Here is a 57,671-nt window from a genome sequence, read left to right as displayed (position 1 = left end):
CAAAATATATTTCTACAATAAAGAACAGTACCTCCGGCCCCAGTGCCGCCGTTCCCGATAATTTTAATAATAAGCCATAGCCATAGCCGTAAAATAGGAAAAGGCCGAAAGCAGACTGGAATACCTAGTAGCCCACTTTGCTCATAAACCCTATATTGGGCGCAGGTATTTTGTGCGCTGGTAAGGCAGCAACCACGAAGTCGCACCGAAGGTAAACCGGAACCGGCTAATTATTTAGGGCCCCATCCCCAAATACCGCAAAGCTAAGTGAGGCTTATGCTAACGCCGCCAGCGTACAAAAGACCAAGACGAACGCAGGGGAGATGAGCGAAGAGGGCCACTAGTGTTATGCATTCGTTTTTTAAAGCCCAATATCGCGATACATTTTCCGTTTTCCAGCTTCTAGTTTTCTTGCCACAAGGTATTCTCCGGTACTTTTAACAATATTATCTACATCTAAGATTTAAAATTACTTGTCTCAACCAAAAATTCACCGTGACTGGAAACCGCGCTGATTATAAATTTCATATTCGGTGTACCTTCTTTATTTTTGTATCGGATCCATTTCCCCCAAGCTGAAGCTAAATTGTCTTTTCCCTTAACGGACTCCCAAGTACCTTCTTATCCGTAGTGTTCCGCCATAGCTACTGAATCTGCTTTATTAAATCTTTCTGCAAATTGGTCATCTAGTTCTCGTAATTGTCCTTTGGCTTACACTAAATCTATTGCTGCTGATTCATATTTAATTACGGGTCTGGTTTCATTTTTACACGAATGGACCAGTACTATCAATAGGAGAAATATTATAGTTATTCTTGAGCTCGTATTTTTAGTTTAAATGGTTTTTAAAAAGCTGAAAAGCTACGCCGGGAAATCCTTAAAGAATATCCCGGCGCAGCAATAACCCCTACTTCACTTTAGCCTCCGGCCAGTAAGAAGCCGCCGCGCTCGTTCGCCCGTAGGTAACTTCCACTTCGGTCAGCAGGCTCGTCAATTCCTGCATCCAGCCGTCCAGGTCTTTGCCCATTTTTTTCATATCGGCGTCGATGGCGGCGTCGACGCTGGCCTTGTCCTTGCCGTAGTCCACCACGAAGACGCGGTTGTCCGGGCCGCCCATGTCGTAGCTCCACACTTGGTAAGGGGAGCCGCCGCCGGCCTCAGTGAGCATCGTCTTCGTTTTTTCGAGGAAGGCCATTACCTTTTTCCCGTCTTCCGGCTTGTAGTCGAAGGCCTGAATCTTGTACACCGGCGTAGCGGACGTAACGTCAATTTTGTCGCTCAGGAAAGCGTAATCCACGTGGTTGCGCATCACGCTGAGGTGGGAACTACTCTTCTGCCCATCAAACGAAGCCATTGTTTTTTTCATTTGCGCGGGTGTTAGCTGGTAGTTCCGCTTACGCATTTGTTCGTACACCCTATCAATGTCGCTCATTTGCTGGATAGGGATGAAGTGACGGGCCATCCCGTTATCCTGGATGGAAGTTGTCCAGTAGAGGTCGGCATTCCCCGCCCGGAGAAGCTGGTTGGCGGCCTCATTGGTGGCTTCGTAATTCGCTTCTTTGCCCGGCAGGAGTTGTTCGTTGGCAACCACGAACAACTGATTAGTGGGTGGCTTAGCCTCCCGGCCGAGAGTGGTTACTTTTGTGCCGAAGGTAGAACTGACTCGTTTGCTAATTTCCGTGGCCGTCTTCCCCCAGGCCTCCATTTCGGGGCCGGCCAGCAGTTTTTCGGCTTCCGCCAGGCGGCGGTCCAGGTCGGCGCGGTCGGTGCCCAGGTATTCCACCTCGAAGGTCTGTCCGTCACCGTAATCCATGGTTACGAAATTCATGTGGACTGGGCTGCCAGCCTTACGCATCATGTCCACGAGCTTTTTGCCGTGCTCGAAGATCTTGGGGGTGTTGGCGAAATCGTAGACGAAGCGGTCGAGCCGCAGGGCGTTCATTTTGCCTTCCATGCCTTCCTCCCCGGCGGGCGTGTAACTCATGTCGAGGTGCTTTTCGATTAGCATGCTCTCGGTGCCCGTCACGATCTGAGCGACCGACGCGGGGTCGTAAATGGCTTTAGCCTCCTCGTCGGTGATGCTGGCCCGGGCGAAGTCGAACTGGGCTTCCAGTCGGTCGAGCTCGGCGTAGTCCCGAATTGGTGTGATCACTTCGAGGGTATTGTCTTCGTACCGGTAGAAGTCCCAGCCCCGGTTGCTGGCGGCCGCGTACTTTCCGTCTACTTTCTCAAGGGCGTCGATGAGCGCCTGCTGCTGGCCGGGCTTCACGTGCCAGCGGGTGAGGTCGAACTTGGGGTTGTCCTGGGCCTGGCCGGTAGCCGTGAGGCTACAGAGTATCAGGAGTAAAAAGGTCTTAAATACGTACATGTGTTTGACAGTTGTTGTTAAAAAAATTTGTGGGCTCGGTTGCTGGAAGGTTTTCCCCGCTATCGGTTGCCCGGTACCGAAATTAAGCGCGTTACCCGCCGAAAACGGACGGTACTTTCCCAAACCCGGTTTTTACTTTCCGAACGGTCGGATTTCCCTCTGCCCCTTCCCGTGCCGTTCTTACTTCGGGTATTACTAACTGATGTTACGCAGATTATTTCGCCACATAGCACGAAGTACTGCGCAGCAAAACACAAAAGCACGAAAATCGGTGTACGGCTACGCCGAAGCACCGTTTTACTTGTTCTTATGTGTTTTTGTGTTTATGTGGCATAATCCGGTTGCGTAAGATCAATTACTAACTGACTTTACGCATAAGATGTAACCACGTAGTACACAGAGGTCACACAGAATAGTACTTCCGTGTTTTCTTCGTGCCTTTATGGTAAGAAAAAAGCTACTGCGTAAGGTTTAGAGCACGTTAGGACTTTAGCTTCCGGCCTGTTTTGGCCACTTTTGCGGTGGTCTTCGTTAGCAAAATCCTCATTTAGCTACGGCTAAGGAACACCGATTTAATAACTGTCCTGATTGAAGCGCCGCTAGCGTGGTGGTATTCGAGCGATTTGAAGATCAGCATCCCGTACTTAGTCGGGACGGTGGTTTTCAAATGGTGAAGAATACCGCCACGATAGCAAGCTGCAAATCGGACAGTTATTGAATTGGCGTTCCTAAACTCCGGTTTTGCTGCCTTAACCATCACAAAACTGTCTAAAAACCGGTCAGGAACCCAAAGTCCCAACATGCTCTTAATTACTAACAAACGGCTCGCCAGCGGCCGGCCACGTGATTGGCAGACTGTACATTAGTAAGATCATCAAGAATAAACCCGTCACCTACTTCCTGGCGAACCACAAGTACGAGATCCTCCTCGCCGCCCTCATCGCCCACCTCTACGTCGGTATTTTCCTGACCGACTTAACCTTCTACATTCGCTTCGTCTGGCCGGTGAACATGCCCTGCTCGGCCTGGCCAGCGCGGCGGTGTTCGTGAGGGCGGGCCGGGTGCGGAAGTTGGTTCAGCGGGTGCTGTGGATCGTGGCTTTTTTGTTGCCGGTCAGCCTGCCATTTTTTGGTGAGGAGGCCGCGTTCATGGCGGGCATTAGCGTGTTTTACTGCCTCTTTTTCGGCGTCATTTTCGTCGAGATCATTCGCTTCCTGATCAAACCCAGCTACATCAACGCCGACATTATCTCGGCCGCGGCCTGCGGCTACTTTCTGCTGATCGAGATCATCGTTTTCCTGCTGCAAAGTTTTTACTACCACGACCCCACCGTACTGTCGAACATGACCGGTACGCAGCCGGCCGAGGTGTACATGGATATGGTGTACTTCAGTTCCGTCACCATCACCTCCATCGGCTACGGTGACATTTCGCCGACGGCGCACTCCACCCGGCTCATCGTGTCGCTGTTCGGGGTGGTGAGCCAGTTTTACGCGGTCGTGTTGGTGGGCATCCTCATTAGTAAATTTACCGCCGCACAAGATTTAAAGTAATACCCGTGCACGTAGGAAGACACTACCGACTTTCCGAATTCTTAATGTGGACGCGGCGGACCATTTACGTCCTGATCGTCCTGGCCGTCGTCCCCACCGTCGGCTACGCGGTGTTCGGCCTCACGTGGTTGGCTATTCCCTGGATACCGGTGGCGCTGATCGGCACGGCGGCTTCCTTCATCGCGGGCTTTCGGAATACCCAGACCTACAACCGGGTGTGGGAGGCGCGCAAGATATGGGGCGCGGTGGTGAACGACAGCCGCACCTGGGGCGTCATGGCCCGTGATTTCGTGGGGCCCGCCCCCGGGGGAACGGCCACGGAAGTTGGTGCCGTTCACAAGCGGCTGATCTACCGCCACGTCGCCTGGCTGACGGCCCTGCGCTACCAACTCCGGCAGCCGGAGGCCTGGGAGAATATGGACAAGAATTACTCCCGGGAGTACCTCAATTACTACACGGTGCCCGAGTGGGAAACGGACTTCGAAGAAGCCATCGCGCCCTTCCTGTCCGCCACCGACCTGACCTACATCCTCCCGAAAAAGAACCGGGCGACGCACCTGCTTAGCCTCCAGTCCAAAGAACTGCGTACGCTGCGTGAGAACGAGCAAATTGACAAGTTCCCCTACGTAGAAATGGAAAAGGTGATCAAGGATTTTTACACCCACCAGGGCAAGGCGGAACGCATCAAAAAATTTCCCTACCCACGCCAATTTTCCAGCATCAACCTGTTCTTCATCTGGCTAATCGTCATCCTGCTGCCGTTCGGGATGCTCAGTTTGTTCGACACCATGGGCGAGCACCTGGTCTGGCTCACCGTGCCGTTCAGCGTCATCGTGGGCTGGGTGTTCACCTCGTTGGAACGCGTTGGTGAAAGCACCGAGAACCCGTTCGAGGGCGGTGCCAACGACATCCCGATGGCTTCCCTGAGCCGGACGATTGAGATCGACCTCCGGCAGATGCTGGAAGAAACGGACGTGCCGCCGCCGCTGGTGGCCGTTAATAACATCGTGATGTAGTTGGGCGCGGTCCCCCGATAGCTATCGGGGGGCCGGGTGAGTTCGCGGATGTTCGAATCACTGCACCTGCGACCGCGCCCCACTTCTTTGTCTAAGCTAAATTATTCAACAGCGGAACCACGCCCCCGGCACGATTCAAGCCAACGCGTCGAGCCCCACAAAAAAGGCGGCAAAGGACCGGCAGGCCGCCGCGCTCTGCACGCAACGGGGGTGCAGACTTTCGCTCCACGCCTCCGCCCCTTCGGCACAAACGCGGGCGCAGTGGTAGAGCCGTTCGAAGGCCAGGTCGTGCCCGCCACGGAGCATAATGATGGTCACTTCCAGCGACAGAATGACGTCGGGTAGTTTGGCGTGGCAGGCCTCGGCGGAAGTGGTGATCTCGTAGCAGTAGCGACACACGCCCAGGCAAGCGTAGGCGTGTTGTAGGTAGGTTTTGGGTAAGCGGGACATGGAGGAAGGGAGGGCTTGGGTGCGTTCGTTGAAAGATACCCGGGGCAAGCGGGTGGTTGGTAGCGTCCGGATTAAATTACGGGGGATTGGTGGGGCAAAGCAATTTTTTAACGTAAATAATTTTCGCGAAAATTATTCCCCCCGTCGTCCTCTCCACCACCCTGGTAGCTGCGTTGCTGGTTGCCCCGCACCTCCCGCAGATTGCCCCCAAATTTCGGGTAAACGATCCGCCACTCGCGCTGGAATTCACTCACCGTCGTCGCTCCGTGGTGTAGGCGAATATGCGTTGGTTAATGTGGTCCGCCTTCCCCTCCCGTGACCGCGCATCACGGAGGTCAATTTTCATACTACTGGACATTGTCCCCGGACGCTTGGAGGACCTCAACAATTTCGCCTTCGGCTTCACGGCAGAGGACGCTCCAAGGTCCTCAAGTAGAATTTTAGAACCTTGGAGCGTCTCGAAACTAAAGCGTAGCGAAGGGTTTCGAGTCCTCCAAGCGTCCAATTTGAAAATGTCCAGTAGTGTGGTCAATTTTACAATCTCGACGCCGCCACCGACCCGACTGGCTAGGACAAAAGCGTGATGAGCGTAAGTAGGAAACCAACACGGTTAGAAACATCGACCGTACGCGGTCTACTCTTTCACAAACACCATAAAATGCTGCCAGGGCAGATTACCCACGTTCTCCCGCAGCCGCAAGCCAACGGCTTTCATTTCCCGCACGGCCTGTGCTTCCGACATTTTATGGAGGCGTTTGATGGGCACCGTGGGATCTTCCGCGCGGTATTCCAGCAGCACGAAGCGCCCGCCCGGCCGTAGCGCACTGACGATATTTTGCATCGTTTCCCGGGGGTGAGATAGCTCGTGGTACACGTCGACCATCGTGACCAAATCGACGGAGTTGGCGGCCAGTTGCGGGCTGGTTTCGCTGCCCCGGACCAGTTCCACGTTCTCGATGCCCTCCCGTTCGATCCGTTGCTGCATGAGGTCCAACATTTCGGGTTGGATGTCCACGGCGAATACCTTCCCTTCGGACGCTTTCCGGGCCATTCTGAAGGTATAGTATCCGGAGCCGGCCCCGATGTCCGCAATCCGCTCGTCGGCTTGGATGCCCATGTTTTCGATGGCCTGGCTGACGTTTTCCTCCCGTTCGCGCTCCGGCCGCTCCAACCAGTCGGCGGCGAGGTGGCCCATCACGTAGCTGATTTCCCGGCCCAGGTAGTACTTGCCGGTGCCGTTCTGGGAGGCGGTTTTGAAGGTGTAGGGGGAGTTTTCTGCCGTCGGCGATTTGTCTTGTTGGGCGGTGCAGCTGGTTAGGGTGGCTAGGTAGAGTAGGAAGGGGAGTAGGCGTGGGAGCACGTTTGGATGGTTTTTAGGGAAAGCGAGATTTTTGGGAATGGTTCTTCGCCTCATACTTAAGTAGGCGCACAGAGCAGCTCGCAGGTGCGGACGAGGGCACGGATCCCAATAAAGCACGGGGCCAGCTGGGCGCGGTCGCGGGTGCGGAGTTACTTAGATGAGCGAAGCGATTGGGCAACTATCCATTATGACCCACCTTCCAATAAAGCCTCCACCACCCACATAAAACCTCAAACTTATCCTACCTTGCCGCTGACGGCCAGACGTGAGCGCGGGCGAATGTTCGTGCCCGTCCCCAGGATAAAGCCAACCCCACCATGAGCGCCGTAGAAATAGAAGAAGCGGTATCCAACTTAGCCACCCAACCCTTCGACCGGGAAAATTTCCCTTTCGACTTCCTGGAAGCCTACGGCAACAAGGCGACCACCATCAAGCGCCTGCGCAAGGGTAACTCCAACAAATCTAAAGTTGCCGGCGGTATCCTCCAGCGCAGCAATATCCACCTCGCGGTCTGCGACGAAGGCCAGGTAGCCGACACCCTGCAGCAACTCTCCGACGCGCCGGAAACCGCCAAGCAAAAGGCCAAATTCATCCTCGCCACCGACGGCCGGGAAATCCAGGCCGAAGACCTCACCAGCGGCGACACCCTCGCCTGCGCCTATGCAGACCTCGAAGAGCACTTCACCTTCTTCTTCGAGCTGGCCGGCATCAGTACCGTCAAGGAGATCCGCGAGAGTGCTTTCGACATTAAGGCCACCAGCCGCCTCAACAAACTCTACCTCGAACTGCTGCGCCACAACCCCGACTGGGCCACCGCCGAGCGCCGCACGGAGATGAACCACTTCATGGCCCGGCTCATCTTTTGCTTTTTCGCCGAGGACACGAGTATTTTTAACGGTGACAATCTTTTTACGGATACGGTACAGAAGATCAGCGACCCGGATGGCGGCAATGTTCACGAGATCATGGCTGAATGCTTCCGGTCGATGGATACGCATTTTACTAAAAAGAATACAGAAGACATTCGTGTCTGGGCCAGGTCGTTCCCCTACGTCAACGGCGAGTTGTTTTCCGGCTCGCGGGAATGCCCCCGCTTCACGAAGATCGCCCGCGCCTACCTCATGCACGTCGGTAAGCTGGACTGGCAACAGATCAACCCCGATATCTTCGGCTCCATGATCCAGGCCGTGGCCGACGAGGACGAGCGGAGCAGCCTAGGCATGCACTACACCTCGGTGCCCAATATCCTCAAGGTCCTTAACCCGCTCTTCCTCGACGAGCTGCGCGAACAACTGGCCGCGGCCGGCGACAACCGCCGTAAACTGGCCAACCTGCGCCGACGTATCGCCCACATCCGCGTTTTTGACCCCGCCTGTGGTAGCGGCAACTTCCTCGTCATTGCCTACAAACAGTTGCGGGAGATTGAGTTCGCCGTTAATCAGCAGCGGGGCGAGGCCGACCGGAAATCGGAGATTCCCCTGACGAACTTTCGGGGGATTGAGTTGAAAAGCTTCTCGGCCGAAGTTGCCCGTTTGGCGCTTATTATCGCCGAGTACCAGTGTGATGTGCTTTATCTCGGGCAAAAACTGGCGCTGGCGGAGTTTTTACCGTTGGATTCTCAGAACTGGATTACTTGTGGGAATGCTTTGCGCATTGACTGGCTGTCGGTTTGCCCACCGACGGGGGAAAACGTTGAGATGCGCGGGGATGACCTGTTTAGTAAGCCGACGGATCAGGCGGAGGTGGAGTTTGAGAATGCGGGTGGGGAGACTTTTATTTGTGGAAATCCGCCGTATTTGGGAGCTAGAGATCAGAATAATGAGCAGAAAAGTGATCTGAAAGAACTTTTTATCAACCACGTTAAAAATTGGAAATCGCTTGATTATGTATCAGGGTGGTTCATAAAAGCCGCTAATTATGGAATGTCGACACAGTCAGCAACCGCCTTCGTATCGACAAATTCAATCTGCCAAGGCATACAAGTCTCAATACTTTGGCCACTAATTTTTGGTACCGCACATCAAATTAATTTTGCCCATCAATCATTCAAATGGGCTAATTTAGCTAGCTATAATGCGGGAGTTACAGTGATAATCGCTGGAATCAGTAAGCGTTCCACGCCCTTAAAACGGCTATTCTCTATTGATGAAAATTTAGAAACCGTAGAGCGAAAGTGTACGGAAATAAATGCTTATTTGCTAGCAGCGCAAAATGTCATAGTAGAGAAAAGTAGTAGGCCGCTGAGTGGACAAAGTGTAATGACATTCGGAAATACCCCAATTGATGGAGGTAATCTGCTTCTTTCCAGGCATGATCGCAATGAACTTACCCTTAGTGCCGATGAACAATCGAAATTTATACGTCGCATTTATGGATCAGCGGAGTTTATAAGAGGACTCGTACGTTATTGCCTGTGGATTGAAGATCGACACCTTGAACAGGCAAAAGCTATACCTGCAATAAATAGACGTATTGAAGCCGTACGTACTGTCAGATTGAAAGGAGGGAGAACTGCAAGGGCTATTGCTGGCGAATCTCATAGATTCCAAAGAATGAATGCTGCTACTTCAAGCACAATTTTAGTTGCGGCGATATCTTCAGAAAATAGGTCTTATCTGCCATGTGGCATTGTTGATCAAAAATCTAATACGACAAACAAGAATTACGCCCTATATGATGCTCCCCTATGGAACCTAGCCCTAATCGCCTCCCGTCTCCACTGGGTATGGATAGGAACCGTTTGCGTCCGTATGCGTACCGACTTTTCCTACTCCAACACCCTAGGCTGGAACACCTTCCCCCTCCCCACCCTCACCGCCAAAAACAAAGCCGACCTAACCACCTGCGCCGAAGAAATCCTAATCGCCCGCGAGCGCCACTTCCCCGCCACCATCGCCGATCTCTACGCACCGGACAAAATGCCGGCGGACCTGCAACGCGCCCACGACCGCAACGACGAGGTACTGGAACGTATCTACATCGGCCGGCGGTTTAAGAACGATACGGAACGGCTGGAGACGTTGTTTGCGTTGTATACGGAGATGACGGCAAATTGATTGAAGGCTCGGAGGACCTTGGAGCGTCCGCTACGAACAGCGAGCGGTAGCGGGCTTTTCGTGGTGGTCCTCCAAGCGTCCGGCCTCAGTACTACTAACCGGACGCTTGGAGGACCCAGAAAAATTGCGCTACGCTTTATTTTCCAGGGACGCTCCAAGGTCCTATAACAATACGAAAGACTATGCCACGGAAAGCGAAAACGCTCATACTTCCCAATACGTATTACCACATCTACAATCGGGGGATTAACCGGCAAGCTATTTTCCGAAAGCCAGCGGATTACCAGCGCTTTTTGACGCTCATTGATCGCTACGTATTGCCGGTAGCGAAACTATTATCGTACGCGCTGATGGGAAATCATTTCCACCTGACCGTTTTAATGAAGCCAGAGGACGAACTACCGGCTAAAATACAGGGTAAGCCAATGTCACTGGGTAACACCTTCGGTCACCTGCAGAACGCTTACGCTAGATATTTTAATCTACAGGAAAACCGGGTAAGCGGCCTGTTTGAACAAAACTACAAACGCATACCCATCGATACATTGGCCTATTTTAAAGATCTCATAGTTTACCACCACCTGAACCCACAGATTCACGAAATGACGGACGACTTCAGCGAATACTGGTGGACATCCTATCAGGAGTACAGCAACCCTTTGGTAGAACGGCGGGTAGATATTGATCTTACCTTGGAAAAGTTTGGTGGTAAGGCAGCCTTTTTTGAGGCGCACCGACGGGACATCCCGTTTCCAATGCAAGACTATGAATTCGGTGTTTAACTAAGCCGGTTATCTAGAAAATTAAGGACCTTGGAGCGTCCCTAAAATTGGAAGCGTAGCGAACAATTTAAGGGTCCTCCAAGCGTCCGGCTCTCCTTCCCCCACTACCCCTGCACCCGCGCCCGCGCCCACATTTTAATACCTTACGCCCCATGTCCGAAAGCAACACAAAAACCCGCTCCTCCCTCGCCATCAACTACGGCTCCACGGGTGGCTCCGTCAAATCCAACGAACTCGGCATGCGCGACATGCAGGAGCGTGCCTACGCCATGCGGGGCGAACAGTACCTGCTCATCAAATCCCCGCCCGCCTCGGGCAAGAGCCGCGCCCTGATGTTCATCGCCCTCGATAAACTCAACAAGCAGGGCGTCAAGCAGGCCATCATTGCCGTACCGGAGAAGTCGATCGGCTCCAGCTTCGCCGACGAGCCGCTGACAAAATTCGGCTTTTTCTACGACTGGTCGGTGGAGCCCCGCTGGAACCTCTGCAATGCACCGGGGGAAGACGGCAGCAAGGTAAAATCGGTGGAATCCTTCCTGAAGAGTGATGACAAAACACTGGTCTGCACCCACGCCACGTTCCGCTTCGCCGTGGAGCGATTTGGCGTTGAGGCCTTTGACGACCGCCTGATCGCCATCGACGAGTTCCACCACGTCAGCGCCGACGGCAACAACGTACTCGGCAGCCAGCTCCGGGAACTCATCGCGCGGGACAAGACGCACGTCGTGGCCATGACCGGGTCTTACTTCCGTGGCGACGCCGTGCCGGTCCTAATGCCGGAAGACGAAGCCAGGTTCAAGACCGTTACCTACACCTACTACGAGCAACTCAACGGCTACGAGCACCTCAAGACGCTCGACCTGGGCTACTACTTTTACAGTGGCGCCTACGCCGACGATATTCTTAAGGTCCTCGACCCCAACGAAAAGACGATCATCCACATCCCCAACGTAAACTCCCGCGAGAGCATGGGCGATAAGACCAAGGAAACGGAGCACATTTACGGTTCGCTGGGTGAATGGCTGGGAACGGACCCGGTAACGGGTTTTCAGCTCGTAAAAACGCCCGGCGGCAAAACCCTCCGCATCGCCGATTTGGTGGATGATGACGGTAACAAGCGCAACCGGGTGGCCGCCGCGCTCAGGGCACCTGAAGTGAAGACCAACCGTGATTACGTCGACATCATCATTGCCCTCGGCATGGCCAAGGAGGGTTTCGACTGGGTCTGGTGCGAGCACGCCCTGACGATCGGCTACCGGAGCAGCCTCACCGAGATCGTCCAGATCATCGGCCGGGCCACCCGCGACGCGGAAGGGAAAACGCGTACTCGCTTTACCAACCTAATCGCCGAGCCGGATGCGTCCGAAGAAGCGGTCACCGACGCCGTCAACGACACGCTCAAGGCCATTTCCGCTTCCTTGCTGATGGAGCAGGTCTTGGCGCCCCGCTTCAACTTCACGCCCAAAAATGTCGATAGCAAAGCAAAGGACGGCTACGACTACGGCGAGGAGGGTTATCAGCAGGACAAAAATAATTTTGGCTACGACGAAAAAACCGGGCAGTTCGACATTGAGATCAAAGGTCTTTCCAAGCCACAGACGCCCCACGGTAAACGTATATGTCAGGAGGACCTCAACGAGGTGATTGCCGCCTTCGTCCAGGACAAGCAGGCGGCTGAGCGGGGTATTTTCGACACCGAGCTCGTTCCCCAGGAAATCACCCAGGTTCGGATGGGCAAGATCATCAAAGGCATATATCCTAAACTCCCGCCAGAGGATATCGAGGCCGTCCGCCAGCACGCCGTGGCCGCCCTCAACATTACGCAGCAAGCGAAGAAAGCTGTTCTGGAAGAAGATTTGGGCGCTGGCGCGGGTGCAAGCGTAGTGGGGGAGGGGCCCCACATAGCAAGTAAGAGCAGTGATGGGGAACCGAAAGCCAACACCGCCCTCCTCGACGGCATCCGCAAGCTGGCCATGGACGTCCGCGAACTGGACGTTGACTGGATTGACAGCATCAACCCCTTCGAGCAAGCCTACTCCATCATCAGTAAATCGATGGACCAGAAGAGCCTCAAGGCGATGGCGGAAGTGATCAGCTCCAAAAGAATCACCATTGACCCGGACGAAGCGCGCGAACTGGCGAAGCGGTCCTTACAATTCAAGCGGGAACACGGTCGGCTCCCCGACTTGAAATCTTCCGATGTTTGGGAACAGCGTATGGCGCAGGGGATCGCCGTAATAGTCCAACTAAAAGCAGCGCAGCAGGATAGCTAACCGGACGGGACAGCTAACCGGACGCTCGGAGGAGCCTTCGGCACGCTCCGAGGTCCTGAAATTATTCTTAAAATATAGGACCTTGGAGCGTCCGCAGGTCCTCCAAGCGTCCGGTTAAAGAACAAGGTGTAAAAATGGTCAACAAAAAGGAATTTACTCAAGAAGATGAAGATTTGCTCGCGGAATTAGGCGTAGAAGTCGAAGTCAAACAAGCAAAGAAGTACACCAACAAGGAACAGCGCATCATCGCCGGTTTCGAGGAGATTCAGCAGTTCGTGGAGGAGCACGGTCGCCTGCCCCGCCACGGTGAGGACCTCGACATCTTCGAGCGGCTCTACGCCGTACGGCTGGACCAGATCCGGAAGCAAGAAGTCTGCCGCACGCTACTGGCGGATCTCGACCCCCAGGGCCTGCTTGCCGCAACGAGCGATACAGATTTTACCGTAGCCGACGACCTCGACGATGACGAGTTGTTGGCCGAGTTGGGCGTTACGGACGAACCCGAATCTTCAATTAAGAACCTCCGCCACGTCCGTACCCAGGCCGAGAAAAAAGCCGCCGAGGAGATCGCTAACCGGACGGTTTGTGATGACTTTGATGACTTCCGCCCGCTCTTCGATGCCGTTCAGCGGGAACTGGCCGCCGGCCTCCGGGAAACGATTCGGTTTCACAAAGACGATGGCTATGTACAAACCGATATAGAGGAAGAGCAATTTTTAATTGTCGGCGGTCAAACTGCCTACGTCGCAGAAGTAGGTGAGGTATTAAAAATTACCGCGGGCCAGGAAGATGCGCGTCTGCGGGTGGTCTACTCCAACGGTACGGAAAGCAACATCCTGCGGCGGTCTCTCATCCGCGCTATGTATAAAGATGAGACGAGCCGCTTCATTACGGACGCTGACCGAGGGCCGCTTTTCTCCGGCGACCTGGCCGACGACGACCAGCAGAGTGGTACGGTGTACGTTTTGCGCAGTCAGTCGGACCACCCGACCATCGCGGCCAACCGTGAGGTGATTCACAAAATCGGTGTGACGGGTAATGACGTTAAGAAGCGTGTCGCCAACGCTAAAAATGACGCCACTTTTCTGCTGGCCGGGGTAGAGATCGTGGCAACTTACCAGTTGGCAAACATCAACCGGTTCAAGCTAGAGAAAGTCATCCATAACTTTCTGGAGGCGGCTAATTTGGAAATAGACATTAAAGATCGGTTCGGTAAACCCGTCACGGTTAGGGAGTGGTTTTTGGTGCCCGTCTTTATTGTAGATCAACTCATTGATAAAATAAAGGATGGAACCATCAAGGATTATTACTACAATCCTGAGTCGGCGAGTATTGAACGATAGAAATTGCACACTACTGGATATTTTCAAATCGGACGCTAAAACCCTCGCTACGCTTTAGTTTCGAGACGCCTGAAGGTGCTAACATCCTATTGGAGGACCTTGGAGCGTCCTCGGCCGTGAAGCCGAAGGCGAAATTGTCGAGGTCCTCCGAGCGTCCGGGGGGATTAACTAGTCCCGTACGTAATCGGGGCGACCGCGCAAAATCAGTACCCACCACCACAAGCACCACCGACTACTCCACCACCACCAAATTATCATCCGGCACCCGGTCGATCAGCTTACTGTACGGGTCCACCCCCGCCTTAACCGGCCGCTCGTCCACGGTCACCGTAACCGTCTGGCCCGCGCCGGGCGTAATCCACCGCTTTTCGACGAACAGGGGCTTTTTCTCGGTCATTCCGTCTTCGTTGGTGCCATCTTCGGCGAAAACACCGATCTCGATCAGGTTGCGCCGCGTCGGGCGTTCCAGCTCGGTGCCGTTGCCGTCGTAGCGCACCTTGTCGCTGTCGAAAGTGAGGGTAACGTCGAAGCGGCCGTCGGGGCGCTCGGTCACTACGGCCTTGCGGGCGCGGTTTTCGTAGAGCACGATGCCCTCGAAGCTGTCTTCGAGGAAGTAGCGCAGGGAGTCGGGCGTTGCTTCCTGGATGTAGCCGTACCAGTCCTCCGTGGTGGCGTAGGGTGGGGGCTGGAAGGCGAAGTCGTCCAGAAAGCGGGCGAAGGCGGCGTTGAGGGTATCCTCCCCGATGTAGTCCTGCAGAGCGAACAGAATGGAGCCGCCCTTGCGGTACCAGACGTACGACTGGGTGTCGTTATCGAGCAGCGTTTTCTCGAATTTACTTTCCCCGGCCCGGCCGCTCAGGTACCGGTCGACTTCGTACTTGAGGAACTTGGGCACCACGGCGTCGCCGTACGTTTCCCGCAGTACCATCAACGCGGCGTATTCCGCCATGCTTTCGCTGATCTGGTTGGCCCCGCGGGTGTTGCTCGGCGTGATCTGGTGGCCCCACCACTGGTGGGCGACCTCGTGGGCCGTGACGTTGAAGACATAGTCCGTGTCGTCGGGGTCGGAAAAGTCGGCGTTCCAGCCGAAGCCTTCACTGTAAGGGACCGTGTTAGGGAACGACTGCGCGAAATTGGCGTAACGCGGGAATTCCAGGATGCGCATCTGCCGGTCCTGGTAGGGGCTGAAGTGGCGCGAGTAGTAATCCATGCTCGCCCGCACGCCGTCGATGAAGCGGTCCAGATTGCGGTCGTGGGTGGGGTGGTGGTAAATTTCGATGGCCACCGTATCGCCGTTGTCCCCCCGCCAGGTGTCGCGGGCGACCGCGTAGCGGGCCGAGCTGAAGTTAAAAAAGGCGTCCATCTTTCCTTCCATCTTGTAGTGGTAGTACTTGCGGCCATCCTCCTCCCAGCTCCGTTGGAGGTAGCCGGGGGAAAGGGCGATCTGGTCGGGGGCGGTGCTCACGGTCGCTTCGTAGGTCACGTAGTCGGCGTCGCCGTTGAAGAGCATCGTGTGGCGCGCACGCAGGTCCGAGGTGGGTGGGGAGACGTAGTCTTTGGGCTCCAACCCGTACTTTTTGCGGTCGAGGTCGCTTTCGAGTTCTCCCCCGCCGCTGTAGGCGAAGCCGGAAAACACACTGCCGTTCAGAAACGTCCCGTTGGCCACGACGTCGGAGCCGAAGCCTTCGTTCGGGAAACCTTCGTACGCTACGTCGACGACCATGTCGAGCGTGGCCGTTTGACCGGAGTCGAGCGGTGCGGGCAGGGCGTAGATGCGGTAGCCGAACTTCTTGTCGTTGAGGCTGGGCTCCAGCGTTTTTCCGTTGTAGCGGAGGGCGGTGATGGTTCGTTCGTCGTTTACGCCCGGGCTCAGGTGGAGAGAGTCGATGGGTGCGCCCGTTCGGTTAACGAGCCGGACGTTGGCCTCCAGGTGCGCGCGCCGATCTTCGGGGAACAGGTCGGCGTGGACCACGATGTCCGTAATCTTGGGCTGGTCAATACCGAGATAGTGGCTGTATTTTTTTTCGTAGTCGGCCCGAAATTGCTCGCCTTCCTTAACGGTCGTGTAGGTGTTCTGCACGCTGACGTTGTGGTAAATAAAGGAGCCGGTGGTGATCCAGAGCACGGTCAGCAGCGCCAGCACGGCGAGGTTGGAGCGGGTTATCCGTTGGCGGGCTACGCGCAGGCGCGTCCGGAAGCTATCCTCCGTACCCCGCGCCCAGAAGTAATTGCCGATGAGTAGCAAAATGCTGCCCAGCAGTAGCCAGTACAGGTTAAAGGCGTTGTTACTCGCGTAGAAGTGGCCGAAGCCGTTCATGTCGGAGATCACGTACCCCGGGCGGTAGTTGTACAGCAACAGGTTGTAGTTGATGTCGGCAACGTCGTTGAGCCCGAACAGCAGGACCCAAACGCCGATGGAGATCACGTGGCCCATAAATTTCTTGTTCACCATAATGTGGACGAAGAACGCCAGCATCGCCAGTTGCAGGTAGCGCGGTAGCTCGAATAAGTACAGATCGGTGAGGTAAGTACCGAACTGGTAATCGAAGAAACCCTGGAAGGTCTGGCTCAGCACGCCGACGACCATGACCATGGTCGCCAGAAATACGCTGACCAGGCACATCGCCATAAACTTACCGGCGTAAGTCACCCAGTTTGGAACGGGCAGGGCGTCGGCGATCTGGTCGAAGCCGACGCTGCGGTCGCGGTGCACCACCTCGCCGGTGAAGAAGATGAGGATGATGAAAGCGAAGATGACGTAGGTGCCATTTTTTGCCTCCAGCAGACTGTAAGTCGTGGGTAGGGTGGGGGTGCCGTAGATGCGGTTGCCGAGGAAACCGTCCAGGAAGAGGAACAATATCCCCCCGACGATCATCGCCAGGAAGTAGGGGCTGCGCAGGATGCTCCGGAATTCGATCCAACCCTGCCGGAAGGCCTGGCGGAGGAAGAGGCCGCCACTGAATTGTAACTGAGGAATTGGGAGCCGCGCCTTTTCCACGACGGGCGTTGCCACCATCCCCGGCCCTTCCGGCTTCACCTTGCTCCTGCGTCCGCGCCCACTTAAAAAACGTTGGAAATCGAAGCGGAAAAGCGTGAACAACAACAGCACCGCCGCCAAACCGCCCCAGATCAGGCGGTTGATCAGTAAATTTTCCGAGAGCGGGGCCGTCAGCACGTTCTGCTCCACCGGCGTCCAGTACTTGGTGATGTTACCGAAGGTGCCCAGCGCGAAGGGGTCGAGGATGTCGGTCCAGAACTTGTTCTCGATGTCGGCGGAAAGCGTGAGCGAAACCAGGTAGCCGATGAAGAGCAGCACCCCGCCGACGTAGCTGATGATGACTTTGCGCGACAGGGCCACGAGGGCGAAAAAGAGCGTGCCGGCCAGGATGAGGTTGGGCCAGTAGAACAGCAGCGTGGGCTGGACGTAGTGCCACAGATTGAGCGGGCCGAAGCGCGCGGCCTCCTCGTAACCCAGCGCGGGGCCAAGCAGGTAACCGAGGATGAGCCCCACGTGCAGCCCCAAACTGATGAACAGTAGCCAGACGAGCGACCCCGCGTAGCGCCCCAGCAAGTAGCCGCGCTCGGTGATGGGGTAGGTGAAATAGTAGTGCTGCACCTTGTGCTCGACGTCGCGGTAGACGGGCACGCCCATGACCGCCGCGGCGATCATGATGCCGAAAATGCTGAAGGTGATCAGGGTGCCGGAGACCGAGGCGGCGGAATTAACGAAGGCTTTTTCCGACCCCCCGCCGCCACCGCCGCCCGCTACGGCCAGAAAGGCCCCGAAGATCAACAACAGCCCGAAGTAGGCCCAGGTAGCCGGGCGACGCAGCCGGTAGGAAAGCTCGAAGCGAAAGATTTCAAGAAACATGGCGGGTGGAGCTTAGGCGGTGATGAGTTGGCCTTCGTGGCGCTTGATGTGGTGGAAGTAGACGTCTTCGAGGTCGGCCGCGACGGGCGCGAAACTACCGTCGGGCGCGGCGTCGGCGTAGACGTGGATCTCGGTGCGGCCGGCCTTGAGGCGGGTGGAGATGACGTCCGTGTCCGCCTCGTAAACGGGTAGCTCCGCCTTATCGATCTGTTTGCTCCAGATGCGGCCGCTGACGCCCCGGACGAGCTCGCTCGGGTTGCCCCGCGCGATCACCTGGCCCTGGCTGATGATGGCCATGTTCTCGCAGAGGTTCGTCACGTCCTCGACGATGTGCGTGCTCAAAATGACGATGGTATTCTCGCCGATCTCGCTCAGCAGGTTGTGAAAGCGGTTGCGCTCCGTAGGGTCGAGGCCGGCGGTGGGCTCGTCGACGATGATCAGCCGGGGCTGGCCGAGCAGGGCCTGGGCGATGCCGAAGCGTTGTTTCATGCCGCCGGAGAAAGTACCGAGTTGCTTTTTGCGGTGGGTGGTGAGGTTGACCCGGTCCAGCAGCCCGTCGACGATGGCCCGCCGTTCGCTCCGCACGCCGATGCCCTTGAGGGAAGCGATGTGATCCAGCATGGTCTCGGCCGTGACTTTGGGGTAGACGCCGAACTCCTGCGGCAGGTAGCCCAGTAGCCGCCGGACGCGGTCCTTTTCGCGCAGCACGTCGACCTCGCCGAGCGTGATGCTACCGCTGTCGGCCTCCTGCAGGGTGGCGATGGTGCGCATGAGTGACGACTTGCCCGCGCCGTTCGGACCCAGCAGGCCGAACATCCCGGTGGGGATGGACAGGTTACAGTCGTTGATGGCGTGCACGCCGTTGGGGTAGACCTTGTTTAGGTTGGTGATTTCGAGTGTCATATAGGGGGTGTATGCGTGTGTAGTGGGCTTTAAGATAGAACGAACTGACCAAAAAATTGTGTGAGCGTACCGTAAAGTGAGCCATTACCTGTCGTCTCGGTTGACAAAATCGGGCTTGCGTCAACTACGAAAGGCAAGTCGCCATTCGGCATAGTTTGATGAAGGCTCGGGGGAGTAATGTTTCCGTGGTGTAACAAACAGCACAAAAGATTACTACATTAGCAAATGCCCGAAACAGTCCGAGTGCTCATCGTCGAAGACGAAATGATTATTGCCGCTAAGATCAGTATGCACCTGGAGCAGCTCGGTTACGAGGTAGTCGGCATCCTGCCGCGCGGGGAGGAAGCCGTAGTCCACTGCCGCGCCGCGCTACCGGACCTGCTGCTGCTGGACGTAAACCTGAAGGGCGTCATCGACGGCATCGAAACGGCCAGAATTTTGCAAAAAGAAGGCCTGGAAGTGCCCATCATCTACCTGACCGCCAACGCCGACCAGGGTACGTTCGACCGCGCCAAGTCGACCCGGCCCCGCGCCTTCCTCAACAAACCTTACCGGAAAACCGACCTGGCCCGCGCCATCGAACTGGCCGTGCTCGCCGCCCCCGCACCGTCGTCCCCCGCCGCAAAGTCGCCCACCGAAGAAGCGCACATTCTGACGGACCGCATCTTCGTCCGCCATAAAGAGCGGATGGTCAAGATATTCCTGAAGGACATCCTTTACATCGAAGCGGACCGCGCCTACTGCAAGATCATGACCGTTAATACCGAGTACATGCTGAGTATTGCCATGGGGAAACTAACGGACCAACTGCACAACAATGAATTCATGCGCGTCCACCGCTCCTACGTAATCAATTTAAAAGCGATCGACGAGATCGGGGATAATTACGTGGCCATTGCGGGTAAGGCCATTCCGATTGGAAAATCACACCGGGCGGCGTTTGGCGCGCGGGTTAATTTGATTCGGTGAAGTATTCGCAACCGATTAAATATAATTCATTACCCGGCCGCCGCCGCCGGAGATTGCCCCGCGCCGAGTTCAAGTGCGCACTTGCAACCTGTTTCTTACTGATCGTATGTTTTCTTACCCCGGTCGTGCTCCCGGCCCAAACGGAGGCACCCCGGGGCGTGACGTACGACTCCCTGCAGGGTGAAGCGACGCTGACAATTAAGTCCGGAGACCCCGCCCGGCGCGAACGCACGCATAAGCTACTGAGTGAATGGCACCAAACGAATACGGATAGTTTTCTGCATTACCAAGATTCCATCGTCCACCACGAAGAAGCGTACCTCCTCACCCTGGTCGGCCGCCGGGGCGCTAACGATCTCCTGTCCCGCGGTTGTGAAACGGCGGAAATCTACTGGAACATCGGCCGGGAAGCGGAAGCGGAAGAAATGTTACTGCGGGCCATCAGCCGGGGGGAAACCGACGGCGCGCTTGCGGGCGCGGCTTTTTGCCGGGGCTTGCTCCTCTATTTGTACGACGGTATTCAGGATTCCGTCCGCCACCGGGCGCTCGCCCTGCGCAACGCCGCCTACGTAAATACGACCGAGGACAGCATCCCCCCGGACCTGCTTTTTTCCAACGTCAACGAACTACTTTACGAAGGTTTGTACCAAGAGAGCGTCGACGCCGCGAATGCCGCTATCACGCGCTTTGCCACTTTCCCGCCGGCGGACCGTGATTTGTTGCGGTCTATTTACTCGCTCCGGGGCGACGCGCTGGTTAAACTGGGCCAGCACGACGCAGCCATCCGAAGTTACGAGCGGGCGCGCGAATTGATCCGCGCGATAAAGGGCCCTAAGGCTGGCCGCCAGTACGCCGGTGGTCTTGCGGACGCTCATTACCAGCAACGGGACTACCGGCTCGCGCTGCCACACTACGCCGATTACTTCGCCTACGCGAGGGAAGAATACCAAATCAGCTACGACCTGGACTATCTCTACGCGGGCTACGTAGCGTCCCTGCGCGGCCTGCGGCGCTACCGGGCCGCCGACAGTTTACAGGAGATCAGGTTGGCTAACCTCAAAAACTACCACGGCCAACAAGTCGAACTGCTCACCAAAGCAACCGCCGAGAAATTCGAGACGACGCGCCGGACGAACACCATCGCCACCCAAAGCATCCGTTTGGGGCAGCAGGAACAGACGCAAAAGCTTACTTACGGCATTCTGGTCCTGGCCGTGCTCGGTCTGTGTGGGCTGTATTTTGGCCGGCGTATCAACGTGCGCAAAAACGGTCTGCTCGCCGCCCAGAACGACCGGAATCAGCTGCTGCTCCAGGAGATCCACCACCGCGTTAAGAACAACCTCGAAACCGTGTCCAGCCTGCTCGAGCTCCAGTCCGCCAGCCTCACCGACGAGCACGCCGTGGCCGCCATGCGGGCCAGTCAGAGTCGTGTTTATAGCCTGGGCTTGCTCCACCAAAAGCTCTATCAGGGTAAAAACCTGGCGGCCATCGAAATGAAGGATTACTTCACCAACTTGGCCGAGAGCCTGCGGGAAAACTACGTACCGGATGAGGACATCTCGATTACCGTCGCCATGGAGCCGCTGGAATTAGACGTGGACACGGCCGTGCCGCTGGGCCTGATCGTGAACGAGTTGCTGACCAATGCTTTGAAGTATGCTTTCGTGGGCGCGGGCGCGGGTGCCGTGGAAGTGGGGTTGAGCAAAGTTGGTGACAAAGAATACCGCCTCACGGTGCGGGACGACGGCGTCGGTAAAGACTTCACCGCCGGACCGCAGGGGACGGGGTTCGGTAGCCGGCTGGTTGGTTTGTTGGCCCGCCAGCTGGATGGGGAGTTGCGTGAGGTGAATGATGGGGGGCTGCTTACGGAGTTGACGTTTGGGGAAAGGTGAGCCTTCGGAGGAAAACATATTTGGTCCACCGACGGTCCCTGGATTTAATTTTGCTTTTGCGTAACTGCGCTTCACGTTCCCATTCATCACTCCACCCCATCCTCGAAGATTTCGATCACCTCCAGAATTTTTCCCAATAACCGTTCCGCCACCCCGACTCGCCGCAAAATGCTCGGAGCCGTCTCTAACTCCCCGATCAGTTCTTCCTGCGACGGTTGCTGACCCGAGTAGAAGTACTCATCGATTAACTCCCGCAGCGCCGCGATCGGGATGCCCTCCGCCACGCTGATCCGGTGTAAGTGGGCTTGCTTCCGCTCATCCCAGAACTCTGCGAACGCGGCCTCCGTCTCCGATTCGTTACCCGACGGTGGTAGGTGGTTTTCGATGAATTCTTCGATCAACGCGCGTTTGCTGCGCAACTGAACTTCACCGGCCAGCAGGCTGGTGATCTGCCGCCGCCGCTGCTCCCGGTCGGCCCCGCGCGAACGACTCAGCTCGGCCAGTAATTTTAGGATGTAACGTACGTTGATCCGGTCGCGGCGAATCAACTCCACCTCAAAATCGACCTCGTCGAGAATCGAAACGACCTCGGATTGCTCGCCCTGTCGGACCACCTCATCTTTAAGGTCCAGGTATTTGCTGCGGTAATCGTAGTATTCTTGTTCGGTGATACCGAGGTCGAGCCAACTGAAATCCGCGAAGCTCTGGAGGACGTTGAGCAGCCGCACCAGTGCCCGGAATGCCATCACGAAGGCCAGGTCCGCCTCCTCGTCGACCAAGTCGTCGACGCTGGCCGGGGTGGGGGTGATCGCCCGCAAACGCTCCAGGGCCGTCCGGAAATCATCCGCATAATCCGCGTAGGGCGCCAGGAATACCTGCTCGTCGGCGTTGCGGTCGGAGAACAGCGCCAGCGCATCGTCCGTGGCCGGCTTCAGGTTGCGGAAGGAGACAATTTTCCCCTGGCTCTTATCCTCCGTAAAGATGCGGTTGGTACGGCTGAACGCCTGGATCAGGCCGTGGTGCTTCAAATTCTTATCCACGTAAAGCGTGTTGACCGCCTTAGCGTCAAAGCCCGTCAGGAACATATTGACCACCAACAAAATGTCAATCCGGTCGGCGTCTTTGGCATTTTTGTATTCGCGCCCCTTGATGCGTTTGGCAATATCCTTGCGGTAATTATCGAAGGCCTTGCCATCGGCGATCGACTGCTTCACGCCGAACTGCTCGTTGTAGTGCGTCAGAAAGGTTTCGAGCTTATCGCGGTGGTCGGGCGTAAGCGCGGTGGTCTGATCGTCCACGTCCGGCGCGAAACCGTAGCCGTCGGCGTCCGCACTCGTTGCGTTGGCCTGCCAGGTAAAAATCGTCGCTACCCGCAGATCGTGCTCGCCGGCCTCGTAGCGCCGCCGCAACTCCTCGTAGTATTTAATTAAAAGCGGCACGGAAGCCACCGCAAAAATGGAGGTGAATTTCCGGTGGCTGGTCTTAACGTTGTGGTAGGCCAGGAGGTAATCGAGGATCTTGCTTACCCGGTCGTCCGACTCCAGTAACTCGCGGCGGTTGATGCCCTGCACCTCAATGTCCACGTTATTTCGGCTACCGTTACGCTCGCGGTAGCGGCCAACGTATTCCACGCTGAACCGCAGCACGTTCGCATCCCGAATTGCGTCCGTAATCACGTAGGTATGCAGCCGGCGCTCGAAGAGGTCGAGCGTCGTCCGCTTCCCCAGCATTCCGGCTGGCGTTTTCCTTCAGGATCGGCGTCCCCGTAAAGCCGAATAATTGCGCCTGCGTAAAGTGGTCGCTGATGCGTTTGTGCGTCACGCCGAACTGGGTTCGGTGGCACTCGTCGAAAATGAAAACGACCTTACTTTCCCGTAAATGCTCGATGCGGCTGAGGTAGCGAGGCCGCAGCACGGCGTGGTTCAGTTTTTGGATGGTCGTGACGAGGAAGTCCCGGTTCGGATCGTTCAGCTGGGCGACGAGTTGCTGCGTGTCGCCCGTCCCGTCAACGCTGTCCTTCTGGAAATGATTGAACTCCTTCGTCGTTTGGTAGTCCAGGTTGTTGCGGTCGACCACGAAGACGACCTTGTCCACCTCGTCCAAATCCAACAGCAACTGTGCGGCCTTGAAGCTGGTCAAAGTCTTACCGCTGCCCGTAGTGTGCCACACGTAGCCGTTCCCGTCCGATTCCCGTGCCCGCCGCTGAATTGCTTCGGCGGCGTAGTATTGATAAGGACGCAGTACCATCAGGATCTTCTCCGTCTGGTGGATTACCGTCTACTTGGCGATCATTTTCGAGACGTGGTATTTCTTCAGAAACGCGTCCGCGAACGGCATCAGGTCGCTGATTTTTACGTTGTCCGTCGTGGCCCAGGTAAAGGTTTGGTCGAAGGTCTGCGTCCGGTTATTCGCGTAATATTTAGTATTAACGCCGTTCGAAATCACGAAAATTTACACGAACTGAAAAAGGCCCTCCGCCGCCCGCGGAAAGGTATCCTTGTGGTAGCGATTGATTTATTTGAAGGCCTGTTTTAATTTGATTCCCCGCTTCTTTAATTCTATATGTACGAGCGGTAAGCCGTTGATCAGTAGCGTGACGTCGTAGCGGTTCGTCCGTTTTGATTTAAGCGATACTTGGTGCGTAACCTGGTACTCGTTCTGGCACCACCGGCTGCGGTTAAATAGTTGCAAATAGGCGATCTCGCCGGCGTCGTCGCGGTATTTTACTTTATCCCGCAGCAAGGTGGCGCGGTCGAACACGTTGCCGACTTTGAGGGCGGTGCGGACGCGGCTGAATTCGGCGTCGCTCAGGCGGCGGCCGTTGTGTTTTTCGAGTTGGGTTTTCAGGTTAGCGAACAGGACTCGCTCGTCGGGGATGGTGGCGCGCTCGTAGCCCAGGCCGGTTAGCTGGGTGATTAGCTTGTTTTCTAGTTGTTGTTCGGACTGGGGCATTTGGGGCACGAATCGGCGAAAGCCATATGTTTGAGGAATCCGAAAGGTAGTTGTTTTGGGTGGGCGCTGGCGCGGGTGCGAAGATTTTAGGGGAGGAGCGGAATAAGAAAGTTCCTACGAATTGCAAGGTATAACTACGCCGGCACCTCGGGTTTTGTCTCTTCCATCTCACTCACCATCTGTATTACGTTCACTGGTGGTAAAAAAGCCGAAACAACACTCTGCTGCTGCCGCGCAAACAGATATCCCCTAAGTGTACCAAAAGTAAACGCTCCAAAGTGGACGTGAAGGTCCTGTTCAATATCTATGTAACTACCATCGGGGCTCTCGCGATCTTTCCACGAGTCTTCACCAATTTCAAAACGGCAGGTAAGTGCACATCGAAGAAAGAGGTTGTCATTGTTAAAAAAGTCGGCCGTTACTTTTGTGAAAACTATTCGCTTAGATAAATCGTAACCAAAGGCCAGCCGAAGTGACACACGGCCGGCTTCTCCAGCCCGATAGTGCTCTGGAAAAACGGCGAACTCTTCTTGCCCCGCCCCTATCCATTTGAATGATGCTGGTGATAATTTCATGCTGCCATTGCGTAAGAGGGTGATCCCGCTTCGATAACCGGTTCTTCCTCGACGTCAACGGCTATTGTTGAACCGTAAGAATAGTATTTGGGTGAGAATGCTTGGTTGTCAATTGCCGCTACCTCCTGTATAGCATGAGCTTGTTGGCTGGCATACTGGGCTGGCGTGGCTATAAGGGTAACTTCCAGAGCCGCGGATAATTTTGCGAGTGTCTTCAAAGTAAAGTTATGTCCAGGATTCAACCAACGACTAACCTCAGAAGGCAATTTTCCAAGGGCTTGGGCTAAGTCGTTTTGATTCCAACCTTTTCGTATTAGTTCTTGGTGAATTATCTCAACAATGTCAAAGCCAAGGTCCGTTTTTATCGCTGCCCATTGAGGAATATCAGCAACGATATTTTCCCAAAGCGGGGTAGTAACCAGTGTACGTTTCATAAATAAAAGGTTTCATTCTCAATAATTTCTTCAATGACGGTAAACGTTAGAGGTTTTTGTTCTCCGGCGAGTTGCTCATTCAGAAGAGCCAGTATCTGATTGGCTTCCCTGAAATATTGGGATACATTGGGGCAATGAATGACATCGTTAGTTGTCTTGAGGCCACCATTGCAAAGAATAATTACATCGTCCGGAAGTAGCAGACAGTATAAGCGTAAGCCTAATCCCTTTGCACAATCAACGCTAACCATCAAAGGTCGATGTTTGGCGGGCAAAGCAAATGCCCCATTCTCTGGACGTAGTCGATAAGAGCGTGTGCCACGTTTAGCAAGCTTAGCGATCTGGGCCTCAATCTCCGCAAACCGATCAGCCTGGTCAGGCAGCAATTTTGCTTTGTCGCGAAACTTTTTGTATTCCGGGTCCCCATTCGTACCGGTCTCGTCACCGTACCTAGGCGTGTAGAGCGAAGCATTCTCCGTCCTTAACACCAATTCAAAAGTGACAAATGGATTCACTTATAAGTAAAATTGCAAACGGATGAGGACTGATTAAAGTTCGGCAACTGCTTCGGTTAGGATTTTGACCAAAAATAGGCAAAAAAGATTTACGAGACACAAAAAGTTTGTTCATCAAATTGAGCTTCTACTTCCCCAGCCCCATCCACCGGTACCAAAAGTTGAACAGCACCGTCGCCCCCACAAACAACAAAAAATTGGTTCGTAGCCGCTTGGCCCCCGACACCTGCCTACGGAAGGCAGCGGGGCAATCCGCCGCCTCGCCGTGCCGGCGCAGCGTCGAGACCTCCCCCGGAATAAAGCAAACCGGCAGTGCGTAGTCGTATTGCTCCAATACCGCACGGTGCGTGTTCTTATCACCAAACAGGGCATTCGACGTGGAGCCAAGCCCCACGAAATACTTAAAGCCGGGGTAATCCAGTATCTCCCCACTCGCCGTCACTATTTCTGTACCCGTATCACTATCCGGCGAGCCGTAGATAACGTCCAGAACCCGGAGCGTCCCCGTGCGTGCCTCCTCCGCCGCCACCGCTTCCAGGGGTGGGAGGACGGCAAAGGTGATGATCCCCACCATGGCTACGCTGAAGATGCTGGCCAGCCAGCACGTCACCAGGGTCATCAAGATCACAATATGTAGTTTAAGAAATGTGGATCGGGTAAACATGCAGTGGGTGTTTGAATCAATTTTTATCTATCCCTGATTAAGTTTTCGACGGATCAAGCTTTATTCATAGAATAAAGATAGTTATTGGAAAAACCACCGACGGAAATTGTTACTGCCCCACTACAATATCGTGGATCGCACGGAGTAAGCGCAAGTAAATTTTACTACTGACTGGTAGGGTTTTGCTCGTTGGAAAGTTTTCATACCAGCATTTTCTGCAGCAACCCCTTTTTCCAGCTTTCCAGCGCGATTACCTGGTGGTTGGCGGCGGTGATGCGGTGATCATAAGCTTCCAATAAGTCTGCGATGCTTCGCTACGTAGATTCGTTGGGAACCCTAATCATTAATTCCTCCAGCTGCTTACCGTAAATATGCATTACGGATACGCTCTGGGCCAGTTTAGCTAATTCTAGTTTCAACGGCCCGGATAATTGATACGCTAAAAATCGTCCATCAATTTCAGTCTTAATAATATTCATGTCGCTGCCCAAAGCAATCCCTTTTCTGATTACGCATGCTGCGGTAGCTATGTCGATGGCAGTTTCGCCGGAAGCCGGAATCAATACTTCATTTCCTTCCGATAAGATCAGCTGACTCCCTGGAATATTCGTTGAAGAAAACACTTCATCAATTACTTCACCATAGGTAGTGTACAATTCGCCGTATCGTATACACGGTAGTGAACCATTATTAACAATATCTGATTTACTTATCCCTTTTCCTTTTCTAATTAACGATATATCGCTCAACTTGATATTTGACCAGGTAGCTGAAGGTTCAAATACTTCTCTGATCAGAATGTTCTTTCTTATCTCCAACAACGCCCCCCGCCGCCGCGCCACCGCCAACCGACGATCCACCAAACCCAAAAAAGTGGCTATCTTTTGCTGCTCGGGGAGGGTGGGTAAATTGTAGAAGTATCTTTTCAATTTACCAACTGATAGGCTGGGTTGGGCAGAAGACTCACTTAATCTATTAAGGAACGCCAATTCAATAACTGTCCGATTTGCAGCTTGCTATCGTGGCGGTATTCTTCACCATTTGAAAACCACCGTCCCGACTAAGTACGGGATGCTGGTCTTCAAATCGCTCGAATACCACCACGCTAGCGGCGCTTCAATCAGGACAGTTATTAAATCGGTGTTCCTAAGCTTCTGTTGATACAAGTACTGAGCCAAGAACTCTGTATCGTTTGTTGAATTGCCTTGAACTGCAATTGCGTGTTCGCTTATATATGTCTTTCCTTTTGCTCTATTAATATTCCCGCAAAGGGCTCCTTGCCGACCAATCAAAAGATAAAAGCCTTTATGGGTATGGTCGTCAGTAAACTCTCGAAGCCCGTTACCTCCATCTACTTCATAATCGCCATATTCAGATATATCGCGAGAAACTATATTATGACCACTCTGGAAGTGACTACAAACTGCTCCCAATCGTTTCTTCTCCCACTCCCCCCAAACCCACCAAACCGAATCTCCGGCACCAAACGATCTTCCATAAACCTTTGCTTTTAACAATAAAAACCCCGCACCCCCGATAGCTATCGGGGGACCGCGACGCATAAGCTAGTCCCGTACTTAGTCGGGGCGCCCAACCGAATAGTAGCCAAATTCCTCGGAAACTAAAAGTAGGCATTCGGAAAGAAAGGCTTGACCGCGCATCCCGCTACCCCCAACATGCGCTGGAATACTTATCCAGACTAACGGCCACCAGACTTTACCCGAATATGAAATATATTACCTTATTCTTAGTAATTATCTATTCAACAACCGGGCTCACCGCGCAGTCGCTGGAGAAAATCGACTCCCTGCGCCAATTACCGCTGAACGCCGAAAAAGTCGACGCTTTTTTTTCCGCAACGATCGACTTCCTGATCGCCGGCCGCCCCGAAGCCGACGCCCTGGTGCTGGAGGGGCTGGAAATGGCCCGCGAGCTGGACGACCCGGTTTACTTGGGCCAGTACCACGTTATCCTCTCGATCGCGGCCTTTAACGAGGGGCGGTTTCGGGATTCCGATAGTTTGCTCGGCGTCGCGGGCGCGCAGAGCCTGCTGGCGGGCGATTCCGTCAACTATAATTACGTTCAGGTACAGCGAATCAGTAGCCTGATCTACGCCGGCCTCTACGGCACGGCCATGCAACGGGGTATCAATTTAATCCCCGAGCTCGAAAGCCAGCGCGATACGGGGAGCCTGATGGAATTACGGATGCGCCTGACCGAAGGCGCTATTTTGTCCAATGATTTCGAACGGGCGCTGACGTACGTCGAAAGCGCTTTTGCGCACGTCGCAACGTATCCACATTACGGTCCGTACTACCTGAATAATTTACGGATGCTGCGGGGGGTAATTATGGCCCGTACCGGGCGGGAGGCGGCGGCCCTGGACCTGTACGCCGCCGCTTTGGTGCACAAAGACGGTGCCAGTGACGTGCAGAATGATTACACCACCTACCTACGCCGGGCGGAGCTCTACCTGGAGCGCGACGACCTGGGCGCCGTTCGTCGGGACCTGGACTCCGCACGGGTACTGGGGGACCTTACCCACGACTATTGGCTCATCGACGCGGCCTGGTTGCAGAAAAACGGGCGGTTCGGTGAGGCGCGCGGGGTCCTGCACCGGGCGCTGGCGATGCTCCGGGACGAAGGCGTCAACAACGGCGACGCCGAGTCGAGTATCTACCGATTGTTGCAGTACGACGACCTGTCCGGACCACAGTACGACACGGCCGCCCACTACGGGAAGCTGATGGTGGCCGCCCTGGACAGCACCATCCGCCAAACCAACGCCGCCACGGTGCTCGACCTGGAAACGCAGTACGAAACGAGGGAAAAAGACCGGCGGATCGCCACCCAGGATACCGCCCTGACCGCACAGCGCCGCACCCAAAACCTAACGTACGGCATCCTGGGGCTTGCGGCCTTGGCCCTGGTCGGTCTCTTCTTCGGTTTGCGGAAAAACCGGCGCAAGAACGCGCTGCTCGCCGTCCAGAACGACCGGAACGAACTCCTCCTTAAAGAGATTCACCACCGCGTCAAGAACAACCTCGAAACCGTCTCTAGCCTGCTCGAACTCCAGTCCGCCAGCCTGACCGACGAGCACGCCGTGTCGGCCATGCGGGCCGGGCAGAGCCGGGTGCGTAGCATGGGCCTGCTGCACCAGAAACTCTACCAGGGCGAAAACCTGGCGGCCATCGAAATGAAGGATTATTTTACCAACCTCGCCGAAAGCCTGGAGGAAACCTACGAGCCGGATGACGATATCCTGATCACCGTGGCGATGGAGCCGCTGGAGATGGACGTGGACACGGCCGTGCCCCTCGGGCTGATCGTGAACGAGCTGCTGACCAACGCGCTGAAGTACGCTTTCGTGGGCGCGGGCGCGGGTGCCGTGACGGTGGGATTGAGCAGGGTGAATACTAACGAATACCGCCTCACGGTCCGGGACGACGGCGTCGGCAAAGACTTTGCCGCCGGCCCCCAGGGCACTGGCTTCGGTAGCCGGCTGGTGGAACTGCTGACTCGCCAGATCGGCGGCGCCCTGACGGAGGTAAACGACGGCGGCCTGCGGACGGAATTACGCTTTGCGGCGTAAACCGTCCGTCGCCGCCGGGCTTTACCACGTTAGCGCGGGGTACGGGCCTCCTCCATGAACCGGTAAGCCGATTCGTTGAGCCAGGCCATCGTCCCCATGCCCGCCTGGCGAACGTTTTCCAGGGGGTTGGTTTCAGACCTGCTCTTAACCGGTGAGTAAGTCTGGTTTGCGTGGCCGAGCTCCAGGAGGGCGTGGTCGATTCGTTCCAGTACCGCCTGATCGGCGCTGGCCGTCGTTGAAGTTTTGCAGGAAGCGAAGAAACCAAGAAAGCAGAAAAAGATTAAGTAACGCATGTTGACAGTGTGTTGTGTGCCGCGTGCCGGGCACCAGTGATGTCTTGAAAGTAGGTGGCTGGGCGGGTGGTGGCGGGCGGTTCTTTCCTAATCCACGGATCTGCTTTCCGAAGGGTGGGAAATATTGGTAGAATACGAATTTAGTAGTCGCGGTAGTGATCGCGTAGAGCTTATATTGGGGTCAGCTTTCTAGCCCGTCGCATCCGATGAGTGCCTACCGCCAATAACCAAGCCCCCATGCTCCACCACCGCGTCTGTAACCTCTGCGAAGCCATGTGCGGCCTCGAAATCGAGCACGACGGCACGCGCGTGCTCAAGGTCAGCGGGGATAAGCAAGACCCCTTCAGCAAAGGTTTCATCTGCCCCAAAGGCGCGCGCATCGCCGAACTCCACGAAGACCCGAGCCGACTGAAGAAGCCGCTCCGCAAACTGCCGGACGGGACTTGGGAAGAGATCGGTTGGTCGGAGGCGCTGGCCTACGCCGGGGAAAAACTGAATGCCGTCCGTAAAACCCACGGGCTCGATGCGGTGGGGCTGTACCTGGGTAACCCCACCGTGCACAACTACGGCATCATGGCCTACACGTCGGATTTGCGCCGCGCGTTGAAATCCAAGAATAACTTTTCGGCCACGAGCGTGGACCAGCTGCCGCACCATTTTATCGCTCACCAATTTTTCGGGCATTCGCTGCGGCTGCCCATTCCCGACATCGACCGGACGGACTATATGGTCATTATGGGCGCCAATCCCAGCGCGTCCAATGGGAGTTTGATGAGCACGGGCGGCGTCACCCCCAAGCTCGACGCCATTCGCAAGCGCGGCGGCAAGGTCGTCGTCATCGACCCCCGCCGCACCGAGACGGCCCGGCGCGCGGACGAACACCTGTTCATCCGCCCGGCCACCGACGTTTATTTCCTGCTGGCCCTGCTGCACGAGATCGACCGCAACGGCTGGGTAAATACGGCGCACCTGACTGATCACGTGACCGGCCTGGAGGAACTCAGGAAGCTATCCCGGGACTTTTCCCCGGACCGCGTTGCCACCCACTGCGGCGTCGCCGCCGCCGACATCCGCCGCATCGCTCGGGAATACGCGACCACCGAACGCGCCGTGCTCTACGGCCGGATGGGGCTTTCCACCCAGGCGCACGGTACGCTCTGTAACTGGTTGTTGGTGGCAATCAACCTCGTCACCGGTCACCTCGACCGGGCGGGCGGCGCGATGTTCACGACCCCAGCCGTGGACTTGATCAAAAGCAAGAAACCCAGGAATACCTACGGGCGGTGGCGCAGTCGCGTCCGGGGCCTACCCGAAGCGGAGGGCGAGCTACCCGTCGCCGCCCTGGCCGAGGAAATCATGACGCCCGGCGACGGCCAGATTCGCGCCATGATCATCCACGCCGGCAATCCCGTGCTGTCCAGCCCCAACGGTAAGCAACTCGACGGCGCTTTTGCGGACCTCGACTTCATGGTCTGCATCGACGTGTTCCTCAACGAAACGACCCGCCACGCCGACCTCATCCTGCCGCCCGCCGCCTTTTTGGAGGTGGACCACTACGACTTCGTCTTCAACCACCTCGCCACCAGCAATAACGCCAAGTATTCTCCGGCGCTCTTCTCCCCGGAACCCGGCCAGTGGTACGACTGGCAGATCGCTAAGGCCCTGGTCAAAGAACTCGCCCCGTTGTCCGGCTTCAAACCTGGTCGGTTGTTTGGCTGGAGCACGCCCCGCCGTCTGCTCAACCTCGGCCTGCTAAACAGTTCGTACGGAAAATTCAGTGGCCTCGGAAAGCTATTTTCCGGGCTGAGTCTGGCTAAGCTCCAACGGAACCCCCACGGCATCCACCTGGGGCCGCTAAAACCCCGCCTGCCCGCCGCCCTGCTCACGAAGGACAAGCAAATAAACTTGGTGCCCGACTGGGTGCCGGAAGCACTCGCACCCCTGCGGGAAGCATTAGCTACAACTGATTCCCAAGTTCGCGACCCTAATGAATTCCTCCTCGTCGGTCGCCGCCATCTGCGCAGCAACAATAGTTGGATGCACAACGCGCCCGGTTTGGCGAAGGGTAAAAACCGGTGTACCGTTATGATCAGTGAAGCGGACGCGAGCCGTCTTGACCTGGCCAACGCGCAGGAAGTAACCGTCACCTCCCGGACCGGCAGCATCCACCTTCCCGCCGAGGTGACCGACGAGATGATGCCGGGTGTCATCAGCATTCCGCACGGCTTCGGCCACGACCGCAAGGGCACGAAGCTACCGGTGGCGGAGGCGAACCCGGGCGTGAGCGTCAACGACATTACGGACGAGACGTTGCTGGACCCGATTACCGGGAATGCGGCTTTTTCGGGGCAGGTGGTGCGATTGGTGGCGCGGGTGTAGGCGTATTTTTCCAACCGTAGCTGAGCCGGTATTCGACCGGCTGAACCTGGTGCTCTCCGGCGACGGACTCATTCAGCGCTTCTTCACGGGTACGATTCGGTATCAGGAACAGGACCTCGACCTGACCAGTAGGTGGGAAGTACCATTGTTTTCCGCGAAGGTGACGTGCAAATTTGGCAACCGCTCTTTAAAGCGAGGGGAGGACCGGGAGAGTTTCACCAGTGAGGAGCGGGGGCGGCTGGGGGAGTGATGCGTAATCGTACTGTATCCATTCACGCAGGGGGCAGGAATGGATTAGGTAGCGCACATTAAAAATAAGTCGGGTACCGTGCGCCCGGTATTAAAACTGCACCGAGCCTTACCGGAGTGACTTAATTATTTCCGGACGGATTATCGGATACCCAAAAACCAATCTTGTGGTGAGTGAGGTATCCGATAATTGACCCGAGAACGGAGTTACTGCTTTGCGAAAGCCCGCACCATCATCTCCGCTCCGTCCGAAACCACGAGCCGGTACGTGCCCACGGGTAATTCAGCGATATTCATCCGTTGTTGGAAGTCAGCTCCGTGCTTCTCCGCAACCGTTGCGTGAACGACCTGCCCCAGCGCGTTTACCACCTGAATGCTGAGCGTTCCCCGCCAGTCATTTGCTATGGACAATTGCAACTGAGCGGAGGCCGGGTTCGGAAAGGCCTTCAGCGCACTAGCGCTGACAATTACCTCCCTGACGGCAGTCACGCAACCTTCTCCGGCATTGAACGGACTTTCGTAGGCACCGATGTCCAGGCACCCGCCCTGAATTCTTGCGTTCCCGGCAAGGTCAAATTCGGGGGTTTCGCCGGTCACGAAGCCGGCGTCAACGGCGGGGCTGTTTACCGAAAGCAGGAATGTGGCCACCTCGAAAAGCGGATCGGTGCTGGATTGGTCGGTGCTCGTTAGCAGATCATCCATCGTGTCATCACCAATGAGATTCCCACCCAGAGAGCTCGCGGTGCTCGTCGAAGCGGAGACAAAGTCGGGTGAATTAGGATTGTACAGAATGGTGTTCTGTATGTCCAAATTACCGCCCGCGGTAGAAATGCCACCGTCATCATTGTCGGCGATGGTCGTGCTTTTTACGGATAGGTTAATTGCGCCGTCCATGCCAATGCCTCCGGTAAAATTACCGGCAGCAGTTTTGCCGCCGCCAGGATTGCCACCGCTATTATTGGCCAGCAAGCAGTTTTCGACCTTAACGCTGTCGGACGTGGAAGTGCCGATTTTATAGAGCTGGACGGCTCCCGCTCCGTCCGCACTGCTGTTGTCGTCGAACACGGACCCGGTGAGGTTTACCTTCACTTCAGTTGCCCCGGTACTTTCCATGAATAAGCCGCCGCCGGCACCTCCGCTCGTGTTTCCTACGAACTGGGAGTTGTTGACTTCCAGGTAATTATTGGTTCCGAGAGAATTGGTATAAGCAATACCTCCACCGTTATGATCCGCCGTATTATTCTCCAGCAGACAATCCCTCAACATAATGGTGTCATTCGAAGGGTTACCAGCTGTGTAGGCGAAGGCCATGGCGCCACCGTCGGGAGAAGGACCGTTCGGGGAGGCGACGGCCGTATTGTTTCTGAACGTACAATTACTAAAATGGTAATTATTATCGCCACCATCGATTAACTTCAGATGGACAGCACCACCATTGGTAGAGGAATTTTCCTCAAAGGCACAGTTAGTTACGCTAATTTCGAGGTCTCTGAGACCAAAATTACCGGCGATAAATGCTCCGCCATCAAAGGTACTGGAGTTTCCCCTGAACAAACAATTACGCACACTTGCCGATACGGCGAAAAAGCCAAGTGCGCCGCCGGCGTCCGTGGCTTCGTTATCGATAAATTGGCAGCCATCAATAATGATATCCTTCGTAAAACCAAAACCCAGGGCACCAATGACGTATCCAGCTTTGTTGTTCTGAAAAAGACAGTTTCGTACGCTGCTGCCGGCGGTGGCAATTTCGGAAAAATTCACCGCGTTGTTGGATAGCGAGTAATTGGATTCAATGGTACAATTATTGAGGTGCAACACGCCCGTACTGAAAATTCCACTACCCGCTATACTGATCTCAGCGGGAAAATCTTCGTCCGCATGGCCACCGGAAACAGTGAAGCCGTCGAGAACGGAGAAGGTAGATAGGGTATCGACGGCCATCACGTTATTGACGTTGTCCGTTCGGTTACTATCGAGGTCACCAGCTACGTCATCCCCGTTAACGTCTCCGGAAAGAACGGTCACGTTAGCAGCTGGGTCACGCTGGTCGCGCGTCGTTTCCGTTCCGTTGAAACCGCCGTAGATAGAGGCATTTTGGTGGAGGTAGAAAATTCGCCTGGTAGAGTCCGGATACGAGCTGGGGATCTCGGGTAGGTAGGTACCGGCGGCTACCCAGATCTCGTCACCTGCGTCATAATTTTCCAGTGCTTCGTGGAGGGTCGTGTATGCTTTGTCCCAGGAGCTGCCGTCGTTGGTGCCTGTAGGCGGGACCCTCACCCAGGTAGCTCCCAAGAAAGCGCCCATCCTTCCTCTACAAATGTCGCTCAGCCTGATGAAACTCGCCGTGTCATTAACAATGGAGAACGTATACGAGCCGACCTGGGAAGGGTCGCAAAAGCCCGGGGGAAAATCCTGTACAATGAGCGTATCCCCATTTTCTTTAAAGGCGGAGAACTTCTCAAAATTCACCCCATCACTACTTCTGGACGTCGTATCCGAGCTGAAGCGGTAATAAGTAATGGTCCCGTTTGGACGGTAAACTTTCCAGGTATTGTTGGCTATGGTTACTGGCTTGACGTAGGTGACGGGGCCCGGGGCTTTTACAAAAACACCCTGATCGAAAGCAAACGCCCTGGCTAGACAAGAATCGGTTACCAGCGTAAAATCCGCCGTGTCGTTCACCGTTGAAAAAGTGTACGTGCCAATCTGTAAGTTGTCACAAAAATCTGGGATCACATCCCGTAAGGTTAACGTATCCGCGTCTTCTTCGTAAAAAGATACATTAACGTAATCTACGCCATCTCCACTAAAGGATAAGGTATCCAAAGTGAAGTGGAAGTAGAGGCTACTACCGTCTGGGAAATAGTTTATCCAGGTGGTGTTGGCTAGGGTTTGCGCGTTGATGCCGGAGCAGTAGGCGAATAGGAGGACAATAGAGAAGAAGTGCTTCATGGTTGTTGATTTTGGTTTGAATAATGAAGGATAATTGGTGCCTTTATCCCGACCATTCAAAGTTGCGGACAACCCCGCCCCCGCTTCTTCACATTTTCATTAAACACTAGTACTTTTCCATTTTCAGAAAAGAAAAAAGGTGTACAGAATAATCATGTTGCGATTTGTGGAGGTGTATAAGTGACTGATGTTAAAGGTATTATCGCACTAATTTTCTACGTAGCTCATTTCGTCAAGGTGCCTGCGGGGCCCATTCGCCCGCGCTTAGCGAGCACAAAATCACTTCACGGAACTGATGCCCTTGGTGCCGTATCACGTCCGTGACCGAGGCGTTCACTAGATTCAATTGTGTAATGTGACGTCGAACGAGCCCCATCATATTCCACTGATACATAACTTATGATGTATTTTACACAACACACTATCTTAAACAGCAGTCGGGCTTTTATTTTCAACTTGCACTGCGTGAGCGAACAAACTTGACACACAAATGGGCGGATTACTCACCCTCGTTACCTGGCCAGCAAAATTACCCAGGGGCTTCCCATTAAGCCTTTCCGCAATTTCTTACGGGCAGTCTATTCGCAGGGCCAAGCTACTGCTGCTCGTTATGCTGTGGGCGCTTCCGTTGCTCGCGCAGGATGCTCAGAACACGCTGAGCGTCACGTCGGCTAGTTCCACGACAGAAATTACCGATAAGTTTACTTACCTAGAAAACTCAATTACCGTTTTCAAAGATGAATCCGGTGTCGTTTCCTTTGAGGAGGTATTCGGTAATGATTTGCTTTTTTTAGCGAATGATACGAGGGAAAATTTTCGGGCGGATGAGGTGTACTGGATGAAGCTGGATCTTCATGCGGGGAAGCAATACGTGGACACTTGTCTATTTTATGTTGAACAAGACGGTACGCCTAATAGCTGGGAAAAAATCGATGCTTACCTGATTCACGAAGACGGGCGGGTGGAGGAACAAAGAGCAGGCTTTGGCTTGGCCGTGGTAGAGAAATCCGTGCCGGTCGATCACCAGGTAATTGGTTTTGGGCTTGATCCTGGCGAAAACGCACAACTTTACGTCAGGGTGGAAGGGATACGCGCGGAACACGCCCTTACGCACTTATCCGTGTGGGCCAGACGGGTGACGGCCTTAAGTCCCTATCTCCAGTATGAATATCAATTCAACGGTGAGTTTGAAAATCACGTCGTTGAGGGGGCGAACGCTCCTCCCTTTCCGTTTCGATCTAACGAGATAAAAAATATTGAAATACTGGAGCTGCCAGATTCAAATACGACTTTCGAAGACATCCTTAAGCACGAAGGGGACTGGAAATGGAGAGATAATAAGTTGATCGACGTTACGCAAAAGGGAAAGGTGTACTGGGTAAAGACACGGCTGACGGGTACGGATGTTTTTCGTGGAGAACAACTGCTTCACGTAGGCTACCGTGGCAGCGACTTGCAGGCGTTTGATCACGTAGATGTTTATAGTGTAAAAAATGGAGCGGCTTATACCCACCAACGCACGGGGAACGGGGTGCCACTCAGCGAGCGCCCTTATGATTATTGGCCGACTTTTTTCAAAGTAGATCTACAAGCCACGGATACCGTCGACCTGTACGTTCGACTAATGGGCCTGAACCGATACGCTCCCATGGAATTTATCGCGCTGTACCACATTGACCCCGCTTCCGTGTTCCCCCAGCAAGTCTATGCAGCAGCTAAGACGTGGCTGGCCATCGGAATCCTGGGTAGCCAGTTCGTGTTCTTTATACTACTATTTTTCATCGAAAAGGAACGGATTCATGGTTATTTCTCCACCATGATCCTGGGTGTTTCCCTACTATTGTTGTTCAACAACTTCATATTTTCTACTTATGTCCCTTTTCCTGAGCTGAACCAGTACAATATGGGGTTATTCAGTCTGGGGCAGTTGCTGTTTCTGACGGGGTTTCTAAAATTCACGGAAACCTACTTCAATTATGAAGCCACCATTATTTACGCCAAAAAGATTATTCCGATTACTATTTTTGCGTGCGTGGTTGCTTATTTATGTACGGTATTCACCGTGATGCAGACTTTTTTTGATTCAATTTTTGGTTTGTTCGTGGTGTCTTTTTCCTTACTGCTTCCTTTTTGGTTAGCCATCCGCGCAAAGCAGCGGCCAGCGCAATTAAAACTAATCTGGTTTGTTGCGATGGTCCCGATCGCTTGGTTAAATATCAGCTATTCAGTATACGTGTTGTTGGAGCCATTCGGGATTGAATTCGATTATGGCCACCCGAGGCACCTTAGACACCTTCCGGCAACTGCGATTTTTTTACTGACCGTCTTCTCCTTGAGTATCGGCTACCGAAAAAACCTGTTGAAAAAGGAAAAGGAAATAGCTTTAGAGCAGAACCTCAAGGACCAAAAGACAATCATTGAAAAGCTAGCGCAAACTACGAAGTTGGAGAAAATAGATGAAGTAAAGACCCGGTTTTTTACCAACATCACCCATGAGTTCCGTACGCCCCTAACGGTGATTTTGGGGATGACCGATCAGCTGGGGGCCGGTAGTTGGTTGGCTAAGGCGAGCATCAAGGAAAAAGCCAGGCTCTCCAGAGGGCTGGAGCTAATCGACCGCAACGGGAAAAAACTATTACAACTCATCAATCAGCTACTGGATCTGTCAAAAATAGACAGCGCTAGTCTGCAGCCCAACTATCAACCAAAAGAAGTGGTTGCTTTCGTGAAGTATGTCGGCGAGTCATTTGAATCCCTGGCCGCTAAGAAATCGATCCGCTTACAGATTTATACGGAGATCGACACCCTGACGATGGCGGTGGACGAGATTAAGCTGCAAAAAATAATATCTAATCTACTTTCTAACGCCATCAAGTTCACGCCCGTCCGTGGTAAGGTGACGCTACATTTATCTCAGCAGACCAATGAGATTCAACTAAAGGTAAAAGATACCGGGGCAGGTATTTCCGAAGCTGCTTTGCCCTATATTTTCGACCGCTTTTACCAAGAAGATAACGCTGCTAGTCGTAGAGGAGAAGGAACGGGTGTCGGTTTAGCGTTAGTCGAGGAACTAGTGAAACTGATGGAAGGCACGATCGGCGTAAAAAGTGAACTCGGAAAGGGGGCGGAATTCGTGGTGCTATTACCCATTAATCAGGAAGAAACAAAGTGTCTCGCGCAGGAAGAGCAGATAACTTTGACCAAGGAACAAGCCAACTTCCTTCCCACGCCTGATCTGGTGCTTGTTGAAAATAATGCGCTGGCAACTACGCCCGTACTGAATGACTTGGGGAAGAATACACAACCGCATTTATTGATCGTTGAGGACAACCCCGACGTAATTTTATACATTCGTTCTCTCCTCGAACCCTTCTATCAAATTATGACGGCGGACAACGGCGCGCAAGGCATCGATAAAGCCCTGGAGCACGTCCCCGACCTGATCATTAGCGACGTGATGATGCCGGTAAAGGATGGTTTCGAACTGGTCGCCACCCTCAAGCAAGATGAGCGGACGAGCCACATTCCGATGGTGCTACTGACCGCAAAAGCAACGCAACGAGATAAACTAGCCGGGCTGAAATTCGGAGCGGACGCCTATCTGATGAAACCTTTCGATAAGGAAGAATTACTGGTCCGCTTAGAAAAATTACTGGAGATGCGGAGGGTTATGCGACGACGATACGGTACAGAACCTGTGGGTTCCGCTGACAAAAACACGCCTAAAACCCAGGAAGACCTGTTCCTCGACAAAATCAATGGCGTCCTGGAAAAGCACTACGAAGACACGGACTTAAGCGTAACGGACGTAGCCAAAATGTTGCACCTCAGCCACCAGCAATTTTACCGGAAACTCAAAGCGTTGACCGATCACACGCCTAATCGTTACCTCCGGGCTTTCCGCTTGCAAAAGGCCAGGGCCTTATTGATTGCTGATAATAACTTGAATGTGTCGGAGGTAGCCTACGGGGTTGGGTTTGATAGCCCGAATTATTTCAGCCGGGTATTTTCGGAGGCGTTCGGGGTGTCGCCCAATGAGGTGAAGCGGTAAAGGTCAGGGGCCGGATAATAGGTTAAGTAGGAGCTCCCAGGTTATTAAAATAATACCCACAAATAATACTAACCGCATTAAATAGAAAAGCCGCCTTCAATTCACGGGTAAGCAGCCAGTGCGGCCCGCCCCAATTCCAAGGCGACCTCCCTTACGCTTGCCACGGCTTTCAGGCAAGTCAACGGCGAGCGAGCAATAAATATCTCCCTGGAGGAGGGCCAGTACACCGTTGCTACTGGGGGCATTCGCCTTGCCGCCGTCGTCGCCCCAAAACGGGCAGGTTACCCAGGCGCGGGCGCGGGTGCCGTGTTTGTTTAATCACCAACCGCTTAGTCAATTGCCCTTCCTCCCCGGTGAGATGTAATAGGTACACCCCCGAAGCTAAATTAGCCACGGGTACCGTCGCCGCCGAAGCAGCCACCAGGTGCCGCTACGCAGCGACCGACCGACTGCATCAATTATCCGATAGTCAAATGACTGACCCGCATACCGCCGGTCAAACCGAACTCGGAACACCGGGCCGCTGACGGGGTTGGGGAACACGTCGATGGACTGGTTTGGAAGCAATTCTTTTGTGCCGACCACGTCCGGTAGCGAAAAGCGAGCCATACCGACGCCGCCGGGGAAAGTGGTGGGCGCGGCCAGGTAAAAGGAAGATTTACCTTCCGCGAGTAACGTGCTGATTCGTAGGTCGGGGAGTTGTTCCAAAAAGGTCGACACTAAATTAAATTTTAGTCCAGCAGAACGGCACCGGATGGGGCCGGATTGCCACCGTACGCGTCAAAGGTTCCAGATATCAATAGTTGTCCATTCGGTAATTGACCCAGAAAGTCAACGAAGTAAATAGCTTCGCCGGTGCGAATAAACCGATCACTCAGGTCGGTGAGCACACGGCCGTTCCCGCGGTAAGTAGAAGCTAAAGTCCCAACATGCTCTTACGTTGCCGTCCCGGTCGAGTAGCACGACGTCGCCCTGAAAGGACACGAGTACGGCGATGGTGCCGTCTTCACCGACGGCAAGATCCTCGGTCACGTAGTCGCTGGAGGAAGGTATTTGCGGGTCGAACGTACCGTCGACTACACCGTTGCTATCCAGCCGGAAGGCCGTTTGTTGGCGATCGCCGAGGTTTAATCCGGTGCCGAACACCAGCAGGTCGTTGGGGGATTGCGCAACCAGGGCATTGATATCTTCCGTCAGACCGGGGTCTCCGTCACCCTCGAATTCCAGGCCCGGAAAGTTGGGGTCCGGAGCGCCGTCGGGCAGCAGGAGCCGCACGCCGTAGCGGTTACAATTAACGTGCTGGTCGGAGGCGCAACGGACGTACGCGGTAAATAACTTGCCATTGCTTAGCTCAACCACTCGGTAGAAGTTCAGGCTATCTCCCCGGACGGGGGAAAAGGTATCGTCCAGGCTTCCGTCGGGGAGGAGCCGTAACAGGCTGCCCAGGTAGTCGCCCGTGGGGGACCGGAAATTTCCGGCAATCAGAATATTTCCGTTAGCAAGCTGGGTAATTTCGGAGGGCGCGCTGGCGATGCGGGCGTCGTAGGTAAAGCTACCGTCCAGGTCTCCGTTCGCTTCCAGCCGTACGAACCGGCGCACCGGCGCGTCGGAATAAATGGAGAAGGAGCCCGTTACCAGTAATTTGTCATCCGCCTGGGCTACGACGCTGGAGACTGCTCCGGGAGCGGCAAATATCGGTTGGAAGTTGTTGTCGGCCACCTGGGCATTCAGTAGGGTAGGTAGGGCGAGTAACAACAGGTATCCCGCTAGACAGGTAATAGGTCGAATGTCCACGTATAGGCGTTTTGGGTTGGACCAAAATAAGGTGCTTTTAATTGATTACGGTAAGGTCAAATCAATTTTGGGCGCGGTCGCGGGTGCAAGGGAAGTTAGGGAGGCGGTAGGTGGTAGTACGGACCTACCGCCTACTACCTACCCGCCTACAACCTCCCCCGTCTACACCCGGCACCCGCGACCGCGCACCCACGGCCAACTCGTCGAAGAGCAGCGTAATTATTATTAATCCACTCCGGCAGCAGCTCACATGCCACCAGCGAACTACCGGCCGCATTAAATGGAATGCTTATAATATGAAATTAATTCAAGTCTCGTCCGCCGCAAACAGTACGTTGCGGACCACCGAGCGGGAATCGGCCGAGCCACCGAGCGACCCCGAGAGAATGCCGACGGCCGCCAGAAAAAGCACCAGCCGTACGTGGGCCTCCACCGTGGAGCCGTCCTTGGCGGACGTCCAGGTACGCATCAAAGTATCGGGAAACACGAAGACGACCACCCCGTACATCAGCACGGCGAAGGCGACGAACAGCACCGCCAGCGTAAATAGTAGCGCCAAATAAGTCGCCGCCGCCGTCACCACCGAGCTTTCGGACGTATTACCGTGGCGCGTAGCCACCAAGCGAAACGAAAACGCCCGGTAAAGAACGAAAGATGCCATCGCGAAGGATGCCACCACGAAGACCGTCAGTTGGTCATTGGCCACCGAAGCGGCAAAATCCCAGGTCTCGCCACCGAAGATGAGCACGATGATGACGGACAGGGCCGTGGCGATCATCGTCGGCAGTTTCGTGGCGATCCGGATGGGGTTGGCCCGGAAGGCCCCCCGGAAAATACGCGGCAGGTTGCTGGCGATTTGCCGCAGTACGAACGACGCCCGGTTGTTGTCGGAAAACCGGTCGTTGGCCTCGGCGGGCAGGTTGGCGACGATGGTGGTGAACTGCGCGTCCGTAAACCGGTCCATCGCATCCAGGTCGGCGGGCACCCGAATGGAGGACAGGTAGTTTTGCGGGTCGCCGGCCCGGTAATCGAGGTTCAGCAGGCGGCCGAAACACTGGAGCATCAGGGTGCCGAGGCGGTCGGCGAGTAAGTCTTCATCTTCGTATTCGTCGGAGCCGTAGTCGGCCAGGCGGCGGGTGGAAATAATGGCGACGTTGGTGAGTTGGGAGGGCAGGGCCAGTAAGTAGGAAAAGGAAGCGGCGGCAATTTCCACCTCGGTGACGAGCAACAGAAAGGCCAGCTGGCGTTCCGTCTTTTCGTTGATACCGATCTGGATGAAATCCAGCGCTCGGTACCCGTGGTCGCCCGGGGTCAGGTTGGGGCCGTTGAACGTAAAGGAGCGAACGTTCAGCCGGGCCTCGCGCCGCAGCGCCGTGGTTAACCGTTCGGTGGCCCGCGTGGTGAGACGATTTAGCGCGGCGGTATCGTCACCGCTCACGTCGACTTTCATGATGCCTACTGTTATGGATCGATCGGTCATGGTCGCAAGGGGGGGGTGTAGGGCTAGAACTTAGGGGGGTGGGCTTTGTTCGTACCCAGTCCTCTGGCCTTGTTAATCGATAACGACACTCATGGGACCGAAATTGAATTCGGTTAAGGGTGTAAATAATCTAAGGAAGTAATACTTGAAAACTGACCTTACGCAACCGGATTATGTCACATGAATACTAAAAAACGCACAAGAGTAAGTAAACGGTGCTTGGGCGTAGCCGTACACCGATTTTTGTGCTTTTGTGGCGAAATAATCTGCGTAATATCAGTTAAAAAGAAAGATCGCGCCCCTGATCAAGGAGGCACGATCTTTCTATACCGGGAGGAATAAGTATGCTCCAGGTCTAATACCCATCATTCTGCGGATACCCCGCCCCCAGTAAATCCAAATCAATCTGCGCAATGGGGAAATTGATGTAGTAAGACTTCCAATTATCGCGCGGGTCCTTCTCTCCGAGGTTTGCGGGAAAGAATACTCCGTCACCGGCGTAAGTAGTGATTTGGCGGTCGATAACCTCCTGGCCCATGCGCTTTAGGGTGAACCACCGCTGGCCTTCAAAAGCGAGCTCGCGCGCACGTTCGTCCAGGATGGCCTGCTCGTCGACGCTCATGAGTGGTGCTGCTTTTGCCCGTTTCCGGACGGCGTTGATGTAGGGCAGCGGGTCGCCGGATGACCGCATGATGGCTTCCGCCGCAATCAGGTAAGTCTCCGCCAGGCGGTAGACCATAATGTTGCTTCGGTTTCGGTAAGAGTCAGGATTATCATCGTCCTGGGCGAACTTGATGCAGGAAGGATGTTGCCGCTGGTAGTACCTTTGGTAGGTATCACTGATGCTGTCCAGGTCCGTAACCGGCGCGTAGGTGTCAACTCGCTCACCAATGCGATCTCCCGAGGTATAGAAATAATTCAATCGGAAGTAAGTGTCGTCATCCCTGGTGTCGAGGGAGTCGGCGGCAAGCAAGCTCTGCAAATAACGATTGGGTAGTATTCGCGAGAAGCCCCGGCCACCCTGCGCTACGGTTGCTTCTATGCCAGAAATTTGAAAGTACTGCGTTACGTAGTTAGCGTTGATCATGGAGTTATTACCACCGCCGAGTAAATCGTCTTTTGCCTGGATGACGAACAAGGACTCCGAGTGGTTTCTTTCCCCCTCGAATACCTGGGCGGTGTTGGAGACTAACGAGTGAGGACTATCCGGACTTTCAATAACGTCCAGTGCCTGGTTCTTAGCTTCTTCCCAGTCGCCTTCCCACATGGCTACTTTGGCCTTCAGGTGTTTGGCCGTTCCTTTCGTTACCCGTCCGAAAGTATCGTTCCATTCTAAGTGCTCGATGGCGAAGTCGAGGTCGCTGTTCAGGACGGCGAAAATTTCTTCCTCGGAAGATTTATCGTTAACGACGTCGAACGCATTTTCCACCGTGATCGTCTCCGTGGATACGAATATATTATTATATAACCGGTAGAGGTAGAAATAAGAGTTTGCTCTAAAAAATTTAGCTTCGGCGAGGATTTGATTTCTCGCGTCCTCGTCCACGCCTTCGATAGCATCAGCGGCATTGATGATCTCGGTTGCTTTGTTAGTAATGTTATAGAAATGCTTCCAGAATAGGGTAGAGGCAAATCGGGCGCCGAGGTCTAAGGGGGAAATTCCACGTTGGTATCTGCCGATGTTTCCGACGTAGCCGGTCCGGCTAAACGCAAGATCACTTTTGGAGGACATGAATACGCTACCCATAAAGTCCTCTACGTCGCGATCGTACCGATCCCGGTTAAATTTGTATAAACTCACCACACCGGACTTTAAACCGTCCTCGGTTGTATAAATATAATCCGAGTCAATCAGCGTACTCGGTTGCTCTTCCAGGTAGTTCTGGCAGGACGTCAGGCCAGCGAGAGACCCGATCGCCAGTACCAGAAAACCCAACATGCTTGGATGAAATATTTTCGCTTTCATGTTATTATTATTTTTGATTAGAATTTAGCCCTCAGCCCAACGGTGAATGCCTGGGAGTCCGGATAACCGGTATCCGCATTCGAGAACGTGTTTCTGATATTCACTTCCGGGCTGTACCCGATGTAGTCGGTGCTCGTAAATAGGTTGGTACCCGTAATGTAGACCCTCAGTTGCTCCATGCGGATGCTGGTCGTTAGTGCATCCGGCAGGGTGTAGCCTACGCTTACCGTTCTTAACCGTAGGTAGGATGCATCTTTGACTGCCAGAGAGTTTAGGTCTTGGGGGGCGTTATCGAAATTAGCCCGGGGAAAGGTGGTGGACGGGTTCTCCGGTGTGTAGTAATCTACCTTGACGCCGTTCAGTTTCCCCTGAAGGGTGCCGCCGTTGTTGAAGTCAGAGGATAGAAACGGGTTCACCTTCGTAGCACCACTCACGGCGTAGAAATCCACGAACAAGTCAATCCCCCTGTAGGCCATGGTGCTGGAAAGGGAGCCAAACCAGTCCGGGTTCGGGTCGATGAACACCCTGTCTTCCTGGGTAATTATTCCGTCGGGCGATCCGGTCGGGTCGCCGTTGGCATCGACGCCGTTGGTATCCTTGATTCTAATGTCGCCCGGCCGGAGGTTGGGTTGGGGCCGTGCGGATTCCGGGTTGGACTGCGGTGCGCCGTCAAAATCGTCACCCTCCTGGAAAATCCCGTCGAACTCGTACTGGTAGATCACGCCGACGGGCTGGCCGACGAAGTAGTTGTAGGTATCGTCCGTGCGGATGGCATTACCATTGCCGTCGTCGTACAGTTCCAAAATCTTGTTGCGGTTGTTGGACCAGTTGGTCGACACCGACCAGCTGAAATCGTTCTTGTTGACTAGGTTGGCGGTCAGGCTCAACTCAATACCCGTATTCTGTAGTTCACCGGCGTTGAAAAAGGTGAACTGGTAGCCGGTCGTCGACGGTACGCCGCGCCGTAACAGCAGATCGGTCGTGCGGGCGTCGTAGTAGTTCACGTTACCCTCCAGCAATCTCTTGAAGATGGAGAAGTCCAAACCGATGTTCAGCGTAGTGATGCGCTCGAAAGTCAGGTTTGGGTTCGGTAGGATCACTGACGGTGAGTATCCAGAAGCGGACTGCTGGTCGAAAATATAGTTCTGCCCCTCGGCCGTAAAGAGCGAGGTATAGGCGCGGCCGAGGTCATTGACCAGCGCTCCGTAACTAACCCTGAGTTTCAACTCCTGAACAGCGTCGTTCCCGTCCAGGAAGCTTTCGTTGTGGATTTTCCACGCCGCGGAGGCCGCCGGGTTAAAGCTCCATTTGTTGTCGGCGGAGTTAACGGAAGCGCCGTCGGCCCGGGCGGTGAAGGTGAATAGGTACTTATTCATCAGATTGTACCGGGCCCGCCCCATAAAGGAAGCCAAACGCTGTTTGTTTTTATCGCGCTCGACCGTCACGTTACCAATGGCGTTGGTGATGCCGTCGTAGCCAAGGCTTTCGTTCGTGAAGCCGTCGGCTTGCGTGAAGGTCCGGCTGAACTGATTTTCCTGCGCGGACTGTACCAGCGTCACGTTGAACTTGTGGTCGGCGCTGATCTCCTTATCGTAGGTAAGGATGTTTTCTACCAGGTAAGATTCCCGTAGCTGGTTGTCGATCCGCGCGATGCCGTTGACGTCGTCTCCGGCCGAACTGAGGGAAGACTGATACTGCCCCCCTTCGTCGTTTCTCCGGGTGAAGTTGGTCTTGAGTTGGTACATCAGGTCTTTCGTGATCTGCCAGGTTGGCGTCACGTTAATGACGAAGTCATTCCCCTTCCGGTCGTTGGTCTGCTCCCGCAGGTTGAACAGTGGGTTGACGGGGGTATCCTCTTCACCACTCGGAAAGCGAGTCAAACTACCGTCGTCGTTGAATGCCCTGCCCAGGGGTGAGAACGTGATGACGTTCACGTTGGCCGCCCGCTGCGTGTCGTCGTTGAGGGCGTTCAGATCGAAGTTTACCGAGAACTTGTCGGTCAGCTTCTGGTCGACGTTCAGGCGCAGGGTCATCCGGGTGTAGTTGGACGTGGGGATGAGCCCCGACTCCTCAAAGTAGTTGAAGCTACCGAATACCTTAGTATTTTCCGAGCCGCCGCTGATGCTGATGGCCTGGCTGTTGACCACGCCCCGCTCGATCAGTTCTTCCTCCCAGTCGACGAACTGGTTGTTGGCGATGGATTCCAACTCGATTTCCGAAAAGATATCCGCATCGTCCAGAAACGTGTCGTCAGCGTTAGTAGACCGCACCGCTTCCCGCTTCAACTGGGCAAATTCTTGCCCGCTGTACACGTCGAAATTTCGCTCGATCGTTTTGGTCGTGAGGAAGCCGTGGTAGCTGACGGTCAGTTCCCCCGTCTTACCGCGCTTGGTGGTGATGAGCACGACGCCGTTGGCGCCCCGCGAGCCGTAAATCGCCTGCGCGGAAGCATCCTTGAGGAACTCGATGGAGGCGATGTCGTCGGGGTCGATGTCTTCGATGCCGCCGTCGCGGATAATGCCGTCCACCACGTAGATGGCACTAACGTTACCCTCGATGGAGCCCTGCCCCCGGAAGATAATGTTGGACGTGCCGCCGGGGCGCAGCGTACCGCCACCCACGTCGACTTGCAGCCCGGCCACCCGGCCCCGCAGCATCTCGTTGACGTCCGACGTGGGGGTCAGCAGCGCCTTGTCCATGTCCGTCGTTGCTACGGCGTTGACGAGGTCACTTTTCTTCTGCGTACCGTAACCCACTACGGTTACCAGGTCGAGTGTTCGGTTGTCGGTAACCAACGCCACGGTGATGGCGTCCTCCGAACTAGCAACTTCCTGGGTAAGGAAACCTAAGTAGGATACGAGTAGGCGCGAGCTGGCACTTTCCACGTTCAGTGAAAAGGTGCCGTCCACGTCGGTAATCGTTCCGTTGGACGCTCCTTTCTCCTGCACGGTCGCCCCGATTAGCGGAAAGCCGTCCTCCACGCCGACTACGGTTCCCGTAACGGTGACCTGGGCGTGTACTTGGCTCAGCGTGGATAAGCAAGCGAATAATATAAAAGATAATATTCTGAAAGTTCGAATGTGTATGATTTTTCGCATATACTTAGCTGCTATTATTTTCCGTCAGACGGCTTTAATTCTTTCTATCCGCTCGCACCGGTATTCGGAGAAAGCCCAGTAGGATGCCATAAAGGTAGACATATTAGGGTACATGTCGGGTCTCCGTTCCCGAGCTCAATACAAACCACATATATTAAAACCGCACCACTTTGCCGTACAAAATAGTGCGGAATTAATATTCTGTTCTCTTGGATTGGTTAAATTATCGGAGAACAACGGCTTCCGCACCTAAAGAATAAACCAAACTTAAAGCTGCGTTAACCTACCGTTAGTCGGTGCTCCGTCGAACTACGGGTAGTTATCGGCGGAATAACACGGACCGCGCTGCCCCATAAACTAATTACGGAGGCGATTGCCTGCATTCAACCCCGGGGTTAGCCTCAATACTTCTGTAAATTAGCCGCGCACCAATCCCGGTAAGCCGCCTCCAGTTCCTCCACCTTCGCGGGCATGCTCGCCGCGAGGTCGTCTCGTTCGCCCGGGTCCGTGTCCACGTTGAATAGCTTCAGGTTCAGGCTGTCGGAGATCGGTGCGATGTACTGCGCCGACGGCCGACTCTTCCAGTGGTTTTCGTTGGAGTTGGTTAGCTTGTATTCCCCCCGGCGCACCGCCCAGGTTTGCTGCCACTTCCAGACGAGCAGGCGGTCCGAATCCGGCTCGGAAAGCAGCCGCCCGTCGAGGGTGGCGTCGGCGAGCGTTATCCCCGCCGCCTTGGCCACGGTCGGTAGCACGTCGAGGGCGGAAACCATGCGTTTCTCGTGTGCCCCGGCCGCTACGTGCCCCGGCCAACTCACGGCCATCGGTACCCGAATGCCACCTTCCCAGAGTGAATACTTTCCGCCGGCCAGGGGAGCGTTGCTCGCTCCGGTCAGCGGTGATCCCCCGTTGTCCGAGATGAACACGACCAGCGTGTTTTGGTCCATACCGCTCGTTTCCAGCGCGTCGAGCAGCCGTCCGATGTTATCGTCCAGGCAGTGAATGTTGGCGAGGTAGTAGTTGCGCAGCGGCCCTTCCGAAATGTCGCCCACCCGCGAGTACTTATCGTAGTAAGCCGAGTAGGACCCCGTCACCTGTTTGCCGAAAGCGAGGCTGTCGGCGGGGTCGTAATTAGGGATGGCCGGGGCACCGTACATATCCAGGTACTTCTGTGGCACCTCGTGGATCAGGTGGTGGACGGCATTATAGGACAAGGTTAGGAAAAAGGGCTTTTCCTTGCGCTTCCCGTCGTTGAGGTAGCTAATCGCTTCGTCCGTTAAAATGTCGGTCAGGTAGCCCTCGTCGTAGCTCTTTTCGCCTTCGTTGTGCAGCAGTGGGCCCAGCACGGCACTGGTTCCGGAGGGGTCCGGCGTGCGGTCGCGCATCTCCGCGCTGTGGAGCCAGAAATCGTGGGCGTGGGCGTTGAAGCCGAGAAATTCGTCGTAGCCGTGGCGGAGGGGATACTCCCGTTTGTCGAACGCCGCGTGGAAGTTCCGGCCCAGGTCGTTCTTGCCGATGCGGGCGGTGGCGTAGCCAGCTTCCCGCAGGTATTCCGCCATGGTCTTTACGCTCTCCGGCAGCCCCGGCCCCCAGCTGGCGGGGCCGTCCCAGCGAAACTGGTTCTTACCCGTCAGCAAGCCCACCCGGGATGGGCTGCACACCGGGGCAGTAACGTAGGCTTGCGAATACACGGTGCCGGATTCGGCCAGCCGCGCCATGCTCGTCGTGTGAGCCGCCCCCTCGTAGTTGTCGAACGGGGAGAAATCAGCGTAGCCCTGATCATCGACGACGATCAAAAGCACGTTCGGCGGCGTCTCGGATGCGGAACTGCTGCTCTTTGGCGCGGTGCAGGAACAGACGCAGAGTAATATCGAAAGGAGCGTGATCGGCTTCATGGCGCAATGATTTATGTCTCGTTATTCGGCGGCAACTTGCCCCACCCGGTCGGGGTAATTAGTAATGTAACCGTCGATCCCCAGGTCCAGCAGCCGGCGGATGTCCCCGTGGCTGTTGACCGTCCAGGCAAAGATCTTGAAGCCCGCGTCGTGGAGTTCGGCGACGGACTCCGGGTTGAGGCTACCGAGGTAGGCGTTGATCGAGTACGCGCCAACTTCCTTGCCAACTTCCATTGCCGCGACGGGGGAGCCGTGGGGTAAAATACCAATTTCAATGCGGTCGTCGAGCGCCCGCATTTGTTTGAGCTCGTCGTGGCGGAAACTTGAGATGTGAAAGTCTTCGATCTTCCAACCTTGCTCCCGGATGGCTTCCTCAATGATGCGGTAGGTCGGCTCGGCCGTGCCGGGCCCCTTGAGTTCCACGTTGAGGCGCAGTTGTTTGTCCATCACCTTCATCGCGTCGCTGAGCAGCGGAATGCGTGAGCCATCGGAGAGCGTGAGTTGATTGAGTTCGGCCAGGGTGTAGTCCACAATTTTTCCTTCCGTCCCGGTGAGGCGCTTAAGGTCACCGTCGTGGAAACAAACGACCCGACCGTCCTTCAGCGTAAACACGTCGAGCTCGATCATGTCGGCCTTCAGTTCAACGGCCTTGCGGAAAGCATCCAGGGAGTTTTCGAGGGCGTAGCCGCTGGCCCCGCGGTGGGCGATGATTAAGGGGCGCGGCCGCAGGTGCAAAGTAGATACAACGGCAAAGTGATCCGAAGCGTACCGACCATCCACCGCATCCGTGAGCGTGGCGTAGTTAACGACCTCCACCCCGGGGCTGACCATCACGTAGTCGATCCGTCGCGTGGCGGCAACATCGTGCTTGAAGCCGGTAAAGGTGCCGACGGGGCCGAGGCGGATCGGTGCGGCGACGAAGGCATCGGTGAGCACCGCGGAAAGCTTTTGTAGGGGCGCGGTTTCCGGCGTGAGGTTCAAATCTCCGGTAACCACGAAGGGCAGACCGCCCTTGTTCAGCGAATCGACCATGGTGAGGATTAACTCGGCGCTGTTCTGGCGGGCTTGCTCCCCCACGTGGTCGAAGTGAGTGTTGAAAACGAAGAAGTCCCGGTCGCCGCCGCGCTCGGCAAACCGCCCCCAGGTAACGATGCGCGGCAGGGCGGCGTCCCACCCCGTCGAGACGGTGTCCGGCGTTTCCGAAAGCCAGAAGGTGCCGGAGTCTTTTACTCTTAGTCGGTGGCGGTTGTAGTACACGGCGGAATACTCCCCGGCGTGACCACCTTCCCGGCCCTCACCGATGCGGGCGTAGTCGGTGAGTCGCCCGTCGAGCCAGTCGACCTGGGCCGGGGTTCCCTCCTGGGTGCCGAGTACGTCCGGCGCGTGGAACTCTATTTGGGTGGCCAAAAATTCTTTTCGGTTCGGCCAGGCGTTTTCCCCGTCACTGGCCACGTCGAGCCGGACGTTGTAGGTCATCACCCGTAAACCCTGCTCTTCATCCGTACAACCCGGCACCTGCGCTGCGGCGCCCAAATGAAACAGCAGCAAGGTGCCGACGAGCAGGAAAAAACGGGAGTTAGCAAAAAGAGACATATGAATTAAATTTAATACAAAACGAACCGGACCCACAATTGTCAACTGCATTTTACGGAGCGGCCAGCCCGAACGTGTAGCCACGGCTAACGATACCCACAGAAATTGAACTCTCTACGGATACTTTTGCTCAGCGCTGCGCTAATTGAAAGGTCGAAGATACGCCGCGTCAGTGTCAGGGAGATAATCACCCCTTCCGAAGCCCTCGCGTTGGTGACTTGCTAGATTAATTTAATTTGTATTAAAAAGGTGCAGTGGTTTGCCGTATACTTCGATCTCTCCCGTAAACATCGTGGAAGGTAAGCGCCGCGGCGGGCACCCCATCACCTTGCCAGTCCGTCACTTTTCCAGTTAAAGTGTGTTGGGCGCTGACGCGGGTGCGGGGTAAAACGGCCAGAAGCAAGGCGATAAATAAGCCCAGGCACGGGCTAATAGCCGCGTTTGCGCTTGTAGTCGCTGATGATCGTCCAACGGTCCTTGATAATATCGTAATCGGATGCTGGATTGGTTAGCGTAACTTTTGTAGTTTCGGTAGAATTACTTTCAGCCCTTAGTAGATTGGCGATTACGTATTTTTCGTACTCCCGCAAAGTAGCTTCTTTACCATCTACGGGAGGTAAGATGCGCTGATCATTACCACTAACTTCGTTGAATGAGGACAGGGTATAACTAATTAAACCATCGTCAGATTCAATGCCAACGATCAACCCCGGTAACCCCGTAAAACGGTACGGCCCGAATGCGCTGGGGATGGTAGGGGCAAACCAAGCCGTGTACGTTCTTCCGCCAAAAGAACCCACTGCTTTGAGGGCGTCAACCCCCGCAATGGTACGATGCCCCTCCGACATCGACCAATTAATTTTGGGTATACTATCCGTAAATATAAAATTCCAGGGTTTAGGGCTACCGTAACTAACTTTATATTTCTGTACGCCGAGATTGAAGTTGGTATAAATCTTCATCCCCTCGGAATCTGGGTCTATCCATACCATGTTATTAGCGTCAACGTCAAAAAGAGCACTTTCCGTAGGCCAAGCATCCGTAGTGAAGGCGGCGGAGATATTGTCAAAAACTAGGGTAGTTGGTCCCGACCAGAGCTGACCGTTACCTGTTTTGAGTCTCGCTTCGTATTTAGCTTCGTAGGTTTGCGCGTGCACGGAGTTGACCCCCAGAAAAAGTAACAGAAAGATTATTTTCATAATTGCTCGTTATGCGAAGAGACTCGGGTCTGTATAACCGTTAATGACCGGTTTGCCCCAAAATACTCGTCAGGCGGCGGACGGGCGAGGTTTATGCGATTTTAACTTCTCGTTTATCTTGTAAACCACACTACTGGACATTTCAAATCGAACGCTTGGAGGACTCGAAACGCTTCGCTACGCTTTGGTTTCGAGACGCTCCAAGGTTCCAGAATCTTATTTGAAGACCTTGGAGCGCCCTCCGCCGTGAAGCCGAAGGTGAAATTGTTGAGGTCCTCCAAGCGTCCGGGAGAAGATGTCCGGTAGTATGGTCTAAAGCCCATCGCTTTACGTAGTCAAAGCTCAGGGACTCAGGCACGTCGTTCTTTTTAGGTACAACAACCTTGAATCTATGAAAAAATTGGATTAAGTACTCGGACAATATTAAACGTACATCTTGTAACCCTCTCCCCCGGCCCCTCTCCGAAGGTAGAGGGGAGACGAGGCAGCTCGCTACGCTCGTCAAAATGTTATAATAATATTGTCCAACTACTTAGGGTGATAAATTTATCGGCCCGCAAACTGCAGTTCATGAATAAAATGCTGGTGAAATACAAAGTCGTAACCTGCCCTTAGTCCTACTACCGTAGAAGATTTCAGCACGCGCGCGCAATCAACCGGAGTGGCCGGTTGGTGTGCTCGAGACGGGAACAAAGTTAGTCCCGGCGGCAAGCGTGACGGGATAGACGTCCGGCCAGCGACCAAATTCCCGGTGGTAAGCGTTTTTAATAAAATCAATAAAGTCCGCGGCGTCCGCTCGCCTAACCAAGTTAATGGTGCAACCGCCGAAGCCGCCGCCCATAATCCGGGCACCAACGGCGGAGCCCGAGAACACTCGGGTAGCCTGCTGCTGCAAATAGTCCACCTCCGGACAGCTCACCTCGTACGCGTTGCGCAAGCCCGCGTGGGTTTCGTTAAGGAGGCTGATGGCCAGATCGGCGTTGCCTTCCCGCAGTGCCCCGACCATTTTGATAACCCGCTGGTTTTCCCGAACCACAAAGCGAGCGCGCTGCATCGCAATCGGGGAGCAGGTGTCGGAAATATCCATTAATTGATCCAGCGTAGTCGCGCCCAAACTTTTCACGTCCGGGTAGTTAACTTGAATAGCCCGTAGCGCCTCCCGGCACTGAGCCACGCGGACGGGGTATTCACTGTTAGCAAGGTCGTGAGATACCAGGGAGTTAACGAGCAAAAAGGTATGATCCGACAGCTTATTAGTGATCACCCGGTAGTCGAGCGTCGTACAGTTAAGTAACAGCGGCCCGTCCGGAGAACCGTTGAGGCTGGCGAACTGATCCATGATGCCACTCGGAACCCCCAGGAACTCGTTACTACTGCGCTGCGTGAGGCGGGCGAGGTCGACGCGACCGAGGCCAGCCTGCACCAGCTCGTTGAGCAGAAAAGCGATGCCGCCTTCGAGCGCCGCGGAACTGCTCATCCCCGCGCCCGCGGGCAAATCGCCCCCGAAGGATAATTCCAGACCGGGCAACGTATAACCCAATTTCTGAAATTCCCGACCGATACCGGCGAGGTAATTAACCCACTGCCGGGCCCCGGGCCGATTGACGGGGAGGGGCAGGGTGGCCTCCTGACCAATGTCCAGTGCTTTGAGTTGCCAGTCGTTTTCCGGGATGCGGCGGGCGGCAAAGAAGATGCTCCGGTCGATGGCGGCGGGAAGCACCAGGCCACCATTGTAATCAGTGTGCTCGCCGATGACGTTGATGCGGCCGGGGGAGCGGACTACGTATTCCGGTGGGCCGGAAAGCGCGGCGGCGACTTGATTCAGGGTAGTTGACACGGGATTGACGTTTACTGATGGGGAGTGATCGGCTCGGCAATGATCCGCAAGATTATGGCGGAAAACAAGTATCGGGCGTAGATAAAGTGCTTTTACCCCATTGCGGATACGGTGGCGCAGCAGAAAGTAACGGCCGATCTCACCGGTAATATCCCGCATCACTTCGTGAAACGGTCTGAACCACCATTCACTCCCCCAGGTAATAAGCCCCTTCCGTCACCCAATTCCCGTCCGCACCGGCCGGCCGAAACGCCACGAAATCACCCACCAGCCGCGCCTCCGGAAGCAGCGTTTTTATCATATCCCCGTCGACTTCTCGGTAGCCAAAATACCGTTCTCCCTCCTTAACAACGCCGCTCAGGGGTAAACCCGTCAGTGTCCGCTCACCGGCCAGGATCGTCGCGTTGATGAACAAGCCGGGTACCAAACCCTCCGGCAGCTCCCCCCCGAAGTGACAGTGCACGTTGAGCGTGGCCGTTTCCGCATCCACCATAGGGTTGATCTTTTCGACGGTCGCCACGCCGCGCGTATCGTTGAAGGGCAGCGCAAACCGGACCCGCTGGCCCTTCCGCACGGCCGCCGCCTCGCGGGAAGGCACGCTCAGTTCCAGGTGGAGGTGGCTGGTGCCGGCGATCTGCATTAACTCATTAGTGGGCGACACCATCTGCCCCTGGTTGGTCGTCACGGAATGGACGTATCCACCGCCCGCCGCGTAAACGCCCACGGAAGACTGAAAAGCACCGTCGCTTTCCAGGCGGTCGACGTCGATCCCGTACTGTTGTAACTCCTGCTTCAGACCGGCGTAGGTCGCGTTGAGTAAGTCCACCTGGCTACGGGCCGCGTCGACGGTGGATGCAGTTGTGGCATCACCCGCGTTGAGGATATCCTGTCGCTCCAAAGCACGCTTCGCCGTGGCGAGCTGGACTTTCGTTTCCAGAAAAATGCGTTGGTTCTGGATCAGCTCAGGAGTGGAGATTCGTAATAACTGAGCGCCCTTTTTCACGTAGTCGCCGGGCAGGTATTTCAGGCCGGACACCTGGCCAGAGGTCCGGGAGTGGACGGAAATCAGGTCCGTCGGCGGCACTTCGATGGTGCCGGTACAGATAATTTCGTGGCCGGTCGTGCGCGTCTGCAACGGACCGATTTTGACCAGACCGGCATCGTACGTGGCGGAAACCTCCGTCGGGGCGGGCGGCGGCGCGATGTCCTCTTCACCGCAGGCACACAGAAGTAAGCACAGGAAAGCTAAGTAGATCGGTTTCATCTTAGAATTGGGTGTTGGCGAGAAAGCGGCGTTCCCGGATGAGTTGCTGGAGTTGGTGCAGCTGGCCGAGCCGTTCCCGCTGGTCGGTCAGCAGCGTTTCGGTTAGCTGGCTGAAGGTTAGAAAATCGATGGCCCCCTGGTCAAACTGTAGCCGGGCGATGCGCAGTAACCGGGCGTTACCGGTCTCCGTGGCCGCATCCGTCCCGACGATGGCGTCGCGCAAACGGCTGATGTTAACGTCAAGGTCATCGAGTCGCCGGTCGCGGCGCTGGCGGTAGCCGTCCGCTTCGTTGTCGAGTTGGGTGCGTTCGAGCTGATGTTGTTCACTGCGGACTTTGGCGGTGCGTCGGTCCAGTGGCACGGCCACGCCGAGGGTAAGTCCCTGAAAAGCGTATTCCTGTTCCAGGCTCTGAATGAAGTAGCCGGCGGAAATCTGCGGCTGGGTGCTGAGTTCGTTCTCCAGTGCGGATTCCCTTTGCAGCGTGCGCTTTTGGGCGCGCAAAAGTTGCTCGTAGGCACTGGCGGTGTCTCTCGTCATGTCGCTGGGCGGGATAATATCCAGGGGGCGCGGTCGCAGGTTCAGGGTGGGTGGCAGGAGCGCGATGGCACGCAGTTCCGTCTCGGCGGCTTGGTAATGACTGAGGGACAGCGCGCGTTTGCGGCGGGCGAAGTTGACTTTTTGCCGGAGTAACTCTTCGTCGATCGCGCCCAGCGTACCCGCCCGTTGCCGGATCGCAAGCCGGGGTTCCAGCGCGACGTAGCGCGCCAGTAGTGAATCCTCCAGGACCAGGGTGCTGACCCGGTAGCGCCATTCGTCATAAGCCACGGCCAGCCGGTACGCCAGCTCGTTGCGCACGATGCCGATGCGGGCTTCTTCCGTACCAATTCGCGATTCGACCAATTCTTTGCGGGAGGCCCGGTTGAACAGGTGGTCCAGGTTTTGTCGGACGTTAAATTGGTTATGCGAATCATGGGCTAAATAAGCTCTAATTCATCCATTCTGCCAAGGATTGCGGCTGTTATTTTACCAAATGTATGAACCAGTAACCCTTGAGT

43 protein-coding genes and 1 pseudogene (1 of these 44 running past the window's edge) are annotated in these 57,671 nt (G+C 55.1%); 13 read left to right on the top strand and 31 right to left on the bottom strand.

The window, feature by feature from the left end; translation table 11 throughout:
• Positions 1 to 112: pseudogene (locus GGR27_RS20665) on the bottom strand (DUF418 domain-containing protein) (its annotated part extends 257 nt beyond the left edge of the window); the annotation flags it as partial.
• 795 nt (positions 113 to 907) lie between these two features.
• Positions 908 to 2,368 carry a hypothetical protein gene (locus tag GGR27_RS17520; protein WP_168039748.1) on the bottom strand — a complete coding sequence of 487 codons (1,461 nt, stop codon included), beginning with the start codon at positions 2,366 to 2,368 and terminating at the stop codon, positions 908 to 910.
• An 843-nt stretch (positions 2,369 to 3,211) separates the two neighbouring features.
• Between GGR27_RS17520 and GGR27_RS19905 the strand changes: the two genes are divergently transcribed.
• Genes GGR27_RS19905 through GGR27_RS17510 form a run of 3 tightly spaced genes read left to right on the top strand, consistent with a single transcriptional unit; the run spans position 3,212 to position 4,937 of the window.
• Complete coding sequence (locus tag GGR27_RS19905; protein WP_209037985.1) at positions 3,212 to 3,418, top strand: hypothetical protein; 207 nt, start codon at positions 3,212 to 3,214, stop codon at positions 3,416 to 3,418.
• Positions 3,415 to 3,921, top strand: coding sequence for an ion channel (locus GGR27_RS20335; protein WP_209037984.1), 507 nt, complete (start codon positions 3,415 to 3,417; stop codon positions 3,919 to 3,921). Before GGR27_RS19905 ends, GGR27_RS20335 begins: the two co-directional genes overlap by 4 nt.
• 5 nt (positions 3,922 to 3,926) lie before the next feature.
• Entirely contained in the window at positions 3,927 to 4,937 is a 1,011-nt protein-coding gene (locus tag GGR27_RS17510; RefSeq protein ID WP_168039746.1) for a bestrophin family protein, read from the top strand.
• 135 nt (positions 4,938 to 5,072) lie between these two features.
• On the opposite strand, the gene GGR27_RS17505 is transcribed toward GGR27_RS17510, so the two are convergent.
• The 3 genes from GGR27_RS17505 to GGR27_RS20200 all read right to left on the bottom strand — a co-directional run bounded on the left by GGR27_RS17505 (position 5,073) and on the right by GGR27_RS20200 (position 6,747).
• Complete coding sequence (locus GGR27_RS17505; protein ID WP_168039744.1) at positions 5,073 to 5,387, bottom strand: hypothetical protein; 315 nt, start codon at positions 5,385 to 5,387, stop codon at positions 5,073 to 5,075.
• A 107-nt stretch (positions 5,388 to 5,494) separates the two neighbouring features.
• Entirely contained in the window at positions 5,495 to 5,641 is a 147-nt protein-coding gene (locus GGR27_RS17500) for a hypothetical protein (protein WP_168039742.1), read from the bottom strand.
• A gap of 380 nt (positions 5,642 to 6,021) precedes the next feature.
• Positions 6,022 to 6,747 (bottom strand): class I SAM-dependent methyltransferase, encoded by a 726-nt coding sequence (locus GGR27_RS20200; RefSeq protein ID WP_320060368.1) that lies wholly within the window; start codon positions 6,745 to 6,747, stop codon positions 6,022 to 6,024.
• 317 nt (positions 6,748 to 7,064) lie between these two features.
• On the opposite strand from GGR27_RS20200, the gene GGR27_RS17490 reads away from it, so the two are divergent.
• The 4 genes from GGR27_RS17490 (at position 7,065) to GGR27_RS17475 (ending at position 14,201) form a co-directional block, all read left to right on the top strand.
• On the top strand, positions 7,065 to 9,803 hold the full coding sequence (locus tag GGR27_RS17490) for a class I SAM-dependent DNA methyltransferase (protein WP_168039738.1): 2,739 nt from the start codon (positions 7,065 to 7,067) through the stop codon (positions 9,801 to 9,803).
• 182 nt (positions 9,804 to 9,985) lie between these two features.
• The gene (locus GGR27_RS17485; protein WP_168039736.1) at positions 9,986 to 10,585 is read left to right on the top strand and encodes a transposase; all 600 of its coding nucleotides are present in this window, start codon (positions 9,986 to 9,988) and stop codon (positions 10,583 to 10,585) included.
• 152 nt (positions 10,586 to 10,737) lie between these two features.
• Positions 10,738 to 12,858 (top strand): DEAD/DEAH box helicase, encoded by a 2,121-nt coding sequence (locus GGR27_RS17480; RefSeq protein WP_168039735.1) that lies wholly within the window; start codon positions 10,738 to 10,740, stop codon positions 12,856 to 12,858.
• Positions 12,859 to 12,992: 134 nt separating this feature from the next.
• A complete protein-coding gene (locus GGR27_RS17475) occupies positions 12,993 to 14,201 on the top strand; it encodes a GIY-YIG nuclease family protein (RefSeq protein ID WP_168039733.1) in 1,209 nt (402 codons plus the stop codon).
• Positions 14,202 to 14,433: 232 nt separating this feature from the next.
• Here GGR27_RS17475 and GGR27_RS17470 read toward each other — a convergent pair whose 3' ends face one another.
• Together GGR27_RS17470 and GGR27_RS17465 are read right to left on the bottom strand one after the other, a co-directional pair.
• Complete coding sequence (locus tag GGR27_RS17470; protein WP_168039732.1) at positions 14,434 to 18,072, bottom strand: ABC transporter permease/M1 family aminopeptidase; 3,639 nt, start codon at positions 18,070 to 18,072, stop codon at positions 14,434 to 14,436.
• A gap of 12 nt (positions 18,073 to 18,084) precedes the next feature.
• A complete protein-coding gene (locus GGR27_RS17465) occupies positions 18,085 to 18,975 on the bottom strand; it encodes an ABC transporter ATP-binding protein (RefSeq protein WP_168039731.1) in 891 nt (296 codons plus the stop codon).
• Positions 18,976 to 19,200: 225 nt separating this feature from the next.
• Here GGR27_RS17465 and GGR27_RS17460 point away from each other — a divergent pair, with 225 nt between their 5' ends.
• Positions 19,201 to 19,944: a LytR/AlgR family response regulator transcription factor gene (locus GGR27_RS17460; protein ID WP_168039730.1), complete on the top strand. Its 744-nt coding sequence runs from the start codon at positions 19,201 to 19,203 to the stop codon at positions 19,942 to 19,944.
• Positions 19,941 to 21,836 (top strand): sensor histidine kinase, encoded by a 1,896-nt coding sequence (locus GGR27_RS17455; RefSeq protein ID WP_168039729.1) that lies wholly within the window; start codon positions 19,941 to 19,943, stop codon positions 21,834 to 21,836. The genes GGR27_RS17460 and GGR27_RS17455 overlap by 4 nt, the downstream gene beginning before the upstream one ends.
• An 86-nt stretch (positions 21,837 to 21,922) precedes the next feature.
• Here GGR27_RS17455 and GGR27_RS20195 read toward each other — a convergent pair whose 3' ends face one another.
• From GGR27_RS20195 to GGR27_RS17420, 10 genes are all read right to left on the bottom strand, one after another.
• Positions 21,923 to 23,275 (bottom strand): type I restriction endonuclease subunit R, EcoR124 family, encoded by a 1,353-nt coding sequence (locus GGR27_RS20195; RefSeq protein ID WP_406603644.1) that lies wholly within the window; start codon positions 23,273 to 23,275, stop codon positions 21,923 to 21,925.
• A 160-nt stretch (positions 23,276 to 23,435) separates the two neighbouring features.
• On the bottom strand, positions 23,436 to 24,083 hold the full coding sequence (locus GGR27_RS20190; RefSeq protein ID WP_245184741.1) for a DEAD/DEAH box helicase family protein: 648 nt from the start codon (positions 24,081 to 24,083) through the stop codon (positions 23,436 to 23,438).
• Positions 24,084 to 24,113: 30 nt separating this feature from the next.
• Complete coding sequence (locus GGR27_RS19895) at positions 24,114 to 24,281, bottom strand: PDDEXK family nuclease (RefSeq protein ID WP_209037982.1); 168 nt, start codon at positions 24,279 to 24,281, stop codon at positions 24,114 to 24,116.
• Between the two features lie 69 nt (positions 24,282 to 24,350).
• Positions 24,351 to 24,788 (bottom strand): type I restriction endonuclease, encoded by a 438-nt coding sequence (locus tag GGR27_RS19890; RefSeq protein WP_209037981.1) that lies wholly within the window; start codon positions 24,786 to 24,788, stop codon positions 24,351 to 24,353.
• 134 nt (positions 24,789 to 24,922) lie between these two features.
• A complete protein-coding gene (locus tag GGR27_RS17445) occupies positions 24,923 to 25,363 on the bottom strand; it encodes a hypothetical protein (RefSeq protein WP_168039728.1) in 441 nt (146 codons plus the stop codon).
• Positions 25,360 to 25,797, bottom strand: a complete 438-nt coding sequence (locus GGR27_RS17440) for a helix-turn-helix domain-containing protein (RefSeq protein ID WP_168039726.1) — start codon at positions 25,795 to 25,797, stop codon at positions 25,360 to 25,362. The genes GGR27_RS17445 and GGR27_RS17440 overlap by 4 nt, the downstream gene beginning before the upstream one ends.
• Complete coding sequence (locus GGR27_RS17435) at positions 25,794 to 26,312, bottom strand: hypothetical protein (RefSeq protein WP_168039724.1); 519 nt, start codon at positions 26,310 to 26,312, stop codon at positions 25,794 to 25,796. The genes GGR27_RS17440 and GGR27_RS17435 overlap by 4 nt, the downstream gene beginning before the upstream one ends.
• Positions 26,313 to 26,439: 127 nt before the next feature.
• The gene (locus GGR27_RS17430) at positions 26,440 to 26,940 is read right to left on the bottom strand and encodes a hypothetical protein (RefSeq protein WP_168039722.1); all 501 of its coding nucleotides are present in this window, start codon (positions 26,938 to 26,940) and stop codon (positions 26,440 to 26,442) included.
• Between the two features lie 350 nt (positions 26,941 to 27,290).
• A complete protein-coding gene (locus tag GGR27_RS19885) occupies positions 27,291 to 27,965 on the bottom strand; it encodes a restriction endonuclease subunit S (protein WP_209037980.1) in 675 nt (224 codons plus the stop codon).
• A gap of 45 nt (positions 27,966 to 28,010) precedes the next feature.
• Entirely contained in the window at positions 28,011 to 28,538 is a 528-nt protein-coding gene (locus tag GGR27_RS17420) for a restriction endonuclease subunit S (protein WP_168039720.1), read from the bottom strand.
• Positions 28,539 to 28,702: 164 nt separating this feature from the next.
• Between GGR27_RS17420 and GGR27_RS17415 the strand changes: the two genes are divergently transcribed.
• Positions 28,703 to 30,568, top strand: a complete 1,866-nt coding sequence (locus GGR27_RS17415; protein WP_168039718.1) for a sensor histidine kinase — start codon at positions 28,703 to 28,705, stop codon at positions 30,566 to 30,568.
• A gap of 29 nt (positions 30,569 to 30,597) precedes the next feature.
• Here GGR27_RS17415 and GGR27_RS17410 read toward each other — a convergent pair whose 3' ends face one another.
• A complete protein-coding gene (locus GGR27_RS17410) occupies positions 30,598 to 30,861 on the bottom strand; it encodes a hypothetical protein (protein ID WP_168039716.1) in 264 nt (87 codons plus the stop codon).
• Between the two features lie 237 nt (positions 30,862 to 31,098).
• Between GGR27_RS17410 and GGR27_RS17405 the strand changes: the two genes are divergently transcribed.
• Both GGR27_RS17405 and GGR27_RS17400 read left to right on the top strand, forming a co-directional pair.
• Complete coding sequence (locus GGR27_RS17405) at positions 31,099 to 33,240, top strand: molybdopterin oxidoreductase family protein (RefSeq protein ID WP_168039714.1); 2,142 nt, start codon at positions 31,099 to 31,101, stop codon at positions 33,238 to 33,240.
• Positions 33,241 to 33,289: 49 nt separating this feature from the next.
• Complete coding sequence (locus tag GGR27_RS17400; RefSeq protein WP_168039712.1) at positions 33,290 to 33,490, top strand: hypothetical protein; 201 nt, start codon at positions 33,290 to 33,292, stop codon at positions 33,488 to 33,490.
• A 206-nt stretch (positions 33,491 to 33,696) separates the two neighbouring features.
• On the opposite strand, the gene GGR27_RS17395 is transcribed toward GGR27_RS17400, so the two are convergent.
• Complete coding sequence (locus GGR27_RS17395) at positions 33,697 to 36,441, bottom strand: choice-of-anchor Q domain-containing protein (protein WP_168039710.1); 2,745 nt, start codon at positions 36,439 to 36,441, stop codon at positions 33,697 to 33,699.
• A gap of 490 nt (positions 36,442 to 36,931) precedes the next feature.
• Here GGR27_RS17395 and GGR27_RS17390 point away from each other — a divergent pair, with 490 nt between their 5' ends.
• Positions 36,932 to 40,492 (top strand): ATP-binding protein, encoded by a 3,561-nt coding sequence (locus tag GGR27_RS17390; protein WP_168039708.1) that lies wholly within the window; start codon positions 36,932 to 36,934, stop codon positions 40,490 to 40,492.
• 232 nt (positions 40,493 to 40,724) lie between these two features.
• Here the strand turns inward: GGR27_RS17390 and GGR27_RS20660 are convergent, their stop codons facing one another.
• From GGR27_RS20660 to GGR27_RS17330, 12 genes are all read right to left on the bottom strand, one after another.
• Positions 40,725 to 40,865: a hypothetical protein gene (locus GGR27_RS20660; protein ID WP_168039706.1), complete on the bottom strand. Its 141-nt coding sequence runs from the start codon at positions 40,863 to 40,865 to the stop codon at positions 40,725 to 40,727.
• A gap of 8 nt (positions 40,866 to 40,873) precedes the next feature.
• Positions 40,874 to 41,212 (bottom strand): hypothetical protein, encoded by a 339-nt coding sequence (locus GGR27_RS17380; protein ID WP_168039704.1) that lies wholly within the window; start codon positions 41,210 to 41,212, stop codon positions 40,874 to 40,876.
• 150 nt (positions 41,213 to 41,362) lie between these two features.
• Entirely contained in the window at positions 41,363 to 42,286 is a 924-nt protein-coding gene (locus GGR27_RS17375; RefSeq protein WP_168039702.1) for a delta-60 repeat domain-containing protein, read from the bottom strand.
• 307 nt (positions 42,287 to 42,593) lie between these two features.
• Positions 42,594 to 43,766 carry a hypothetical protein gene (locus tag GGR27_RS17370; protein ID WP_168039700.1) on the bottom strand — a complete coding sequence of 391 codons (1,173 nt, stop codon included), beginning with the start codon at positions 43,764 to 43,766 and terminating at the stop codon, positions 42,594 to 42,596.
• Between the two features lie 355 nt (positions 43,767 to 44,121).
• Positions 44,122 to 45,732, bottom strand: a complete 1,611-nt coding sequence (locus GGR27_RS17365; RefSeq protein ID WP_168039698.1) for a RagB/SusD family nutrient uptake outer membrane protein — start codon at positions 45,730 to 45,732, stop codon at positions 44,122 to 44,124.
• 17 nt (positions 45,733 to 45,749) lie between these two features.
• Entirely contained in the window at positions 45,750 to 48,830 is a 3,081-nt protein-coding gene (locus GGR27_RS17360; RefSeq protein WP_168039696.1) for a SusC/RagA family TonB-linked outer membrane protein, read from the bottom strand.
• A 401-nt stretch (positions 48,831 to 49,231) separates the two neighbouring features.
• Positions 49,232 to 50,722, bottom strand: a complete 1,491-nt coding sequence (locus GGR27_RS17355; protein ID WP_168039694.1) for a sulfatase family protein — start codon at positions 50,720 to 50,722, stop codon at positions 49,232 to 49,234.
• Between the two features lie 21 nt (positions 50,723 to 50,743).
• A complete protein-coding gene (locus tag GGR27_RS17350) occupies positions 50,744 to 52,315 on the bottom strand; it encodes a glycerophosphodiester phosphodiesterase family protein (RefSeq protein ID WP_168039692.1) in 1,572 nt (523 codons plus the stop codon).
• A 428-nt stretch (positions 52,316 to 52,743) separates the two neighbouring features.
• Positions 52,744 to 53,514, bottom strand: coding sequence for a GLPGLI family protein (locus GGR27_RS17345; RefSeq protein ID WP_168039690.1), 771 nt, complete (start codon positions 53,512 to 53,514; stop codon positions 52,744 to 52,746).
• A gap of 652 nt (positions 53,515 to 54,166) precedes the next feature.
• Entirely contained in the window at positions 54,167 to 55,351 is a 1,185-nt protein-coding gene (gene galK, locus GGR27_RS17340; protein WP_168039688.1) for a galactokinase, read from the bottom strand.
• 187 nt (positions 55,352 to 55,538) lie between these two features.
• The gene (locus tag GGR27_RS17335; protein WP_168039686.1) at positions 55,539 to 56,615 is read right to left on the bottom strand and encodes an efflux RND transporter periplasmic adaptor subunit; all 1,077 of its coding nucleotides are present in this window, start codon (positions 56,613 to 56,615) and stop codon (positions 55,539 to 55,541) included.
• A gap of 1 nt (position 56,616) precedes the next feature.
• Positions 56,617 to 57,516 (bottom strand): TolC family protein, encoded by a 900-nt coding sequence (locus GGR27_RS17330; RefSeq protein WP_168039684.1) that lies wholly within the window; start codon positions 57,514 to 57,516, stop codon positions 56,617 to 56,619.
• Positions 57,517 to 57,671: the final 155 nt, after the last annotated feature.

The organism is Neolewinella antarctica, assembly GCF_011927835.1.
Taxonomy (GTDB): Bacteria; Bacteroidota; Bacteroidia; order Chitinophagales; family Saprospiraceae; genus Neolewinella; species Neolewinella antarctica.
Note: the sequence above shows the minus strand (reverse complement) of the source record. Positions and strands in the feature narration are given on the sequence as shown.

Coding starts and splice junctions, on each gene's coding strand:
- GGR27_RS17520 (WP_168039748.1), bottom strand. CDS start 2,368: ATGTACGTATTTAAGACCTTTTTACTCCTGATACTCTGTAGCCTCACG.
- GGR27_RS17505 (WP_168039744.1), bottom strand. CDS start 5,387: ATGTCCCGCTTACCCAAAACCTACCTACAACACGCCTACGCTTGCCTG.
- GGR27_RS17490 (WP_168039738.1), top strand. CDS start 7,065: ATGAGCGCCGTAGAAATAGAAGAAGCGGTATCCAACTTAGCCACCCAA.
- GGR27_RS17485 (WP_168039736.1), top strand. CDS start 9,986: ATGCCACGGAAAGCGAAAACGCTCATACTTCCCAATACGTATTACCAC.
- GGR27_RS17480 (WP_168039735.1), top strand. CDS start 10,738: ATGTCCGAAAGCAACACAAAAACCCGCTCCTCCCTCGCCATCAACTAC.
- GGR27_RS17475 (WP_168039733.1), top strand. CDS start 12,993: ATGGTCAACAAAAAGGAATTTACTCAAGAAGATGAAGATTTGCTCGCG.
- GGR27_RS17470 (WP_168039732.1), bottom strand. CDS start 18,072: ATGTTTCTTGAAATCTTTCGCTTCGAGCTTTCCTACCGGCTGCGTCGC.
- GGR27_RS17465 (WP_168039731.1), bottom strand. CDS start 18,975: ATGACACTCGAAATCACCAACCTAAACAAGGTCTACCCCAACGGCGTG.
- GGR27_RS17460 (WP_168039730.1), top strand. CDS start 19,201: ATGCCCGAAACAGTCCGAGTGCTCATCGTCGAAGACGAAATGATTATT.
- GGR27_RS20190 (WP_245184741.1), bottom strand. CDS start 24,083: ATGGTACTGCGTCCTTATCAATACTACGCCGCCGAAGCAATTCAGCGG.
- GGR27_RS19890 (WP_209037981.1), bottom strand. CDS start 24,788: ATGCCCCAGTCCGAACAACAACTAGAAAACAAGCTAATCACCCAGCTA.
- GGR27_RS17445 (WP_168039728.1), bottom strand. CDS start 25,363: ATGAAATTATCACCAGCATCATTCAAATGGATAGGGGCGGGGCAAGAA.
- GGR27_RS17440 (WP_168039726.1), bottom strand. CDS start 25,797: ATGAAACGTACACTGGTTACTACCCCGCTTTGGGAAAATATCGTTGCT.
- GGR27_RS17420 (WP_168039720.1), bottom strand. CDS start 28,538: ATGCGTCGCGGTCCCCCGATAGCTATCGGGGGTGCGGGGTTTTTATTG.
- GGR27_RS17415 (WP_168039718.1), top strand. CDS start 28,703: ATGAAATATATTACCTTATTCTTAGTAATTATCTATTCAACAACCGGG.
- GGR27_RS17410 (WP_168039716.1), bottom strand. CDS start 30,861: ATGCGTTACTTAATCTTTTTCTGCTTTCTTGGTTTCTTCGCTTCCTGC.
- GGR27_RS17405 (WP_168039714.1), top strand. CDS start 31,099: ATGCTCCACCACCGCGTCTGTAACCTCTGCGAAGCCATGTGCGGCCTC.
- GGR27_RS17395 (WP_168039710.1), bottom strand. CDS start 36,441: ATGAAGCACTTCTTCTCTATTGTCCTCCTATTCGCCTACTGCTCCGGC.
- GGR27_RS17390 (WP_168039708.1), top strand. CDS start 36,932: ATGGGCGGATTACTCACCCTCGTTACCTGGCCAGCAAAATTACCCAGG.
- GGR27_RS17370 (WP_168039700.1), bottom strand. CDS start 43,766: ATGACCGATCGATCCATAACAGTAGGCATCATGAAAGTCGACGTGAGC.
- GGR27_RS17365 (WP_168039698.1), bottom strand. CDS start 45,732: ATGAAAGCGAAAATATTTCATCCAAGCATGTTGGGTTTTCTGGTACTG.
- GGR27_RS17360 (WP_168039696.1), bottom strand. CDS start 48,830: ATGCGAAAAATCATACACATTCGAACTTTCAGAATATTATCTTTTATA.
- GGR27_RS17355 (WP_168039694.1), bottom strand. CDS start 50,722: ATGAAGCCGATCACGCTCCTTTCGATATTACTCTGCGTCTGTTCCTGC.
- GGR27_RS17350 (WP_168039692.1), bottom strand. CDS start 52,315: ATGTCTCTTTTTGCTAACTCCCGTTTTTTCCTGCTCGTCGGCACCTTG.
- GGR27_RS17345 (WP_168039690.1), bottom strand. CDS start 53,514: ATGAAAATAATCTTTCTGTTACTTTTTCTGGGGGTCAACTCCGTGCAC.
- GGR27_RS17335 (WP_168039686.1), bottom strand. CDS start 56,615: ATGAAACCGATCTACTTAGCTTTCCTGTGCTTACTTCTGTGTGCCTGC.